Raw genomic sequence first — 49,754 nt, 5'->3', positions numbered from 1 at the left:
TTGGTAGAGCGCAACCTTGCCAAGGTTGAGGTCGAGAGTTCGAGACTCTTCTCCCGCTCCAGTTACAGAGAAGCCAGCCTTCTCGTGTCGTTGCGACAGCTAACCGGTCGCTTCGATAGTCAAAGTCTTCCTCCGGCGAGGTAGCAAAGCGGTTATGCAGCGGCCTGCAAAGCCGTGTAGATGGGTTCGACTCCCATCCTCGCCTCCATCCCATCTCCAGATTTGCGCTCCCGTGCCGGCCAGTATCAGGTCGAGTCACAAGTTGCTGGACCGTGCCGCTTCGCGTGCCCACTCACCTGAACCTTGTGCCGGTGCGGCCGGCAACAGGCCGGGCGCCTTGATGATCCTGCGGCTCCCGCAGGTGCTCGACAAGAAAGTCGATGAACGCCCGTGCGCGGATCGTCTGATTGCGCTTGCTGGGATAATAGACAAACAGGTCTGCGGCAGGCAGGTCGAACTCGGGCAGCACGATTTTCAGCCGCCCACTGTCGAGGTATTTCGCCAGGTCCCATTCCGATCGGATCAGGATACCGTGGCCGTCCAGCGCCCAGCCGAGCACGATGTCGCCGTCGTTACTCGACAGCATGCCGTGCACCTTGACCACTTCGCTATGGTCGTGGTGCATGAAGCGCCAGATGCCATAGGCGTCGTCGTTCTGCCGGTGGATGATGCAGCGATGGTTGGCGAGGTCCGCCAGGTTCATCGGCGTGCCATGGCGCTCCAGGTAGCCTGGAGAGGCGCACAGGAAGCGCCGGTTCGACATGATCTTGCGGGCATTGAGCCGTTTGTCCGGTAAGGCGCCAAACCGGATCGCGAGGTCGAAGCCGCTCTCGACGAGGTCGATGGGCTTGTCGGTGACTTCCATCTGGACTTCCACTTCCGGATAGCGCGCACCGAACGCGGACACCAGCGGTGCGATCGTCGTGCGCCCGAAACCCAGGGTCGCGTTCACACGCAGCAATCCACGCGGCGTGGACCGCGCTTGCGCCACCGCGTCCTCCATTTCCGTGATGTCGGCCAGGATGCGCGTCGCATGCTGCAGATAGGTCTCGCCTTCGCTTGTCAGGCTGAGCGTGCGCGTGGTCCGGTTGAGGAGCCGGACACCGAGCCGGCTCTCGAGCGTGGCCAGCCGCTTGGTGGCCGCCGGCGGCGTCAGGTCGATGGCCCGCGCCGCCGCAGCAAGACTGCCGTGCTTGGCCACGAGCACGAAAAACTGCATGTCGGAGGTCGGATCATTCTTCACTTGAACGCATTTCATAATTGAATCCGGGAGAATTATAGGCGCTTCCAGGCACCTTAATCTACGGTTTTCCGACACCTGATCGCATCCAAGACATGCGATTGTCCTCAGGAGACTCCCGTGAGAATCGTAGAAATCCGTGAAAAGACCGTTCCCATCAGCTCGCCGATCCGGAACGCGTACATCGACTTCAGCAAGATGACGCTGAGCCTGGTCGCCGTGGTCACCGACGTGATCCGCGACGGCAAGCCGGTCATCGGCTACGGCTTCAACTCGAACGGCCGCTACGGCCAGGGCAAGCTGATGCGCGAGCGCTTCATCCCGCGCATCCTGGAAGCCGATCCGGCTTCGCTGGTCGACGACGCCGGCACCAACCTCGATCCGCACAAGATCTGGAACTGCATGTTCACCAACGAGAAGCCGGGTGGCCACGGCGAGCGTTCGGTGGCCATCGGCACCATCGACATGGCCGTGTGGGATGCGGTCGCCAAGATCGAAGGCAAGCCGCTGTTCCAGCTGCTGGCCGACCGCTACGGTAACGGCAAGCCGGACCGCAAGATCTTCGTGTACGCAGCCGGTGGTTACTATTACCCGGGCCAGGACCACGACAAGCTGAAGGATGAAATGCGCAGCTACATCGACCGCGGTTACACGGTCGTGAAGAAGAAGATCGGCGGCGCGTCGCTGGACGAAGACCTGCGCCGGATCGACAGCATCCTGTCGGTGCTGAAAGATGGCCAGAAGCTGGCGGTGGACGCCAACGGCCGCTTCGACCTCGATACCGCGATCGAGTATGCAAAAGCGCTGTCGCAGTACGACCTGTTCTGGTACGAAGAACCGGGCGACCCGCTCGACTTCGAACTGCAGGCGACCCTGCGCAACTACTACAAGAACCCGATGGCGACCGGCGAGGACCTGTTCTCGATGCAGGACGCGCGCAACCTGATCCGCTACGGCGGCATGCGCGCCGACCGCGACTGGCTGCAGTTCGACTGCGCGCTGTCGTACGGCCTGGTCGAGTACCTGCGCACCCTCGACATGCTGCGCGAGCACGGCTGGTCGCCGAGCCGCTGCATCCCGCACGGCGGCCACCAGATGTCGCTGAACATCGCGGCCGGCCTGGGCCTGGGCGGCAACGAGTCCTACCCCGACCTGTTCCAGCCGTACGGCGGCTTCCCGGACGGCGTCAGGGTCGACGACGGCTACATCACGATGCCGGACCTGCCGGGTATCGGCTTCGAAGGCAAGGCCGACCTGTTCGCCGAGATGCGGAAGCTGTCGGCGTAGTCGTCGCGTGACCATCGGCGCCCGGCAAAAGAGGCGCTGTCGACACCATTCGATCGGCAGGGCAGCGGCCATCGCCGGTTGAAACCCGGCCTCGGGCCTACACCGGCAGCAGCTTCAGGTCGAACAAGCGCTCCCCCAGCCACACGGCGGCCACCAGCATGATCATCCCCGACCCGCCCACCAGGACGACGCGCCGGTAGAACCAGGTGCTGCGCATCAGGTAGGCGAGGGGGAGGAACGCGGCGACGATCGCCAGCTGGCCGATCTCGACGCCGAGGTTGAAGCCGACCAGGGACGCCGCCAGCGCCCCCGGCTGCAGCCCGAGGTCGGCCAGGACGCTGGCGAAGCCGAAGCCGTGCACGAGGCCGAACAGGAAGGCCGCGGCCCAGCGCCGCCCGCGTGCGACGGGCAGCACGTTGTTCAGCGCCGCCAGCAGCACCGACAGGGCGATCGCCGACTCGACCCAGCGCGAAGGCAGCGCCACGATGCCCAAGGCGGCGAGGCTCAGCGTGATCGAGTGCGCGACGGTGAACGCCGTCACGATCTTCAGCACGTCGGTCAACGCCGCGCGCATGCCGCACACGGCGCGCCAGCCGCGCCCGTCGCGCACCAGCACGGCCGGCAGCAGCAGCGACACCAGGAACAGGATATGGTCGTAGCCGACCCAGATGTGCACGATGCCGTGCCGGACGTAGGCCAGGAAACCGCTGGCCGCGCCGCCCGCGCCCTCGTCGACCGTGGCGCGCGGATGGTCGCTGCCGAGCACCAGGGTGCGTACGCTGTCGCCGTCGCGCACGCTGGCCAGGCCCTTGTGCTGCGGGTCGACGTCGGCGAACAGGCGATATTCGACCGTGAGCGGACCGGCCCGCGGGCAACGGGCGGCGAAGGCCAGCACCGTGTAGGTGCCGTCCGTGTGGGTGTCGACCAGCTGCCTGCCCGGCACGAGTGCGCAGGCGGCGCCGCCGCGCGCCAGGTGCAGGCGCGCCAGCGCGTACGCGGCGATCGCGGCGTGGCGGTTGCGGACTTCGTCCCAGGTCAGCTGGCCGTCGTTGTCGGCGTCGAGGCCGATGGCGTAGTCCAGGTCGCGCAGCGCGATGTCCCACTCGCCGCGCACGTCGGCACCGGCCTTTTCCGTCGTCAGGCGCAGGTAGGCGTCGCTCGGCTTGTGCGCGGCGGCGGGCAGCGACCACGCCGCGCCGGCGAGGAAGATGCAAAACAGGACCCACAGGCGTTTCATGCCTTGCCTCCGCGCCGGTTGGACTGCGGGTTGAATGGCGTGTCGAACTGCGCGGCGAGGCGCGCGAGCTGGACGTCTTCCACGCGCGCGCTGCGCATCCAGTCGAGTACCGGACGGGCGCTCGCGGCGTCGTGCGCGGCGAGCGCCGCTTCCAGCAGGATGCGGGCGTCGGCCGGCTCCTTCTGCACGTCCCAGTTGCGCCGCGCGATCGCCAGCGCGCGGCTGGTGTCGCCGCGCAGGGCCAGCTCGAAGCGGGCCTGCTCGCGCAGGTGGACGCCGTCGCCGCGCCGTTCGCCCGCGTCGAAGCGCGCCGCCAGCTCCGCCAGTTCGGGCGCCAGGTCGCGTGCGCGGCCGGCCCCGCGCAATGCGAGCGCGTGGCGCAGCAGCAGGCCGTCCACGCGCGCGTGCGGCGCCAGCAGCGTGGCCGCCTCGGCATGACGGCCGGCGTCCAGCAGGAAGTCGGCATAGGCGCCCAGCAGATAGGTGTCGCGCGGTGCCTCGCGCAGCGCGGCGCCGAAGCGCGCGTCGGCGATGGCCGCGGCACCGCGGCGCTGCGCCATTTCGGCCAGCATCGTGAGCACCCAGGCGTCGACGGCGGGCGCCTCCACGCCGGCGCCGGCGCGCGCGCGCACGGCCGCGAGCAGGCGTTCGCTGGCCGCCAGCCGCCCGTTCACGGCCCCCACGTTGGCGATGCAGGCCGTGGTCACCAGTTCGTCGGCGAGGCTGGACAGGCGCGCGCAGCTCCGCGTGGCCGCGGCGTAGTCGGCGCGCACGGTTTCGATGGTGGCGCGAGTCAGCCAGGCCTGGGCGTTGTCCGGCTGCCGGTCCGTCAATCCCGCGAGGTCGGCCAGCGCCTCGGGAAACCGGTGTTCGCTCTGCAGCAGCGTGGCGCGCAGCAGGCGCACTGGCGGCGGCGGCGCGGCCAGGCGCCACCACGGCCCCAGCGCGGCTTGCGCGTAGCCGTAGTAGCGCGGGTCGGCTTCGCGCCGCCCGGCTTCGATGTAGCGGCGTGCGACGTCGACCGCGCGCGCCTGGTCGCGCGGCGCTTCCTGCAGGCGCTCGCGCAGCGCACGCAGTTCGCGCTGCTGCGGGTCGGCGCGCCAGGGCAGGACCTCGAGCACCTCGGCGCCGCTGGCCGGCAGGCGCGGGGCGGCGGCGGCCCCGGCGCCGGCGCAGGCCAGCAGCGCCGCAGCCAGGGTGCGGATGGCGGCGCCGGGCTTCATTGCACCGCCTGCGGCTCGGTGTCGTCGGGCATGGCCGGCGCCGCGTCGTCGAGCGGCGCCGGTTCGGCATCGTCCGGCGCGCTCGCGACCAGGCTGGCGACCTGGACCGTGAACTTGTCCGCGGCCGGCGTGCCGCCACCGGACGCGGGCGGCGGCGGCAGCGGGGACATGGCGGCGCCGTCGTCGTGGTCGCTGCCGCCGCACGCGGCCAGCAGCCCGCCGGCCAGCATCATGCATGGCAAGAGTTTCCTCATGATCGTCTCCTTCGCGGGCTTATTGTTGCGGCGAACCCGGCAGCGGGGTCTTCAGGTACGGGAAGCCGTTCGTGAAGAAGCTGTCGTCCAGGTACGCGCCATCGGTGAAATGCAGGCCGCCGGCCGGCGCATCGGACGGGGCGCAACCCAGTTTCAGCGTGCACAGCTTGCCCATCACGACGCGCAGCGCGATGTCGACCACGTCATCGCCCGGACGGCGTCCGTTCGGGAAGCCGGCGTTGTCGCCGTCGATCACGCCCAGGCGTTTCTGCGAACCCATCGCGGCCGGGGCAATCGACGTGTTCAGGCGCAGCATCTCGGCCGGCGTCACCTTGATGGGCTGGTTCAGGCCCTTCACCCCGGTCAGGAACGCGGTCACGAGGTCGTTGCGCGGGAAGTTGGTCGGGGCCTTGGCACCGGCATTCCCGTACAGGATCTCGACCAGGGCGGGCAAGGTCGGATTCGTGACGTAGTCGGCAAACTGGGCATCGTTCATCGGTTTGCTGGCATTGAAGCGGTCCTTGTCCTTCAGGCCGATCACGACTTCGTTCACGAGCGGCATGCCCAGGCGCGACACCTGGGTCCAGGCGCCGCCTTCCTTCGACGCGCCGGCGCCGGCCGGGACCGGATTCAGCAGGCGCGCCTGGCGCATGCTGGCCGTGGTCCAGCCGCCGATCACCGGGTCGCCGCCGGCCATGAGGCAGGCGGCGGCGACTTCGAGCTCGATGCTGGTCACGTTCTTGTCGGCCAGGTCATCCTTCGCCGCCTTTTCGGCGTTGGCCGCGAACTCGGTGGCCGGCGCCTTGATGTTGATGAGGTCGAAGGTCTCGCCCAGGTTCACGACGAACGGGTCCTTGCGCTGGCCGACGAACATGCGCGCCGGCGTCGAGCAGCCGGGCACGTTGACCGTGTAGACGTGCCTGGCCGCGTACGCCGCGTAGTTCGGGATCGACTTGTTGCCGATGTTGTCGAGGGGTTTGTCGAAGGCCGCGCCGCCGCCGGTCGCATTGGTCACCGGACTGCGCTGTCCGGTACGACGGTCGCCGCGCACCACGTTGACGGTATAGGTCTCGCGCACGTTGGCGCCGGGCGCGTTCGGGTCGGCGATGGCGCCGCCGTTGATCACGAGCGGGATCGACACCTTCTTGCCGCCGACGGTCAACTGGGCATCCTTGTTCGCGTTCTGGAACCTGAACTGGAAGGTGATGTCTTCCCTGGCGTCGCCGTTATTGTCGATGTGGATCTCGTACAGCGCGTCCGGGTCCATCATGAAGTAGTTCGGGCCGCCATACGCATCCTGCAGCGGCACGTAGTTCGCGATCAGCGTCACGAAGCCCGCGCGGCCCGGCTCGTAACTGCGGAACATGTAGAAGTCGGTGGCGTCGACTTTCGGCTGCCTGGTGATGAACGGTGCTTCCCGGTGGCTGGACGCCTGCACGGGCACCTGGATCGCGGCGCCGGCACAGATGGCCGCCACCAATACGCGCAGCGTGACGCCGCCGGCGGTTTTTGATATCTTTTCTTGCAACATGATTCCCCCTCTGCCTGGTCAAGGTTGATGATTGAGCACGAATGCATTCCTTATACGGAGCCGGGAGGCGGGTGGATTCAGGGTTTCGAAAAAATAGTCGGCGTGTCGCGCGAACCGGTGCGTTGATGTTGCAGTCGGGTAATTTGTGCCGCGGCGTTTGCGTCCGCGCGATATGTCGGCCAGCGCGACCGCGGACGGGACCACGTGGGAAGAGTCGTTGCGACATGGGAAGTCCGCGCCTGCGGCCCATGCCCGCCACAAAAATGATAAACGGTATTGGCCATTTTAAGAATTGGGTCCGACCTATAATCGAGCTCGTTTGTTATCGATATCTAAAATGGCGGCCGGCATCCGCGCACACCGCGGAGCAACGCATCGGACGTATAACGAGGCCATGCGTATTACTTGGAGAAGAAGATGAATCGGAAACACAGCATCGGGCCGCGCATGTCGATCGTCGCCATGGCCTCGGTCCTCCTGTGCATGGCGGCCCATGCGCGGGCGGCCGATGCGTTCCGGCCGGGCGAGCTCTGGCCCGACGACGAGGGCATGCACATCAATGCGCACGGCGGCGGCATTCTCGAAGACCGGGGCGTGTATTACTGGTTCGGCGAGCACAAGGTCGCGGGCGAGGCCGGCAACCGCGCCCAGGTCGGCGTGCACGTGTACAGTTCGCGCAACCTGACCGACTGGCATGACGAAGGCATCGCGCTGGCAGTGAGCAGCGATCCGGCCAGCGACATCGCCAGGGGCGCGATCATCGAACGGCCGAAGGTGGTCCGCAACGCGAAGACCGGCAAGTTCGTGATGTGGTTCCACCTCGAACTCAAGGGACAGCGCTACGATGCGGCGCGCGCGGGCGTCGCCGTGGCCGACCGCGCGGCCGGACCGTATGTCTACCAGGGTTCGTTCCGCCCGGACGCCGGCGCCTGGCCGGTGGACGTGGCGCCGGCGGACAAGGATCCCGCGGCGTCCTTCCTCGCGCGCGACCACGCCGGCGGCCAGATGGCGCGCGACATGACGCTGTTCGTGGACGACGACGGCAGCGCCTACGACATCTACGCGTCCGAGGAAAACCATACGATGCACGTGTCGCGCCTGAGCGGGGACTACCTGCGCAGCAGCGGGCAGTATGCGCGCGTGGTGCCCGGCGGCGACGACGAGGCGCCGGCCATGTTCAGGCATGGCGGCAGGTACTACCTCGTGACGTCGGGCCTGTCGGGCTGGAAGCCGAACGCGGCCAGGTCGTACGTGGCGGACAACGCCTTCGGTCCGTGGCGGGCGCTCGGGAATCCCGTGCGCGGCACGCCGGCGCAGCGCAACACCACGTTCGGCGGCCAGTCGACCTATGCACTGACGTTGCATCGCAACGGCTGCGCGCGGCACATCCTGATGTTCGACGTCTGGCGCCCGAAGGACGCCATCGATGGCCGCTACGTGTGGCTGCCCGTGGAATGGGAGGGCGACCGGCCCGTCGTGCGCTGGCGCGACAGCTGGACGCTGGACGACCTGGACAAGCTGCCGTGCGACGGCCCCGGCGACGGGCATCCCGGGCAGCGTTCCGCACAACGAGCGAATCGTGGCGACGGCGCCTGACGCACGCGCGACGGTATGGGACGTCGCGCAACGGGCCGGGGTGTCGGCGATGACGGTTTCGCGCGTCATCAACGGCACGCCCACCGTCAGCGCCGGGAACCGTGAAAAAGTCATGCGCGCCATCGAGGAGCTGCATTATCGGGTCAACGTGGCGGCGCGCGCCGCGCGCATCGGCACCTTGCGCGTGGGCCTCCTGTACAGCAACCCCAGCGAGGCCTTCCTCAGCGCCTTTCTCGTCGGCGCGCTGGGCGAGTGCGGACGCAGCGGCGCCCACCTGATCCTGGAGAACTGCGGTGACCTGCGCGGCCAGCGCGTCGCCATCGACCGCCTGATCGCGAACGGCGCCGACGGCATCCTCGTGCCGCCGCCCCTGTGCGACTCGAAGGCGGCGATGCGGCAGCTGTCGGCGCTTGGCATGCCCACGCTGGCCGTGGCGACGGCCCGGCCGTCGCCGCGGATGTCGGCCGTGCGCATCGACGACTACGAAGGCGCGCGGACGCTGACGAACTACCTGCTGTCGCTGGGCCACGTGGACATCGGCTTCATCAAGGGCGACCCCGAGCACACGCCGGCCCAGCTGCGTTACCAGGCCTTCATCGACACCATGCGCCACGCCGGCCACGAGGTCCGGGCCGAACGCATCGCGCAGGGCATGTTCACCTACCGTTCCGGGCTGCTGGCGGCGCGCGAGCTGCTGGCGCGGCCGACCCGTCCCACCGCCATCTTCGCCAGCAACGACGACATGGCGGCGGCCGTGGTCGCCGTCGCGCACGGCATGCGCCTGCATGTCCCGGGTGACGTCGCCGTCTGCGGCTTCGACGACACGCCCCTCGCCACCGCCGTGTGGCCGGAACTGACCACCATCCGCCAGCCGATCACCGACATGGCGCGCGGCGCCGTCGCGCTGCTGATCGAGCACATCCGCTCGCAGCGCCGGGGCCGCGCCTGCGCGCCGCGGCACCGGCTGATGCCGTATGCGCTGGTCGTGCGCGACTCCACCGCCGGGACCGGGTGACCGCACCGCCGCGCGACGCGGCCGTCAGGTTTCGACAGGCCGCATCGCCGCCCGCTGCGGACAATGAAACGGCAATTCCCCGCTGTTTCATTGACCAAGGAGGCAATATGGCATTCGTACACCAGCAAGGTATCCTGGACAGCAAGAGCAGTCCGCACGCCGACGGCGACGTCATCATGGCGGCCGCGATCGTGGGCCACGCCTACACGCGCCTGTCGAAGAACCTGAACTGCTCGTTCGAGACGGAGGCGCCGCTGAACATCCCGCCGCAGCGCATCCAGGAGACGCCGGAAATCAGGAAGCTCGCCGCGGTCGTCGGCGCCATCAACCTGGCGCTGCAGAACGCCGGCGCCGATTTCGGCAAGCCCACGGGCCGCAAGGTGGAAGCGCGGATCACGCCGACCTACGACAAGAACGGCAACGTGCGCATCATCGGCGGCAGCGGCGACCTGCCGCCCGACTCGCCGCTGCGCTACGACCCGCCGGCGCCGGCCACGCAGGCGGCGAAGGACCTGCTGGCGCTGGCGCTGCGCCAGCTGACGCCGAACGGTGCCGACCGGCCGCTGGAGATCGGCTACCAGGGCGCCGGCGCGTACACCGGCTTCGTCGACGGCCGGGCCGGCGGGCAGTCGAACCTGTTCTGTACGTATCGGCACGTGATCCCGAACGATCCGGCGTCGCGGCGCTGGGTCCCGAGCGCGCCGGTGGACGGCGTCGCCGTCGGCAAGGACGCGAAGCAGAAGATCTGGGGCATGATCGGGACCAACGAGTTCCAGGCGACGCTCGCGGCGCAGGGCATGTACTTCCAGGACGCGGACAAGCGGCGCAACCCGGTCGCGCTGGACGGGAATGCGCTGGTCGGCTACACGCACGGCATGATCCAGGCCATCTACGACGTCAAGATGCACGAGATCGCGGCGCCCGGCCAGCCGGCGGGCAAGCCGTACGAGATCGCCGTCGGCCAGGTCGACGGCCCGCCGCCCGCGAAGACGACCAAGCTGGCCTCGTGCATCTGCTGCGCCGTGTTCATGGAGGCCACCGGCTTCCCGGCGTCGTGCACGCACCTGGGCCGGGCCGATTGCTGGGCGCCGCTGTATCCCGAGAGCCCGACCGGCGGCGCGCCGGACATGGCGACGGCGCAGAACAAGGCCCGCGCGACGGCCAACAGCGCGTGGGCCACGTACTGCGCCACGATCATCAAGGCCGGCATCCCGCTGATCGAAAAGAACCTCGTCGGCGACGATCACAAGTCCAGCTTCGACAAGCTGAAGGCCTACGTGAGCGGGCGCCAGCCGATGGACTTCGCCAACCTGATCCTCGACGCGGTGACGCTCGGCCAGAACGAGACCGAGCGCCTGGGCCGCACGCTCAGGCCCGCCGCGTAGCGCGCGCTTCGACCGGAATCGTGACGACGACCCGCTCCCGGCATGCCGGCAGCGGGTTTTGTGTCAGCGGGGGAGCGGGCGTTGGTGCCAGGGCGAGACGTCGCCCGTGCCGAGCGTGTGACCGTCCCAGGCGCGCAGGGTGACGTGGTTGGGGCGGAAGCTGCCGTCCATGACGAGGACGGCGTTGACGCCGGCCGCCACGCTGTCGAAGCGCAGGGCTTCGCTGACGACGATGATCAGGCGCGCCAGGCTGTCGCGCAATGCCTGGTCGAGCGGGCGGCCGGCGTAGGCGGCGAGGGCGGCGACGTCGTGGCCCAGGTCGGCGTTGGTGAGGGCAGGCAGTTCGTGCGGATGACCGAGGCCGGCGTAGGTGCCGGTGCAGCCGCCCGGGATCAGCGCGTCCGGCAGGCTGGCCACGCCCGGGACGTGGAAATGCCAGGCGCCGTGCTCGTTGCGCCAGCCCAGCACGCAAAGCGAGGCCGCGGGGCGCGGCCGCGCGGCGTCCGGTTCGTGCGCCAGGTTCAGGTAGACGTCGACATGGCCGGCGCTGGCCGGATGGGTGATCGTGACGGGCAGGATGGTCGTGCGCGGCCCGTTGGCCTCGACGAGACGGCGCAGCGTGTTCAGGTCGGCCAGGTAGGCGCCGCCGCGGCGCAGACGGATGGACATGGTGGAACTCCGGGCGGCGCGAGGCGGATCTAGGCGCCGGCGCCGAGCGCGTTGCGCGCCCGCAGCCAGTAGGCGCGGCGTACGTCCAGGCCGAGCGTGCCGCCGTTGATGCGCCGGGTGATCTGTTCGAAGCGCTGGTCGGCCTGGGCGCCATCCAGCTGGTCGGCCAGCTCGTTCAAGCCCTTCGACTGCCAGAACCACGCTGCCGACAGCGCGGCGCCGGCCGGCTCGAGCAGCAGGTCGGGATTGGCGACGGCATCGACCTGCATGGCCCGTGCGAACGCCGCGTAGTTGTCGCGCCCGGTCAGCTGGATCAGGCCGCGACCGTGGAAGCGCCAGCCGTCGCCGCTCGCCTCGTCGCCGTTGCCCATCCGGCCGGCGTAGACGTAGTTGGCCAGCGCGCGCGGGTTGCGGGCATAGCGCTCGGCCACTTCGTCGCTCGGAAAGCGCGGCGGCCACACCTGGCGCAGCCGCTCCGCCGTGTAGCTGAGCGCCTCGTCGACACGGCGCAGTTCGGACGATTCCACCATCACCTGCGCCAGGAAGGCGGCCTGGCGCGCGGCGCCCGCGATCGCGCCGGCGCGCATGCAGTCGTTCAGTGCGGCGACCCAGTGGCCCGCGCGCGTGTCGGCGTCGGGTGCGATCATTATCGACCGCAACTGCTGCTGCGTGATTTCGTTCATGATCAAGCTCCTCGGAGGGAAGGGAAGGCGCGGACGGAAGGCGGTGCCGCCCGTCCGCGGCGCGGACGCGTTACGGCGTGTTACCGCCGGCGGCGGCCGGCGTGACGGACGGCTGGATCGCGGAATGCAGGATGTCCAGCACGCGGGCCAGGCCTTCGGGCATGCCGGTGTCCTCGGCCAGCACCTGCACGTGGTACTTGGCCGAATTGTCGGAGCTGCGCGTGTTTTCCTTGTGGCTGGCGACGGAACCTTCGAGGTGCACGGTCGCGCTGAACGGGCCCCAGCCGAACTTCATGTCGGCCGACATCTTCGCGGACGCGTCGGTCGATTCCTTCGAGGCGAACGACGATTTCACCTCCATGTCGAACGTGATGTCGACCTTCGTGATCGACAGGCTCGGCACCTTGACGATGGCCAGCAGCGGCACGTCCAGTTCCACGTGCTGCTCGACGGTCTTGCTGGCGTCCGACGGATCGGGGGCCAGGCGCTTGAAGCCGAAGCTCGCCACGCGGGTCGCGCCGATCCCTTTCGGATCGTTCGCGCCGGGCGGCAGGAAACCGACGTACTTGATGAAGTCCGCGGTGGCATTCGCCAGGCGCACCTGCGCGTCGCAGGCGGCCGTCAGCGGACCGCCGATCAGGTCGCCCATCGGCAGACCCTTGAATTGAGATGCCATGTCAATCAGTTCACCAGACATAATCTACTCCCTTGAAATGGATTGGGACCACGGGATGCCGTGGAGGACATCGCCGCCGCGCCGGTTGCGCGGCGGCGATGGAAGTAGATTACGGCCTGGAAAAACGCATTTCGTGGCGGTTTCTGGCGCCGGTTTCCGGCGCGCGCCGGGCGCGGCCGCCGGTCGCGCGCTTCAGAACGACGGCTTCCACTCCAGCACGCGGACGAGGCTGGGCGGGCGCACCGCCTGGCCTTCGCCGTCGACCTGGGACGTGTCCTGCACGAACAGGTGGAGCTCGGCCTTGTCGCGCCACAGTTCCGTGTCGAACGTCGGTTCCCAGGCGCCGACGGACGCATCGTCCAGGTCGCGGATCGACCAGCTGGGGCGGTCGAAGTCCGTGATCGTCACGACCGACACCCTGTTCCCGCGCTCCGCGTCGCGGAACACGAGCACGCCCGCGGGCCGCGGCCGGGTCTCGTCGATCATGATCTGGGGCCGCGCGATCGGAATCGCCTTGGTGCCGCCGCCGGCGAGGCTGAACGGCAGGTGCCGGAAGCCGAGCGTGGTCACCTGCCAGCCGGCGGCCGTGCGCCGCACGATCCGGTACTGGGGCACGTGGCTGTCGCGGTCGCGCCAGTACGTGGCGATGTAGGGCCGGCCGTCGCGGTCGGCCGCCATCGAGGTCTGGTTGATCAATTCGCTGCCGGTCGGGATGCGCGCGGCGTATTCCGCGCTCGCGGCGGTGATCGGCAGATCGTAGCGCGTGCCGTCCGATTTTTCCCAGGTCAGGCCGCCGTCGCGCGAACGGGCATAGGCGAGGTCGTGGTTGCTGCTCACGTCGGGCGATTCGCGCCAGACCCAGGACAGGTGGATCGTGCCGCGCCGGTCGACGAACGCCTGCCAGTACGCGCTGCGCTCTCCCTCGCCGCTGATCAGGTTGCTGAACAGGCGGTGCCAGCTGCCCGTCCGGACATCGTAGCGGTTCACCACGAGATTGCCTTCGCCGGACGCGCCGTTACGGAACAGGAACAGCAGGTTCCCGTCCGGCATGCGGTGAAATTCCGGATACGTGACGGCGTCCTCGTCGTGCCCCGTCATCGCCTGCTTCTCGCCCAGATCCAGGGCGCCCGGACGGACGCTCTTCGCATAATGCAGCCGGTTGTTGTGGTGGTCCCAGGCGACGTGCAGGTAGCCGGCGCCGTCCACCATGATGCTGATCGTGTTGTGCGCATCGGCCGCATTGCCCTGGTACTGGGTGCGGTGCAGCGTCCAGTCGCGGGTGCCCAGCTTGCGCCGGCCCAGCACGACGTAGCGGTCGCTGTCGTAGAACGCGACGTATTGCGTGTCGCCGGCCGTGACCAGCGAGTTCTTGCGGAATACGACCGTATTCACCGAGTTCTCGGCCCACGCCGGCCCGACGTCGCTGAATCGGACGGGCGCGGTCGGCAACTGGGCGCAGCCGGCGAAGGCGAGCGCGGACACGGTGGCGGCGAGCAGTCGCGCATAACGGGTTGGAGCGGAAGTGTGCATGGTGTCGTGGAGGGTGGTGTTACCGTATTGTAGGTGCCTGGCCGGCCCGCAGCGCGTCCAGGTTCAGATAGCGGGCCAGCCGCTCGATGGCGAGGCCCGCGTGCCCGCGGCCGAGCGCGCAGCGCGCGCCGGTGAAGTCGCCCGGCGGCGCGTCGAGGGCGATGTCGCAGCCGCCGTCCGGCCCGTCGACGATCACGCCTTCGGCGAACTGCAGGACGAGCGTGCCGGGCGCCGGCTCGACCAGCGCCAGCGCCGTGACGGGGCCGGCGGCGATGGCCTGCGTCACCCGCAGTTCCCCGTCGATCCGGGCGCGGCGCGCGCCTGCCAGGTGCCGGTGCGGGACGTCCACGGCCCATGCCGTGGTCCCGCGCCGGGCGTGCGTGCCGACCGGTTCCGCGCAGGCGGCCGGCGCGCCCAGCGCTTCCAGCACGCAGCGCGCCGCGACCGCGTTCACGCCGCCCCGTCCGGCGACCGGCAGCCCGCGGCCGTTCAGCAGCGCGGCGCCGGCGGGGAGCGTCCGTTCGATCAGCGCGTGCCCGGCGCCGGCGTGGGTGCCGGGGCAGTGGACGATGGCGCCGCAGCGGTGGGCCCAGACCATGTCGTCCAGCGCGCAGGCGGTGCGCAGGACGGCGTCGATGGCGGCGGGCGCGCAGCCGATGTCGATCGCGCCGTCGAAGTCGGCCAGCTTGCGGCGCAGGCGGAACCGCGAGACCGCGCCGCGGCGCCGCCCGAGGTCCGCGCTGTCCAGCGCAACGAAGCGCAGGCCCAGGGCGTTCGACAGCACGGGCAGCCGGGCGGCCGCGCGCGGCATCCCGTCGGCGGCCGCATACAGGATGCCGACGTCCGTGCCGGCCAGGCGCCTGCTCGCGCCCAGCGTATCGGTCCAATGCAGGATGCGCTCGAGCGTGGCCGCGCAGTCGCCGCGGCCGGCGACGACGTCGACGTTCGCGCGTTCCGCGCGCAGCGTGAAGGCCAGTTCCGCGACCAGCGTGCGCCGCGCGGTGGCGGCGCCGCCGGCGGCCGCATCGTCCGGTTCCATGCCGTCCGCTGGCAGCGACAGCAGCAGCGCGGGCTTGTCCACCAGGCGCAGGGCGGCGCGCACCTGATGGGGATGCGCAGTCGATTCGATGCACAGGATGACGCCGTCGACGTCGCCGCGCCGCAGGCAGGGTGCGACGCGGCGGGCGAAATCCGCCGGGCCCGCGGCGCCGGCGGATGCCGCCGCGACGGACGTGGTTTCGAACCGCGCCAGCAGGGCCGCGGCCGCCGCCCGCGGGCCGGTCGGCGCGGCGGCGGCATCGTGCCGATCCAGCCCGGCGATCGCGATCCTCGGCATATCGTTCAGAAGAACGTGTAGCGCAGCGAGGCCTGGAACGTGCGGCCGTCGTAGTCGGCGCGGCGCAGCTTGGCCATCGTGCCTTCGTACTCCTGGCGGAACGTGTCGCTCAGGTTGAAACCGTCCACGGCCAGCGACAGGTTCTCCGTCAGCTTGTACGACGCCGACAGGTCGAACTGGCCGCGCGCCTTGACCGAGCGCGCCGCGCCGCTGAACGTGCCGCCGCTGGGCAGGTTGTAGTCGTCGCGGTAGTTGTAGACGCCGCGCACGCCCCACACCGGCGTCTCGTAGTACAGGATCAGGTTGGCCGAGCGGGGCGAGACGTTGTTCAGGAAGGCCGGCGAGCCGTCCGGCGACTTGCCCTTGGTGCGGGTGTACGAATAATTGAAGACGCCGCCCATGCCGTTGAACGGCGCCGGCAGGAAATCGAAGGTCTGCTGGACCGTCAGTTCGGCGCCCTCGGCGATCAGGTCGTTCGGCGAGTTGACGGCGCCGTTGACGTCGATCGTGTACTTGCCGTTCAGGCCCTTGCCGGCCGGTGCCGCGATGTCGCTGACGCAGCGGTCGCCCGCCACGCTCCAGGTGCCGAGGCCCAGGTTGTAGCCGTCGGCAGGGCACAGCAGCGCATCGCGGTTCTCGCCGACGATCATGCCGTGGATCTTCTTGCGGTACACGGCCAGGCCGATCAGGCCGTTCGGGCGGTTGTAGTATTCGAGCGCCAGGTCCTGCGAATCGGACGTGTACGGCGTGATGTTCACGCGTCCCAGGCTGACGGTGAAGCCGCCGTTCACCGCGTCTTCCACGACGGTCGTCGAGATCGGCGAGATGTCGCGCGGGTTCGGCCGGATGAACGTCTTGTAGTTGCCGTAGCGGAGCACCAGCTTGCTGGTCAGGTCGGCCGCCAGCAGCATCGAGGGCAGGTTGTTCTTGTAGGTCGTCTCCCTGGTATTGGTGTGGAACGTGGCCGTGGCGCCGGTGCCGGTGCGGTCCATCGAGACGACGGTCTGCTTCGTTTCCTCGTGGCGCACGCCGATGTGGCCGCGCACGCGGATGCCGGCGATCTTGCCGTCCAGCTTGCCCATCAGGTAGAGCGCCTTGATGTCGTCGTCCACGCTGAAGTTGTTGCTGGTGAAGCCGCCGTCGGCCGGATCGTTGACCCAGCCGCTGGCCGTGCGCAGCAGGTTGGCGGCGATGGTCGGCTGCAGGGTCGAGCTGGCCAGGTCGTAGTTCACCGTCTGCCAGTTGGTCAGGTAGTTGCCGGCGTTCCCGCCGAAGAAGTCGTGCGCGAACGCGCTCGGCGCGACGAAGTTCGTGCCGATCCTGCCGTAGTCGATGCCCGCGGCGCTGGAGCGGTAGGCGCGCGAGTCGTACGTGTTCTTGTTGTACTGGGCGCCGCCCTGGACCGACTCGAGCCACGCCAGGTCGAGGAAGCGCTCGGCGTCCAGGCGCAATGCCTTGACGCGGTTGTCGGCGTAGTTGTCCGAGCCGGCCACGATGAACACGTCGCCGGCGGCATTGGTGACGGTCGGGGTGTTGCCGGTGCCGCCCCAGGTCCAGGGGCCCGTCAGCTGCGCGGCGCCCAGCGCCGGCGCGCTCTGGTTGAAGCCCATCGTGAAGTGGTCGAGGCCACCCGACAGGCCGACCTGGCCGGTGATGCCGTTGCCCGTGCCGCCGGCGCCCAGGGCCTTGGCGGTGTTGCGCACGTCGAGCTGGCCCTGGTAGCCGTAGTTGGTGGCCTTGGACAGCACGCCGGCCGCCTCGATGCGCCAGTCGTCGTTGGTGAACGATCCCTTCAGGTTCAGGCCGTCCGCCTTCTGCTGGAACGGCTGCTTGCGCATCGAGCCGTACACGCGCGGGTTCGTGAACTTGTAGTCCATCGCGTAATAGCGCCCGTCGGACAGCTTGACCGGGGCCGAGGTCGGATCGAGGATGGTGTTGGCGTCGCGGTAGTCGATGTCCAGGATGTCGAGCGCGGTGCCTTTCATCTCGCGGTCCGTGAAGAAGTAGTTGCCGCCCACCTTGACGTGCGGGGACACCTTGAATTCGGCGCCGAACGCGCCCGACGTCAGCGTGCCGTCGTTGACCTGCGCCGCCTGGCGGATGTCGGTGGGCGCCGTGACGCCGGCGTTGGAGAGGGCGCCCGTGCCGCCGGGAGCGGCCACGCACGGGGACGCCTGGCCCGTGCAGTTCGCGGCGTAGTAATCCTTGTAGCGGTTCGCGAAGTCCGGCGTCGTGGCGGGACTCAGCTGGGTGAACTGGTTGATGTACAGCGAGTCGCGGCGGAACTGTTCCTTCTTGCGCGACAGGATGGCGAACACGCCCAGCCTGCCGTCCAGGTATTTTTTCGCGACGTTCAGCGACAGCTTGGGCGAGGTGTAGTTGCCGAGCGTGTCGTGCTCCGCCGTGACCTTGACGGACGCGCCTTCCTTGCGCGACAGCGCGGGCGCGATGACCATGTCGATATTCCCGGCGATGCCGCCGCTCTGTTCCGCCGCGGAGACCGATTTGATGACGGTGAACGCGCTGAAGATATCGGAATCGAAGGCGCCCATCGGCGTGGCGCCGCCCAGCACGGGCGCGGCGAAGTCCATGCCGTTCATCGTGACCTTGGCGAAGGCGCTGGGCAGGCCGCGCAGGTTGACGGAGGCGCTGCGGCCGTCTTCCTCGCGATTGACCTGGATGCCGGGAATGCGCTGCAGGGCCTCGCCCACGTTGAGGTCGGGGAAGCGGTCGCCTTCGGCCGAAATGCTGTCCGACACGCCGATGTTCTGGCGCTTCATGACGAGGGCGTCGGTATAGCTCTTCTTGTAGCCGGTCACCACCACCTGGCTGGCCGCCGCCGGCGCGTCGCCGCTGGTGTCCTGCGCATGCGCGAACGCCGGCACGCACATGGCGGGTATGACCATGCAGCCGAGCCGCCGGGTGCGGCTCATCTTTTTCAGTGTCTCCATCTTTTTATCGCCTTATCAAAGTATTGCGCTTCAAACCGGGTGGATATGCGTGGCCTTTGTGCGAGACAACGTTGTCTCAGCGGCGCGATATTACTGCGTCCGTATTTGCGCAGTCATCCTCCGGGCGGGCCGAAAATTTCCGGCGTATAAAGAAAAAGGCGAAAGTGGCCGGACCGGTTGAGGGAACGCAGCCTTATCATCGCGGCCGCAATCGAAATTGGCATGACCAATACGGCGTGCGCCATAGCCTGCGGATGTCAGACGGATGCAGCGACTATGTGCGCGAACGTCATCGAAGATCGCCCATCGTCTACATATTTTGCGTGAACGCGTGTTTGCGCGGCGAAGGCGACACCGCCGATCTTCACGGGCGCCGCGTCGCGACGAGTCGCCGCCGTCCGTGGACCCCGGCAAGGAGCGATCAAGTTGATGAGTGTTTACGCATGTGGTAACGTAACCGCAAAACTGCCCATGGGACCACGATGAAAATCCAATATCTGCTGTTTGCCGGCGCGCTCGCCGCGAGCCACGCCCTGGCGCTTGCCGCCGACCGTCTCGTCGTCGACGTCGCCCACGACCTGGACGCGGCCCGTCCCGCCGAGACCATCGCCGTCCCGTGGGCCGACGTGAACAAGGCCTTGCCCGGCGCGCTGCTGCAGCACATCGTCGTCAAGGACGCGGCGGGGCATGTGCTGCCTTACCAGGTGACGAACGTGAATCCCGAGGCCAAGGACCCGGACAACAAGGGCGTCGCCTACGGTGAGCTGATCTTCCAGCACGATTTCGCCGCGGGCGAGCACCATGCCCGCTTCACCGTCGAAAAGTCCGCGGCGCTCAGTCGACCGTTCGAGACGCGCGCGTTCGCCCGCTACGTGCCCGAGCGCCTGGACGACTTCGCGTGGGAGAACGACAGGATCGCCCACCGGACCTACGGCCAGGCCCTGGCCGCACCCGCGGCGCCGGGCAGCGACAAGGAGGTGCTGGTGACCAGCGGCCTCGATATCTGGTTCAAGCGCGTGAGCTATCCGATCGTCGACCGCTGGTACAACAAGGGCCACAACCATTACCACAAGGACGAAGGCGAAGGCCTCGACATGTACGGCGTCGGCACGACGCGCGGCGCCGGCGGGACCGGCATCTGGGACGGCAAGCGCCTGTACGTCAGCCGCAACTACGTGGGCTGGAAGGTCATCGCCAACGGGCCGATCCGGGCCATCTTCGAACTGACGTACGCGCCGTGGGACGCGAACGGCGTGCAGGTGTCGGAAGTGAAGCGCTTCACGGTCGATGCCGGCCACGCATTCGACACGGTCGACAGCACGTTTTCGTTCGCCGGCCCGGCGCAACTGCAGGTTGCCGTCGGCTTGAACAAGACGCCGGCCTACGACGAGCAGCATCCGGTCGTGAAGACGGAACGCCTGCCGGCCGCGCATGCGCTGGCCCAGTGGGTCACGCAGCGCAGCAACGGCGACTTCGGCGCGGCGATCATCCTGCCCGCGGCGGGCGCGCAAGCCTATGCCGAGGATGCGCAGAATGCGCTCGTCTACGCGCAGGCGAAGTCCGGCCAGCCGCTGCGCTACTACCTGGGCGCGGCGGCCGGCTGGTCGGCCGACGTGCACGACCGGCGCGACTGGCAGCGCATGGTGACGGCCGAAGCGGCACGGCTGGCGGCGCCGCTGCGCATCGTCCTGTCGGGCGGCACGCAGTGAGGCGCGATTCCGGATGGCGTCCATACACGCCATCGCAATCACGTTTCTGAGCACTTCGACGCGGCGCGGCGCCCCATAATCGATGTCGGCAGTTTTCTTTTCGACGACATCGCATGGAGTATTTATGTTCAGGTCCCGCACGTTGCGCGCGTTGGTGTTTCTGGCCGTTGCCGGTATCGGAAGTCAGGCGTGCGCCGCTTCGATCCCGTCCACCTGGGTCGACAAGGACACGGGACACCGCGTCTGGCGCCTGACGCCGGAACCGGATTCCGCTTCGCTCTATTTCAATTACACCGCGATCAGCCCGGACGGCAGGTGGATGGTGTACAACGCCCCCGACGGCATCCACGGCCTGGACCTGGCCACCCGCAAGACGAAGCTGCTGGTGCCGAACGGCGGCGACCGCATGGCGGCGCGCACGATCGCGGTGGGCCGCAAGACGAATTCCGTGTTCTACCTGAGCGACGACCCGGCGACGAAGCTCACCTCGATCAACCGGGTCGACTTCGATACCGGCGCGCGGCACAAGCTGGTCGACGTCCCGGCCGGCTACAAGATCGACAGCATCAACGCCGACGAGACGCTGGCGGCCGGCACCTACGAGCCGCAGCGCGCGCCGCGGGCGCGCCAGGATGCGCCGGGCGGTCCGCTCGACCAGCCCCGCAACAAGGGCGAGATGATGGAGCGGCGCCTGGCCGCGCGCATCCCGCTGGTGCTGTTCGCGCTCGACCTCAAGAGCGGCAAGGAGACCACGCTGCTGCGGTCGACCGACTGGATCAATCACCTGCTGTTCTCGCCGACCGATCCGACGCTGCTGATGTATTGCCACGAAGGGCCGTGGCAAAAAGTCGACCGCATCTGGACGATCCGCACGGACGGCTCGGCGAACACGCTGATCCATCACCGGACGATGGCCATGGAAATCGCGGGGCACGAATTCTGGGGGCAGGACGGCAAGACGGTCTGGTACGACTGGCAGTATCCGAAAGGCGCGAGCTTCTATGTGGCCGGCTACAACCTCGCGACCGGCCAGCGCACCGCCTATCATCTCGAGCGCAACGACTGGTCGATCCATTTCAACGTGTCCAATGACGGCAGCCTGTTCGCGGGCGACGGCGGCGATCCGGGCCAGGTGGCGCATGCGCCGGACGGCGAGTGGATCGTGCTGCTGCGGCCACAGTCGGTCCTCGGAAAGGGCGCCATGAACGGCAAGGACTTCTGGCAGCCGGGCGTGTTCAAGCCGGAACGGCTGGTGAACATGGCGCACCACGATTATCACCTGGAGCCGAACATCCGCTTCACGCCCGACAAGAAGATGGTGGTCTTCCGCACCAATATGTTCGGTCCGACCTATGTGCTGGGCGTCGAGGTGGAGAAGGCCGCCGCCGGCGCGGCCGACGTGATGTCGACGCCGGAGCTGGCGCGCAGATTCAAGCCGGACCAACCCGTCGCCACGAACGTGGAACCGGCGAAGTAGTCCCTTGCCGATGGTACAATCTTTCAACCCGGCCGCCGCCAACCGGCGGCCGTTTTCCCTGAAAGAGCCATGCCAAAAAAAGACGCCCGTCCCGAGTCCGCCAACGTGCCGGCATCGACCCCGTCGACCCCGTCGAACGCTTCGCAGCGCCGCCTGCAAATGGCCGACGTGGCGCGGCTGGCCGGGGTCGCGACATCCACCGTGTCGCGCGCGCTCAACGGCAGTCCGCTGGTCAACGAGGAGACCCGCGAACGCATCCTCGAACTCGCGCGCTCGCTCAACTACACGATCAACGTCGGCGCGAAGAACCTGAGGCAGGGGAATATCCGCACGATCGCGGTCGTGATTCCGTATGACGAGGAGAGCCGCCAGCACCTGTCGGACCCGTTCTTCCTCAGCATGCTGGGCACGCTGGCCGACGCGCTGACGGACCGCGGGTTCGACATGCTCGTCGCGCGCGTGAGCTCGCAGCACCTGGACGCGGCGGCGCATTACTACGAGACGGGGCTGGCGCTGGGCATCATCCTGATCGGCCAGTGGCGCCATCACGACCAGCTGAACCAGCTGGCCGCGCGGCGCGTGCCGCTCGTCGTGTGGGGCGCGAAGATGGAGCAGCAGCTGTATTGCACGGTCGGCAGCGACAACGTGCACGGCGGCGACGTGGCGGTGAGCCACCTGGCGGCCCTCGGCCGGCGCCGCATCGCATTCCTCGGCGACGTCAAGTTCCCCGAAGTGGCGCAGCGCTGCGACGGCTACCGCGCGGCCCTGGCGCGGGCCGGCATCGCGTACGATCCGGCGCTGCAGGTGGCGGTGCCGTTCAACGCCGAGGACTGCCGGCGCGCCGTCCAGCAGATGGTCGACGCGGGCCTCGACTTCGACGCCATCTTCGTCGTCAGCGACCTGCTGGCCATGACGGTCATTAACACCTTGCGCGAATGCGGCCGCGACGTGCCGGGCGACGTGCCGGTGGTCGGCTTCGACGACATCGCGCTCGCCTCGTACTTCCACCCGCCGCTGACGACGGTCCACCAGAGCATCGAGGATGCCGGTTCGGCGATGGTGGAATCGCTGCTGGCGCAGATCGCGGGCGAGGCGGCGGCGCCCCGCCTGCTGGCGACGCGCCTGATCGTGCGCGGCAGCAGCGCCGCCGGCTGAACGCCCGTCAGGACACCTCGTCGCCGGCCAGCGCGCCGGCGCTCGATGCCGGCGCCTTGGCCGGCACGCCCACGAACAGCGTCGCCACGGCCGCGCCGAGCAGCAGCACGCCGGCCAGCGCCACGACGTGGCCCGGATCGCCTTTCAGCCAGCCGTGATAGATGAAGGGCAGCGTCACGCCCTGGATCAGCATCGGGATCACGATGAACATATTGAAGATCCCCATGTAGACGCCGGTGCGCTCCGGCGGAATCGAACCCGCCAGCATCACGTACGGATTGCCCATGATGCTGGCCCAACCCAGCCCCACGCCGATCATCGGCAGGAACAGCATGGCCTTCGTCGTGATGGCGGGCAGCGCCAGCATCGCCGCGCCGGCCGCGCACAGGCACACGCAGTGCACGATCTTCGGGCCGACGCGCCGGGTCAGCGGGATCATGGCGAACGCGCCGAGGAAGGCGACCGTGTTCGAGAAGCCGCCGATCTGGCCGTTGACGAGGACCGCGTCGCGGAAGCCGTCCGAGTTCGGGTTCGCCGTGTGGAACAGGGTGCGGCCGATCATCAGGGTGAGGAATTGCCAGTAGCAGGCCATGCCATACCACTGCAGGAGCTTCATCAGCGCGAGCTGGCGCATCGCGCGCGGCATCTCGACGATGGCGTCCCACACCTCGCGCAGGCTGGCGCGCAGCGACATCGGCTTCGCCTCGAGCTCCGCGCGCTGCTCCGTCGTCAGCGGCAGTTCCGGTACGCGCAGGATCGACCACGCGATGGTCGTCAGCGACAGCACGGCGCCGATCAGGAACGTGATGCGCGTGATGACGGGGATGTGGTTGCCGTCGACCGCGTACTGGCTCATCCCGAAGTACACCATGATCGACGGCGTGAGATAGGACAGCATCTGCGCCAGGCCCGTGAACGCGCTCTGCGTGAGGAAGCCGAGCGAGTGCTGGCGGCTGTCGAGGCGGTCGCTGACGTAGGCGCGGTACGGCTCCATCGTGACGTTGTTGCCGGCGTCGAGCATCCACAGCAGCGCCGCAGCGGCCCACAGGGTCGGGCTGTACGGCATCAACAGCAGGCCCAGGCTGCAGATGATCGCGCCGATGAGGAAGTAGGGCGTGCGCCGGCCCAGGCGCGAATGCGTGCGGTCGCTCATGGCGCCGATCAGCGGCTGCACGAGCAGGCCCGTGATCGGTCCGGCGAGCCACAGCAGCGGCATGCTGGCTTCGTCGGCGCCGAGGTAGCTGTAGATCGCGCTGACGTTGCTTTGCTGGAGGCCGAAGCTGAATTGCAGGCCGAAGAAGCCCAGGTTCATTTCGAGGATCTGGCGCAGGGTGAGGCGCGGTTTGGTGTAGGGGATGTTCATGCGAGCTGCCAGAGATCGAGGGACAGGAGGTCGACGCCGCCGTCGGCGGCGTACAGCGCCAGCGCGGCGGCGGGCGTGGCCGGGAAGACGAGTTCCGTGATGACGGCCGCGCCGTCGTTCACGAACACCTCCACCGAACAGTTGTCGACGAGGATGCGCAGGCGCAGTTCGGACGACGGCCCGGCCGGGGCCCGGCGGCGGCCCGGGAAATCCGGGTGCTCCGTCATGAGTCCGGAACGCGAGCGGTCGACGAACACGGTGCCGGCCTCGTAGCCGATCAGCGTGTGGTCGCCGTCGGCGTCGCCCAGCCGCAGGCCGAATTCACGGGCGTCGCGCAGGGCGAAGCGGGCGTCGATTTCGCACTGCATGCCCGTGAGCGGCCACGCGTGCGCGCCGTTGTCGAGCCGCATGCCGGCGTGGCGGATGTGGCCCGCGCGCCGCGCGGCCAGCTGCGCCACGGGTTCCTGCACGAGCAGCAGGCCGCGCGCATCCTCGCGCAGCGACAGCCGGCGCGGCTGCGACAGCGCGCCGCGCCACGGCTGCGTGGGCGTCGTTTGCGCATAGCGGTGATTGTTCATCCATCCGATCCAGACAGGGCCCGCCGCGTGATCGGGCAGGCCGTTCCACGACAGCGCCGCGTAAAAGTCGGCGCCGAAATCGCTCCAGCGCGCCGGCTGGCCGGGGCGCGGCGTGAAGCGCTCGCCGTCGAACCGGCCGACGAAGTACTGGCCGCCCGTGCTGCCGCTCACGTGGCCGTCGAACACGTCGACCTTCAGCACCCAGGCCGTGCCGCCTTCCCATTCTACCGGGAACAGGTCCGGGCATTCCCAGATGCCCTTGACTTCGCCGGCGGGACCGAAGTCGCTCAGGTGGCGCCACGACTTGAGGTCGGCGGACGCGTAGAACGCGACGCGGTGCAGCTCGGGCAGCACCACCGCCATCAGCCAGAACCCGCCTGGCGCGTACCACTGGACTTTCGGGTCGCGGAATTCGGCCATGCCCAGATCGAGCACGGGATTGCGCGCGTACTTCGTCCACGTGCGGCCGCGGTCCGTGCTGTACGCGAGGTGCTGGTTCTGCAGGCCGCCGGGGTTGCGCCGGGCGGCCGTGTAGATCGCGACGAGGGCCGTCTCGCCCGGGCCGGCGAAGCCGCTCGTGTTGTGCGTGTCGACCACCGCGCTGCCGGAAAAGATCAGCGTGTGCTCGTCCGCATGCAGCGCGATGGGGAGCTCGTCCCAGTGCTGCAGGTCGGTGCTGACGGCATGGCCCCAGCCGATGTCGCCCCAGACGTCGCCGTTCGGGTTGTACTGGTAGAACAGGTGGTATTCGCCGTCGAACCAGAGCAGGCCGTTCGGATCGTTGATCCAGTTGCGCCGGGGCGTGAAATGGTAGCCGGGGCGAAAGGCCGGCGTGGTGTCGTGCATGGGGTGTCTCCTTGGCGTGTCGCGCTTTTTTATATCGATCAGGATAGCGTCGATTGCAAACGTTTGCAATCGTTTCCCATGGTCGCGAGCGCATGCGGCACGTTGTTGTAATTTTGTCGCAACCGCAGCGGGTCGCGCCGCACGATGGTGCCGCTATCATTGGATGGCCTCTCTATATTGCAGAGCTGGCGTTTGCCTCAACGAAAACATTTTCCCCGCGATGGGTCGCTAAAAAAGTTTTATTACAATCGATTGCAATTGCTTGCGGTCTTGATTACCATGGTTTTAGCGCTGAAGCATCGCAGGCGTTCACATCCGAATAAGAGAACGAAGGAGACCTCATGAAGCACTACAACAAGCGTGCGCTGTGCGCCGCCGTCCAATCCATCTTCGCCGCGTCCGCCGTGGCGGCACTGACGGCCCCGGTGGCGCAGGCACAGGAAGCGGCAGCGGTGCCGGCCAGCGCGCCGGCGGCAAAGCAGGGCGACGCGCTGGGCCTGAACACGGTGGTGGTCACCGGCGTCTCCGGTGGCAAGAGCAAGATGCGCAGTTCGATATCCGTCACCGACGTCGACGCGCAGCAGATCGCCGACTTCGCGCCGCGTTCCGAAGCCGAGGTGCTGCACCTGATCCCCGGCATCCGCGCCGAAAGCTCGGCCGGCCCGGGCGGCAACTCCAACATCACGGTGCGCGGCCTGCCGATCGCGTCCGGCGGTTCGAAGTACGTGCAGCTGCAGGAAGACGGCCTGCCGGTGGTCGAATTCGGCGACATGAACTTCGCCAACAACGACTACTGGCTGCGCTACGACGCCAACGTCGATCACGTCGAGACGGTGCGCGGCGGCTCCGCGTCCACGTTCGCATCGCACGCGCCGGGCGCCATCATCAACTTCATCAGCAAGACGGGCGACGAAGACGGCGGCACCGTCGCCCTGTCGCATGGCCTGAACTACGCGGAAAACCGCACCGACCTCGAATACGGCGGCCATATCCGCCCGGACCTGCGCTTCCACATCGGCGGCTTCTACCGCGACGGCGAAGGCCCGCGCGCCAGCTCGTACAACACGGAGCGCGGCTACCAGATCAAGGGCAACATCACCAAGACCTTCAATAACGACAAGGGCTGGTTCCGCGTCAACTTCAAGGCCCTGGACGACCACGCGCCGACCTATACGAGCATGCCGGCCCGCGCCGACATCAGCGGCAACACGCTGTCGGGCTTTTCCACGATCCCCGGCGTCGACGTGCTGCGCGATTCGCAAAACTCGATCTACAACACGAGCGCGCCGAAAGTCGGTCCGGCCGGCACGGCGGCAGGCGTGGCCGACCTGACGAAGGGCATCTCGGTCAAGTCCAACGCGATCGGCTTCGAGTTCCACAACCAGTTCGACGGCGGCTACACGGTCGACGACAAGTTCCGCTACACGTCGCAGAGCGGCGCGTTCCAGAGCCAGTTCTGGGGCCTCGACACGCTGGCCGGCACCCTGGCCGGTTTCGGCACGGGCGCCACGGCCGTCTACGCGAACGGCGCGAAGGCCGGCCAGGCGGTGACGCAGGCGAACCTCGCCACCGGCTATATCTCGAACGGCGCCGCCATCGACGTGCACACGCCGGACATCGGCCACTACGCGAACGATCTCTCCGTCGGCCGCAACTGGAAAGTGGGCGGCGCCACCGTGGGCGGCAAGGCGGGCTATTACCACGCGAGCCAGAACATCGTCGAGCAGTGGTCGATCAGCGGCCGCCTGATGGAAGTGGGCCGCGACGGCGCGCTGATCGACATCCGCGATGCCGGCGGCGCGGCGCTGACGACGATGGGCCTGACCGGCTACAACGACCAGTGGGGCGGCTGCTGCGCGCGCAACTACGACGCCCACTACATGACGGACGCGCCTTACCTGGGCCTGACCTATGCCAACGGCCCGCTCGACGTCGACGCCAGCGTGCGCCGCGACAGCGTGAAGGCGAGCGGCAGCTACACGGGACCGATGCAGGTGGCGGGCGGCGTCGACGTGGACGGCAACGGCGCCATCACGGGCGCCGAGCGCAACGTGTACGTGATCGACACCGCGCATCCGCACCCGATCAACTACAAGGTCGGCTACAACTCGTACTCGCTGGGCGCCAACTACCAGTTCGACAAGGACGTCAGCTCGTTCGCCCGCGTCAGCCGCGGCGGCCGCGCCATCGCCGACCGCCTGCTGTTCTCGAGTAACATCGACCCGAACACGGGCGCGCTGGCGGCCGGCGCGGATGCCGCGGCCGTCGCCCAGGTCAAGCAGATGGAGATCGGCCTGAAATACCGCGGCCACCGCGACTGGGGTTCGTTCGGCCTGTTCTCGACCTTGTACCACACGACGGTCAGCGAATTCGATTACGACCAGACCCGCACCATCGGCCCGAAACTGAACCAGACGGGCTACCGCTCGAATGGCGTCGAACTGGAATCGGTGCTGCGCATCGGCGGGTTCGCGCTGAACGCCAACGCCACGTACACGGACCTCAAGATCACGTCCGACCTGGTCGGCCAGGCGACCGGCAACAGCACCGTCGGCAACACGCCGCACGGCACGCCGCACTGGCTGTTCTCGATCTCGCCGCGCTACGATTTCGGCGTCGCGCAGGTCGGCTTCACGGTCGTCGGCCAGACCAAGGTGTGGTCGGACGACGCGGACACGCTGCAAGTGGAAGGCCGCAGCCTCGTCAACGCGTTCGCCAACTACAACGTGGCGCCGAATACGACGGTGAGCCTGAACGTGAACAACCTGTTCAACAAGGTCGCATTCTCGGGCGGCGTCGACCAGGGTTCGCTCGCGCAGATCCGTGCGCTGGGCGCCGCGATCGGCGCGCAGGGCGTCGTGTCGTCGCGTCCGGAAGCGGGACGCACGGCCAGCGTGTCGATACGCTACGCTTTCTGAACGTTGGTAGGGTGGGCACGGTGGTGCCCACCCTACGGGGACAGGCGGCATCCACAGCCCGGACAGCGGGCGGCATTTCCATTTCCGGACTGGTCGAACATGTACGCGAACACACCCGATTCACCCGCCGATTACCTCGTCCTGCACGGCACCCACAGCTCGCTCGTGCTGGAACTGCATGCGGACGAAGCGCCGCTGTGGCGCTACTGGGGCCCGCGCCTGCCCGACGATGTCGTCCCCGGCGCCCCGCTGCGCGCGGGCCGGCCGCTGCCCAGCTTCATGCTCGACTTCGACCAGCCGTTGACCGTGCTGCCGACGTTCGGCGTCGGCTGGTTCGGGCAGAGCGCGCTGCTCGCGCACCGCGCCGGCACGGCGTTCGCGCAGGCGTTCACGGCCTGCACGGTGGAGTGGATCGAGCCTGGGCGCGCCGTCGTGCTGCGCCTGACGGACGACGCGGCGCAGCTGCGCGCCGACATCACCCTGCGCCTGGATGCCGCCAGCGACGTGCTGGTCGCGCGCACGGCGCTGACGAATCTCGGCACGACGCCGCTGGACGTGCAGTGGCTGGCGGCGCTGACCCTGCCGCTGCCCGGCGATTGCGCGGCGGTGCGGTCGTACGCGGGCCAGCACCTGCACGAATTCATGCTGCAGGTCGACCCGCTGTCGCGCAGCCTGTGGCGGCGCGAGAACCGGCGCGGCCGCACGTCGCACGACTGCTTTCCCGGCGCCGTCGTGTGCGCGCCGGGCGCGGGGGCCGACAGCGGCGCGGTCTACGGCGCCCATCTCGCCTGGTCGGGCAACCACCAGCAGACCATCGAATGGCTGCACGACGGCCAGTACCAGTGGCAGCTGGGCGAATGGCTGGCGCCGGGCGAAGGCTGGCTGGAACCGGGCCGCACGCTGCAGACGCCGGAGGTCGTGGCCTCGTTTTCGAACGCGGGTTTGAACGGCCTGGCCGCGAACTTCCACGCCGAGCTGCGCGCGCGCCTCGACTGGCCGGGCGGCCGCATGCGTCCCCGTCCCGTGCACCTGAACACGTGGGAAGGCTTTTATTTCGACGTGCATCCGGAACCCGTCAAGGCGCTGGCCAGCGCCGCGGCGCAGGTCGGCATCGAACGCTTCGTGCTCGACGACGGCTGGTTCCACGGCCGCCACCACGATCGTGCCGCCCTGGGCGACTGGTGGCCCGACGAAACCAAATTCCCCGACGGCCTGGGCGATCTCGTCGCGCACGTGAATCGGCTCGGCATGGAATTCGGTCTGTGGTTCGAACCGGAGATGATCAACCCGGACAGCGACCTGCATCGCGCCCATCCCGACTGGCCGCTGCAGCTCGCGGGCCGGCCGATGCTCACGGCGCGCAACCAGCTCGTGCTGGACATCGCCCGGCCCGAGGTGGCCGACTACCTGTTCGACAAGATATCGGGGCTGCTGGCCGCGCACCCGATCCGCTACATCAAGTGGGACCACAACCGCGACCTCACGACGGCCGGACTGCACGACGGCCGGCCGGGCTACCGCGCGCAGGTGCTGGCGTTCTACGCGCTGCTGGCGCGCCTGCGGGCCGCGCATCCGGACGTGGAAATCGAAAGTTGTTCCGGCGGCGGCGGGCGCATCGACTTCGCCGTGCTGCGCCACGCGCACCGCGTGTGGACGAGCGATTGCATCGATGCCGTGTCGAGGACGAGCATCCAGCGCGGCTTCCTGCAATTCTTCCCGCCCGAGATTATGGGCGCGCACGTGGGGACGGCGCCCGCGCACACGACGGGCCGCAGCCAGGCGATGGCCTTCCGCGCGGCCGTCGCCCTGCCGGGCCACCTGGGCGTGGAGCTCGACGTGCGCGCGCTGGGCGCGGCGGAGCAGGGCGAACTGGCGGCCTGGATCGCGCTGTACAAGCGGCTGCGCGACCGGCTGCACACGGGGCGCGTCTGGCTGGGCGAGGGGCAGGACGGCCTGCTGTGGCAGGCGCATGGCGATGCCGGCGACCTGCTGCTGTTCGTGGTCCGGCGCGAGCCGGGCACGCACCGCTACACGCCGCCGCTGCGCCTGGCCATGCTGGACGCCGGCGCGCGGTACCGCGTGACGGAGATCCGGCCCGACGGCGTTCCGGAGACGGGCCACCGCGCGCCCCTGCTGGATGCGATCGGCGGCGCGGACGGCGCCTCGTTCAGCGGCGCCTGGCTCGCCCACGCCGGCCTGCCCGTGCCGCGCGGCCAGGCGGAAACGGCGTGGATCGTGCGCCTGCAAAAGGAGGATCGCCATGACGGTCAATGACCGGAGGCTGCGCGGCATCGTCATCGTCGGCGGCGGCTCGGCGGGCTGGATGGCGGCGGCCGCCCTGTCGGCGGTGGTCAACGACGGTTGCACGGTCACGCTGATCGAGTCGGAAGAGATCGGGACCGTGGGCGTCGGCGAGGCGACCATCCCGCCCATCAAGGTCTTCAACCAGACGCTGGGCCTGGACGAAGCGGAATTCCTGCGCCGCACGCAGGGCACGTTCAAGCTGGGCATCGAATTCGTCGACTGGGCCAGGGTGGGGCGGCGCTACTTCCACCCGTTCGGCCCCCACGGCATGCAGTTCGACGCCGTGCCGCTGCACCAGTACTGGCTGCGCGGCCGCACGGCGCCCGGCGCGCCGGCGCTGGACGAGTATGCGATGGCGTGGGCCGCGGCCAGCCGCGGACGGTTCGACAAACCGTCGCGCGACCCGCGCCACATCGCGTCCACGTTCGACTACGCCTACCACTTCGACGCCGGCCTGTACGCGGCCTATCTGCGCGAGGTCGCGCAAGGACGCGGTGTGCGGCGGCTGGAAGGCAGGATCGTCGGCGTCGACCTGCGCGGCGCCGACGGCTTCGTCGAGGCGGTGCGGCTCGCGGACGGCCGGGCCGTCGCGGGCGACCTGTTCATCGACTGCTCGGGCTTTCGCGGCCTGCTGATCGAAGGCGCCCTGCACACGGGCTACGAGGACTGGAGCGATTTTCTGCCGTGCGACCGCGCCATGGCCGTGCCCAGCGCGCCGGATGGCGACCCCGCGCCGTACACGCGCTCGACGGCGCGCGCGGCCGGCTGGCAATGGAAGATCCCGTTGCAGCACCGGGTCGGCAACGGCTACGTCTATGCCGGCAAATACCTGTCGGACGACGAGGCGGCGGCCACGCTCCTCGCGAACCTGGATGGTCCGGCGCTCGCGGAACCGCGCGCGCTGCGCTTCGTGACGGGACGCCGCAAGCGCTTCTGGAACCGCAACGTCGTGGCGCTGGGCCTGGCGAGCGGCTTCATGGAACCGCTGGAGTCGACCAGCCTGCACCTCGTGCAATCGGGGATATCGCGCCTGCTCGCGCTGTTCCCCGACCGCGACTTCGACCCGTTCGTCATCGACGAATACAACCGGATCGGCGTCAACGAGTACGAGCGCATCCGCGATTTCCTGATCCTGCACTACAAGCTGACGGAACGCGCGGACACGCCGCTGTGGCGCGCCTGCGCCGCGATGGACATCCCGGACACGCTGGCGCGCAAGATCGAGCACTTCAGGCGCTACGGCCGGCTGGTGAGCGAGGGTCCGGAGCTGTTCGGGAACGCCAGCTGGCTCGCGGTGCACGTGGGGCAGCTCAACTGGCCGCAGCGCCACGATCCGCTGGCCGACCTGCGCGGCGTGGACGGCGCCGCGATGCTGGCGCGCCAGCGCGAGGCGATGGTGCGCGCGGCGGACGCGATGCCGACGCACGCGGATTTCATCGCGCGCTACTGCGCCGCGCCGCGCCGGCCATAGCCGTAGGGTGGGCAGCCCTCCGCCCACGCGTGACGTTTGCGCCGTGTTGGCGTCACGCGTGGGCACGTTTCGTTTGAGGCCCCCGGCCTCAAACGCCCACCCTACCGGCGCAGGTGCCAGGCCGTGCTGAGGAAGTCGGCGTTCATGGCGGGGAGGATCAGGCCCGCGTACATCAGCTGGTCGCCGCCGTATGCCTTGCCGTCCGCCGCGCAGACGTAGCGCGCGGCCGGATCGAGCCCGCGCAGGCGCAGCCAGTCCAGCGGCGCGTTCGCTTCCGCCAGCACGTGCACGTACACGACGAACGCTTCCGACTTGTCCTTCGCGACGACCATCCACGCCGTGTCATTGCCTTCGAACGGACTGCGCAAGCGATAGAAGTCGCCGAACTGGATCAGGCCCCGCAGCGCCTTGTACTGCGCCACCTGGCGCTTGATCTCGGCCTTGTCCTCCGGCCCCATCCTGGTCAGGTCGAGCTCATAGCCGAAATTGCCCGACATCGCCACGTCGCCGCGCGTGCGCAGCGGCGTGACGCGGCCGACCTGGTGGTTCGGCACGGCCGACACGTGGCTGCCCATGGCACTGAGCGGGTACACGAGGCTCGTCGCGTACTGGATGCGCAGGCGGCTGACGGCGTCCGAATTGTCGCTGGTCCAGGTCTGCGGCATGTAGTACAGCATGCCCGGATCGAAGCGGCCGCCGCCCGACGCGCAGCTTTCGAACAGCACGTTCGGGAAGCGGCTCGTCAGCGTTTCGAGGATGCCGTACAGGCCGAGCATGTAGCGGTGCGCCGTCTCGCGCTGCTGCGCGGGCGGCAGCAGGCTGGAACCGATCTCGCTCATGTTGCGGTTCATGTCCCACTTCACGTAGGCGACCGGCGCCGAGCGCAGCACGGCGCTGACGGCTTCCAGCACATGGGCGCACACGTCCTTGCGGCTCAGGTCCAGCACGAGCTGGTGGCGCTGCTCGGTGCGGTCGTGGCCGGGCACGTGCAGGCACCAGTCGGGGTGGGCGCGATACAGGTCGCTGTTCACGGAAATCATCTCGGGCTCGAACCACAGCCCGAACTGCATCCCCAGCCTGTTGACGCGCCCCGCGAGGTCGGCGAGGCCGGCCGGCAGCTTGCGCTTGTCGACGACCCAGTCGCCGAGCGAAGAGTGGTCGTCGTCGCGCTTGCCGAACCAGCCGTCGTCCAGCACGAACAATTCGATCCCGAGGTCGCTGCCCGCCCTGGCGATGGCTTCCAGCTTGGCCGCGTCGAAATTGAAGTAGGTCGCCTCCCAGTTGTTGATCAGGACCGGGCGGGTCTTGTCGCGGAAGGTGCCGCGCGCCAGCCGGCTGCGGTACAGCCCGTGATAGGTGCGCGACATCGTGCCGAGGCCCGCGGCGCTGTAGACCATCACCAGCTCCGGCGCCTGGAACGATTGGCCCGGTTCGAGCAGCCATTCGAAATCGAAGTCGTTGATGCCCATCGAGACGCGCGCCGTGCGGTACTGGCCGACCTCGACGCGGGCCGCGAAGCTGCCGCTGTAGACGAGGGAAAAGCCGTAGACGTCGCCGTGGTCTTCGCCGGCGCCCGGCGCGAGCAGCGCGATGAACGGATTGTGTTCCAGGCCGCTGGCGCCGCGCCGGCTCTCGATCCCTTGCATGCCCGGCTCCAGCCGGCGCCGGATCAATTCACGCTCGCGCGCCCAGTCGCCGGACAGGTGCAGCAGTTCGAAGTTCGCGTGCGGGAAGTCGACGGCGGCGCTGCAGGCGCGCGCCAGCCGCAGCGGCGCGTGGCCGTCGTTCGTGAAGCGCACCGAGCGCGCGATGGCGTCGTGGCCGGCGAATGCGGTGTAGCTGAGGATCGCCACGAGGCCGGACGGCGCGTCGCGGAGCGTGATTTCCAGCGTCGCCGCTTCGCCATCGCCTTCGACGTAGGTGGCGGGCAGCCCTTCCAGCCGGGGCTTGCCGGCGACGATGCGGTGGCTCACATAACGCAGATCGGTGACCGTCGTGCCGTTGGCGAGCCTGGCCTGGTAGGCCGGATGGCGGAAGTCGCCGGTGCCGTAGCCGGGGAATTCCTGCGGCTGCGTATTCGGCGAAAAATCGCGGTCGCCGAGGTCCGCACGGGCCGGCGCGACGGCGTCCTCGTGGCCGTTGCGCATGCCGGGCCAGGATGCCGAATGCAGGCGGCGGCCCCAGTACACGTGGGCCGGCATGCCGCCCGCGAGCACCTGCAGGATGTAGCTGGTGGACGGCGTGCGCAGGTGGAAGGTCCGCTGCTGCGCATCGTACGTGATCGTTGCCGCGTCGGATACGCCGGATGCGCCGGCCGCGCCGCCGGCGGGCGCGGGCTGGCCCGTATCCGCCAGCGCAGCGCGCGCGTTGACCGCGCCGAGGCCCGCGAGCATCGCTTGCAGGACGGTGCGGCGGCGGGGCCGCGCGGGTCCGGTGGGTAGAGTCGTCGTTGTGATCTGGTCCATGCAGTGTCCTCGTGTCAGGCGGCGAGCCAGCGCTCGATGAAGGGGCGATAGAAGTCCAGGCCGGATGGTACCGCACCTGCGATGCAGCACGCGGCGCCGGCGAATTCGTTGGCGCGCACGAGCGTCTCGCCCAGCGGCCAGCCGCGCGCGCGGCCGACCAGGAACACGGCGGAAAACGCGTCGCCCGCGCCGACCGTGTCGACCAGGGCGCCGGGCATGCGCGCCGGCGGCGCCTCGACGAAGGCGCCGTCCGCGCCGAAGAACACGGCGCCGCGCGCGCCCAGCGTGACGATCAGCCCTTGCAGGTTGAAGATCCGCAGCAGCGTGGCGCAGGCGCTCTGCGCTTCGGCGTCGCGCATGTCGTCCGTGGACGGGCGCAGGTGGGTGTACCAGCCGAACAGGTCCTGCAATTCCTCTTCGTTGACCTTGACGACGTCGGCCGCGTGCAGCGAGCGGTACACGCAGCGTTCCGTGACGTGGCCCGCGCGCACGTTCAGGTCGAGGTAGCGCAGCGCGGTGTCGGCTTCCAGCAGCCGGGCGAGGGTGCGCTGCGATTGCGGCGCGCGCTGTGCCAGCGTGCCGAAATACAGCATGCCCGGCGCGGCCGCGGCGACGGCGGCCAGCGCGGGACCGGCCTCGATCGCGTCATACGCCTGGTCTTCCAGGATCGTGAAGCGGTGGCTGCCGCCGTCCGCGCTGCGCTCGACGAGCACGCGGCCGGTCGGCCGTTCCGCGTCGGCCTGCACGCCGGCGAGGTCCATGCCGAAGCGCGCGCAGTCGGCGCGCACGCGGCCGCCGTTCGCATCGTCGCCGACCCGGGTCAGCATCAGCACGGCCTGGCCGAAGGCCGCCAGGTGCCGCGCCACGTTGAACGGGGCGCCGCCCAGCACCTGGTGGTCGCCGAAATCGTCGACCAGCGCTTCGCCGAACACGGCGATCGTTCGTCTCGAGTGGTCCATCTCCATCCCCATCTTTATCTCCATCCTCGTTGTCGTTGTCAGATCAAGGGTTCGCCGCTCTCGCGGTCCAGCCAGACGCACTCCCACGGGCGCAGGACATGGCCGCCCGGCGCCGCCACGGCGCGGTCCGAAAAGTTGAACAGGCCCAGGAAGCGCGTGCCGCGGGCCAGCGCGAGCAGGGCCGGATCGGACGTCTCCAGCGCCGTGCACGGCACGCCGGCGGCGAGATCCGGATGCCGGCTGCGCAACGCGATCAGGCGCCGCAGGCCGTGGTAGATCGGCCCCGCGGCGGCGTCGGTGGGAAACGCGGCGCGCTGCACCCAGCGGCTGTCGTGCGCGCGGGCGGGATCGAGGAGGTAGCCGTGGTCGTTGACCATGCCCAGTTCATCCCCCATGTACAGCATCGGCAGGCCGCCGAAGGCCAGCGCCAGCGCGTGCAGCAGCAGTACGCGGCGGACGGCGGCCTCGGGGTCGCCATGCCGCAATCCGCACAGCGAGGCCGCGGTGCCGTTCGTCGCCAGGCTGCCCTGGAACGCGACGCCGTCGGCGAAGCCGCGCGCGCCGTTGTAGAAATCGGCGACGGCCGCCAGCCGGCCGATGTCGCCCGCCTCGGGCAGCAGGTGCTTCCAGCCGATGTCGTCGTGGCAGCGCACATAGGTGAGCCAGCTGGTATGCGGCGGCAGCGCCGGCGTGCCGTCGACGACGGCGCGCACGAGCCGCGCGTCCTGCTCGGCCAGCGCGGCCCATCCGGCCGTCATCAACGTGCTGTGGTAGGCGAGGTGGCACTCGGGCGCGTCGGCCGTGCCGAAGTAGGCGGGGAGTGCGCGCGTCGGTACGATCGCTTCCGCCTTCAACAGCACGCCGGGCGCCGCGATGGCGACGAGGGCGCGCAGCGCCTGCAGCAACGTGTGGGCCTCGGGCTGGTTCATGCAGTCGGTGCCGAGGCGCTTCCACAGGAACGCCGTGGAATCGAGCCGGAAGACTTCGATGCCGCGATTCGCGAGCCGCAGCAGCGCCAGGGCCACCGCCGCGAACAGCGCCGGGTTGGCGTAGTTCAGGTCCCACTGGAACGGATAGAACGTCGTCCAGACCCAGCCGCCCATCTCCGCATCGAACGTGAAGTTGCCGGGGGCGGCCTCGGGGAACACCTGGCCCAGCGTGCGCTCGTAGGCGTCGGCCTGGTCCCGTTCCGGCAGCACGTGGAAGAAGCCGCGCAGGCGCGCGTCGCCGGCGCGGGCACCGGCGGCCCATGGGTGGTCGTCGGCGACGTGGTTCAGGATCAGGTCCGAGCACAGCGAGATGCCGGCCGCGCGCAGGCGGGCCGCGAGATCCTCCAGGTCGTCCATGGTGCCCAGGCGCGGATCGACGTCGTCGAAGCTGGCCACGGCGAAGCCGCCGTCGCTCTCGCCGGTGCGCGGCTTCAGGAAGGGCAGCAGGTGCAGATACGTCACGCCCAGCTCGCGCAAATGCGGGATGCGGGCCGCGACGCCGCGCAGGTCGCCGCCGAAACGGTCGACGTACGCGCTGTAGCCCAGCATGGCCGGGGCGCAGAACCAGTCGGGCTGCCGTTCGCGCGTGGCGTCGAGCGCCTGCAGCGCCGCGGGACGCGCGGCCATCAGGCGCCCGACTTCGGCCAGCAGCGCGGCATACCACGCGTCGTGGCCGGGCAGGTGGCCGTACAGGCGCTGCAGGCGTTCGCGCAGGATGCCTTCGTGGCGATCGAACCGCCGTTGCAGGGTGTCGTGGAGCCCGGCAGGCAGTGCGTCCAGCATGGCGGAAAACGGATCGGACATCGTGGTCATGGAACTCGCATCAAGAATTGGATGGGCAAGAGGGGCGCGCATCGACGGTGTGGCAATTATTTCCTAAAAAAGAAATAATTACAATCGATTGCAATGCGTATTGCACGAAGAATTATGTAAGAGAGCGTGCTATGTGGCGTTTTTAATGCAAACGATTGCATGCGGCGCCGGCGAAATTGCCGGGCTGATATCGTGCGATGCACGGTCCGGCGTACAATCCACCCGACGGTACGTACGAGCGTCTACTTACGAGGAGTTGCCATGGAAACGACGAAGCGCATTCCCGCGACGGGCGACGCGGGCAGGCTTGTCCTGCGCGTGGTGCTGGCGGTCCTGCTGCTGTTTCACGGCGTGTCGAAGGTCATCGGCGGCGTCGGTTTCGTCACCGGCATGCTCGCGAAGGTGGGCCTGCCGGCCGGCCTGGGCTACCTGGTCTATATCGGCGAGGTGGTCGCGCCGGCGCTGATCCTGGTCGGCCTGTTCACGCGGGCCGCCGCGCTGATCGTCGTCGTCAACATGATCGTGGCGCTGCTGCTGGTCCACACGGGCCAGTTCTTCTCGCTGTCGGACACGGGCGGATGGGCGCTCGAGCTGCAGGGGATGTACCTGGGCAGCGCGGTGGCGCTGGCCCTGCTCGGGGCGGGGCGCTACAGCATCGGCGGGGCGGGCGGCCGCTGGAATTGACGGCCTGGCGGTTCAGCGGGCACGGGCCGGCTGCAGGGCCGCCACGTTGTCCATGCCCGTCGGCGTGAGGTCCGGCTCCCAGCCGCCGCCGAGCGCCTTGTAGGCCGCCACCGCGGCGCGTGCCGCATTCGTCTGCGCCTCGGCGCGGGCGTCGGCCGTTTGCAGCAGGGTCTCGTCGGCGCGCAGCACGTCGATCAGGCTCGCGGCACCCCGCCGGTAGGCCGCGAACGACGACGCGCGCGAACGCGCGAGCGCATCCTCGCCGCGCACGAGGACGGCCGTCTGCCGCGTGCGGTTGGCCAGGGCCGAGAAGGCGTTCTCGACGTCTTCCGTCGCATGCAGCACGGCGAGGCGGTAGGCGGCGAGCGACTCCGCTTCGCGGCCTCTTGCCTGGGCGATTTGCGCGTCGATCCGGCCGAAGTCGAACAGCCGCCACCGCACGCCGAGCACGGCCGCGCCCTGGCTGGCGCCGCCGCTGAACAGGTTGCCGCTCGACAGGGTCGTCGCGCTGCCGAGCAATGTCCCGAGCGACACGTGCGGATAGTATTCCGCCATCGCCGCGCCGATGCGCGCATTCCCGGCGGCCACGCGGCGCTCGGCGGCGATCAGGTCGGGCCGGCGCTGCAGCAGGTCGGCGGGCGAGCCCATCGCACCGATGGCCGGCACCGACGGGATGGCGGCCGGCGCCCGCAACGCGTCGCGATGCGTGCCGGGCGGCGTGCCGAGCATGACGTCCAGCGCGTTCAGCGCCGCATCGAGGCCGGCCTGGAGCGCGGGCACGCCGGCCTCGGCCTGCGCCAGCTCGCCTTCCGACTGGCGCACCTGGTATTCGGGCGCCACGCCCTTGTCGTGCAACAGCCCGACCTTGGCGAGCAGATCGCGGCGCGTCCGCACCTGGCGCTGCGCGATGTCGAGGCGGGCCTGCAGGCCGCGGATGCTGATATAGATGTCCGCCGTCTGCGCCGCGACGGCGAGCCGGGCGGCGACGGCATCTGCCTTCGATGCCTGGTAGTCGGCCAGCGCCGCCTCGCGGCCGCGGCGCAGGCCGCCGGACAGATCGATTTCCCAGCTTGCCGCGACGTTCGCGTCGTAGGCGTTGCCCCACCGGTCAGTGCCGGGCGTCGCGGCGAGGACACGCCCGAGCGGAGTCTCGGCGGACTGGTACGCGCGCGCGGCGGAGCCGGTGACGGTCCCGGACGGCAGCAGCGCCGCGTTGGCCGCGCCCAGTCCGGCCCGCGCCTGGGCCACCCGGTCGGCGGCCTGGGCCAGGTCGAGGTTCCGCGCCAGCGCCTCGGCAACGAAATCCGCCAGTTGCGGGTCGCCGAACGCATGCCACCACGCCGCCAGTTCCGTTGCCGGCCTCTGCGGGACACCGGCCTGGCCGAGGTAGTGGTCCGGGAGGGGCGCCTCCGGACGCCGGTAGTCGGGGCCGACGGCGCAGCCTGTCGCCGCGGTGGCAATCGCGGCTGCCGTGAGCAAGCGGATCGGGAACATGGAGTATCCTTCGAAATATGGTGACTAGTGACCATAATACGCATTAGTCACATTTTGTCAAACTCCCGAGCTACGCGTTAAGCTATCGCCATGAACAAACCTGCCCACACCGCACCCCCGACCCGGGGCCCGTCCGATCACGATGTCCGTACCCAGATCGTCGCGGCCGCCACCGAGTACTTCGCCCGCTACGGCTATGAAAAGACGACCGTGTCGGACCTCGCCAAGGAGATCGGCTTCTCGAAGGCGTACATCTATAAATTTTTCGACTCGAAGCAGGCGATCGGCGAAGTCATCTGCACCAACCGCCTCGACGACATGCGACGCGCCGTCGACGCCGCCATCGTGGATGCCGCGAGCGCCTCGGACCGCTTCCGCCGCATGTTCCGGGCGTTCGTCGACGCGGGGACGCAGCTTTTCTTCGGCGACCGCAAGCTGTACGACATCGCGGCAACGGCCGCCCTCGAGCCCTGGCCGTCCGTGCGCGCCTACGAGCGCTACGTCGAGGAACTCGTCGTGCGGATCGTCAGGGAAGGGCGCGAGTCCGGCGAATTCGAACGCAAGACGCCGCTGGACGAGACGGCGAACGCCATCTGCCTCGTCATGAAGCCCTATATCAGTCCCTTGCTGCTCCAATACAACCTGGACGGCGCCCAGGACGCGACCGTGCACCTGTCCAACCTCGTCCTCAGGAGCCTCGCGCCATAATTCATCGATGTGACCATTGACTTATTTGGTCACTGGTATAAAAATGGGGGCTTTCTTGCCAAAGGAGCTCCCATGTCCATTCGCCCACGGGGTACGCATCTGATGTATGCGTTACCGCTCATCCTGGCGGCGTGCGGCGACAAGCCGCCTGCCGATCCGCGCACGGCGGCACCGCTGGTCGAGACCGTAGTCGTCCAGGGCGCATCGTCCACCGCGCTGTCGTTCTCCGGCATCGTCGGCGCGCGCGTCCAGAGCGATCTGGGCTTTCGCGTGCCCGGCAAGGTCGTGCAACGCCTCGTCGACGTCGGCCAGACCGTCCGCCGCGGCCAGCCCCTGATGCGCATCGACCCGATCGACCTCGCCCTGCAGGCCCGGGCCCAGGCCGAGTCCGTCGCGGCCGCCCGCGCCCGCGCGCGCCAGGCGGGCGACGACGAAGCCCGCTACCGCGACCTGGTGGCGGAAGGCGCCGTGTCGGCGTCGGCATACGAGCAGCTCAAGGCCGCGGCCGACTCGGCCAAGGCGGCGTTGCGCGCGGCCGAGGCCCAGTACGACGTCGCCCGCAACGCGGCCGGCTATGCGCTGCTCGTGGCGGATGCGGATGGCGTCGTCGTCGACACGCTGGCGGAACCGGGCCAGGTCGTCGGTGCCGGACAGACCGTCGTGCGCCTCGCCCACGCCGGCCCGCGCGAGGCGGTCATCCATCTGCCCGAGACGGTGCGCCCCCGCATCGGCACGCAGGCGCAAGCCACGCTGTATGGCGGGCAGGGCGGCGGCCTCGCCAGGCTCAGGCAGCTTGCCGACGCGGCCGACCGCGTCACGCGCACATACGAGGCGAAATACGTGCTCGACGGACCGCTGGCCGACGCGCCGCTCGGGGCGACCGTGACCCTGCGCCTGGACGGGAACGGCGCGGACACGGCCAAGGCGCTGCAGGTCCCGGCCGCGGCGGTCCTGGACGCCGGCAAGGGCAGCGGGGTCTGGGCCGTGGCGGGCAATCCGGCGCAGGTGACGTGGCGCCGCGTCGACGTGCTCGCGATCGGCGACGACATGGCCCGCGTGCGGGGCGACCTGAAGGCCGGCGAGCGCGTGGTCGCGCTGGGTGCCCATCTGCTGCACGAGGGTGAGAAGGTGCGCGCCAGGGCGGACGTCGACCGCGCGCCGCAGCAGGTGGCCGCCGCCGCGCCGGGAGGCGTGCGATGAGCCGCTTCAACCTGTCGGCGCTGGCCGTGCGCGAACGGTCCGTCACGCTGTTTCTCATCCTGCTCGTCTCGCTGGCGGGCGTGCTGGCCTTTTTGAAGCTGGGCCGCGCGGAAGATCCGCCTTTCACGGTGAAGCAGCTGACGGTGATTACGGCCTGGCCCGGGGCCACCGCCCAGGAGATGCAGGACCAGGTGGCGGAGCCGCTCGAAAAGCGCATGCAGGAATTGCGCTACTACGACCGCGCGGAAACCTATACCCGTCCGGGCCTCGCGTTCACGACGGTCACGCTGCTCGACAGCACGCCGCCGTCCGCCGTGCCGGACCAGTTCTACCAGGCCCGCAAGAAGCTGCAGGATGTGCAGGGAACGCTGCCGGGCGGCGTCATCGGCCCGATGGTGAACGATGAATTCGCCGACGTCACGTTCGCGCTGTACGCGCTGAAGGCGCGGGGCAAGCCCGCGCGCCTGCTCGCGCGCGATGCCGAGACCTTGCGCCAGCGGCTGCTGCACGTGGCCGGCGTCAAGAAGGTCAACATCATCGGCGAGCAGGCGGAGCGCATCTTCGTGTCGTTCTCGCACGACCGCCTCGCCACGCTCGGCATCGCCCCGCAGGAGATCTTCGCGGCGCTGAACGCGCGCAACGTGCTGACGCCGGCCGGTTCGATCGAGACGAAGGGCGCGCAGGTCTTCGTGCGCGTGGACGGCGCCTACGACGAACTGCAGAAGATCCGCGACACGCCCGTCGCGAGCCAGGGCCGTACCTTGAAGCTGTCCGACATCGCGACGGTGGAGCGCGGCTACGAGGACCCGGCCACGTTCCTCATCCGGAACAACGGCGAGCCGGCGCTGCTGCTGGGCGTCGTCATGCGCGACGGCTGGAACGGGCTGGACCTGGGCAAGGCGCTGGATGCCGAGGTCGCGTCCATCAACAAGGACGTCCCGCTGGGCATGAGCCTGACGAAAGTGACCGACCAGGCCGTGAACATCAGCGGCGCCGTCGATGAATTCATGGTCAAGTTCTTCGTCGCGCTCCTCGTCGTGATGGTCGTCTGTTTCCTCAGCATGGGCTGGCGCGTGGGGCTCGTCGTCGCGACGGCCGTGCCGCTGACGCTGGCCGCCGTGTTCGTCGTCATGGCGGCGACGGGCAAGAACTTCGACCGCATCACGCTCGGCTCCCTGATCCTCGCACTGGGCCTGCTCGTCGACGACGCCATCATCGCCATCGAAATGATGGTCGTGAAGATGGAAGAGGGCTACGACCGCGTGCAGGCATCGGCGTATGCGTGGAGCCACACGGCGGCGCCGATGCTGTCCGGCACCCTCGTCACGGCCATCGGCTTCATGCCGAACGGCTTCGCGAAATCCACGGCGGGCGAATACACGAGCAATATGTTCTGGATCGTGGGCATCGCGCTGGTGACGTCGTGGATCGTCGCCGTCGTGTTCACGCCCTACCTGGGCGTGAAGCTGCTGCCGGCGATACCGAAGGTCGAAGGAGGTCATCATGCCATCTATGACACGCCCAATTACAACCGGTTCCGGCGCCTGCTGGGCACCGTGATCCGGCGCAAATGGCTGGTCGCGCTGATCGTGATCGGCACGTTCGTGCTGGCGGGCGCCGGCATGGCCGTCGTGAAAAAGCAGTTCTTCCCGACGTCCGACCGTCCCGAAGTGCTGGTCGAGGTCCAGATGCCCTATGGGACGTCGATCGAGCGGACGTCGGCGGCGACGGCGCGGGTCGAGGCGTGGCTCGCCCGGCAGAAGGAAGCGCGCACCGTCACGGCCTACGTCGGACAGGGCGCGCCGCGTTTCTACCTGGCGATGGCGCCCGAGCTGCCCGACCCGTCGTTCGCCAAGATCGTGATCCGCACCGACGGCGAAGCGGAGCGCGAGGCGCTCAAGCTGCGCCTGCGCGCGGCCGTCGCCGATGGCCTGGCGCCGGCCGCGCGGGTGCGCGTCACCCAGCTCGTGTTCGGCCCGTACTCGCCGTATCCGGTGGCGTTCCGCCTGTCCGGCCCCGATCCGGACACGCTGCGCGCCATCGCGGACAAGGTCGAAGCCGTGCTGCGCGCCAGCCCGCAGATGCGCACCGTGAACACCGACTGGGGCACCCGCGTGCCGACCTTGCATTTCACCCTCGACCAGGACCGCCTGCAAGCCGTCGGCCTGACGTCGGCCAGCGTGGCGCAGCAGCTGCAATTCCTGTTGAGCGGGATTCCCGTCACGACGGTGCGCGAGGACATCCGGTCGGTGCAGGTGGTCGCGCGCGCGGCCGGCGCCGCGCGCCTGGACCCGGCCCGGATCAATGCCTTCACGCTCGTGGGCGCGGCCGGGCAGCGCATTCCGCTGGCGCAGGTCGGCGTCGTCGACGTCCGTCCGGAAGCGCCGGTGCTGCGCCGCCGCGACCGCGTACCGACGATCACGATCCGCGGCGACATCGCGGAAGGCCTGCAGCCGCCGGACGTGTCGGTGGCGATGGAGAAGGCGCTGCAGCCCGTCGCCGCCGCGCTGCCCGCCGGCTACCACCTGACGATGGCGGGGTCGATCGAGGAGGCCGGCAAGGCGAACGCCGCCCTGTTGCCGCTGTTTCCGGTCATGCTCGCGTTCACCCTGCTGATCATCATCTTCCAGGTGCGCTCGATCGCGTCGATGGTGATGGTGTTCGCGACCAGCCCGCTCGGCCTGATCGGCGTCGTGCCGACCTTGCTGCTGTTCCGCCAGCCGTTCGGCATCAATGCGCTCGTCGGCCTCGTGGCGCTGTCCGGCATCCTGATGCGCAACACGCTGATCCTGATCGGGCAGATCGACCACAACCGGGCGGAAGGACTCGGCCCGTTCGACGCGGTCGTCGAAGCGACGGTGCAGCGGGCGCGGCCCGTCATCCTGACGGCGCTGGCGGCGATGCTCGCCTTCATTCCGCTGACCCATTCCGTGTTCTGGGGCACGCTGGCCTACACGCTGATCGGCGGCACGTTCGCGGGCACGATCATGACGCTCGTGTTCCTGCCGGCCATGTACGCGATCTGGTTCAAGATCGTGCCGGCCGCCGAGCGGACGCCTGAACTGGCGGCTGCCGCGGCCTGAGGGCGGTAAAAAAAAAGCCCGGGCGGGCCGGAAGGCCGCGCCCGGGCTGTTTGCAGCGAGAACCGGTCAGAACTGGTTCATGGTGTTGTGCTTGCCGCCGGCCTTCAGCGCGGCCTCGCCGCTGAAGTAGTCCTTGTGGTCGTCGCCGATGTCCGAACCGGACATGTTCTGGTGCTTGACGCAGGCGATGCCCTGGCGGATTTCCTTGCGCTGCACGCCGGCCACGTAGCCCAGCATGCCCTGGTTGCCGAAGTAGTCCTTGGCCAGGTTGTCGGTCGACAGGGCGGCCGTGTGGTACGTCGGCAGCGTGATCAGGTGGTGGAAGATGCCCGCGTCGCGTGCCGCGTCGGCCTGGAAGGTGCGGATACGCTCGTCGGCGACCTTCGCGAGGATCGAGTCGTCGTACTCGGCGCTCATCAGGTGCGCGCGGTCGTAGGCCGAGACGTCTTCGCCGCGGTCCTTCATGCCGTCGTACACCTGCTGGCGGAAGTTCAGGGTCCAGTTGAACGACGGGCTGTTGTTGTACACGAGCTTCGCGTTCGGGACGACCTTGCGGATTTCCTTCACCATGCCGCCGATCTGGCCGATGTGCGGCTTCTCGGTTTCGATCCACAGCAGGTCGGCGCCGTTCTGCAGCGAGGTGATGCAGTCGAGCACGCAGCGCGCTTCGCCGGTCCCTTCGCGGAACTGGAACAGGTTGCTGGGCAGGCGCTTCGGACGCAGCAGCTTGCCGCCGCGCTGGATCACGACGTCGCCGTTCGCCAGCGCCGTCGGTGCCACTTCTTCCACGTCCAGGAAGCTGTTGTACTGGTCGCCCAGGTCGCCCGGCTCGCGGGTCACGGCGATCTGCTTGGTCAGGCCGGCGCCCAGCGAGTCGGTACGGGCCACGATGACGCCGTCGTCCACGCCCAGTTCGAGGAAGGCGTAGCGCACGGCGCGGATCTTGGCCAGGAAGTCCTCGTGCGGGACCGTGACCTTGCCGTCCTGGTGGCCGCACTGCTTTTCGTCCGACACCTGGTTCTCGAGCTGGATGCAGCAGGCGCCCGCTTCGATCATCTGCTTGGCCAGCAGGTACGTCGCTTCCGCGTTGCCGAAGCCGGCGTCGATGTCGGCGATGATGGGCACGACGTGGGTCACGAAGTTGTCGATCTTGTCCTGGATGGCGGCGCGGGCGGCGCCTTCGGCGTTGTCCAGCTGGCGGAACAGGCCGCCCAGTTCACGCGCGTCGGCCTGGCGCAGGAAGGTGTACAGCTCCTTGATCAGGGCCGGGACCGCGGTCTTTTCGTGCATCGACTGGTCCGGCAGCGGGCCGAATTCCGAGCGCAGCGCGGCGATCATCCAGCCCGACAGGTACAGGTAGCGGCGGTCGGTGTTGTTGAAGTGCTTCTTGATCGAGATGAGCTTCTGCTGGCCGATGAAACCGTGCCAGCAGCCCAGCGACTGCGTGTACTGGGACGGATCGGCGTCGTAGTTCGCCATGTCGCGGCGCATGATGGCCGCCGTGTAGCGGGCGATGTCGAGGCCGGTCTTGAAGCGGTTCTGGGCGCGCATGCGGGCCGCGGATTCGGGATTGATGGCATCCCAGCCGCTGCCGTAGCGCTGCTTGAGGGTGGCGATGGCCTGGATATCGTTTTGGTACTCGGACATGTCGAACTCCATGAAAAGTGAATCGAAGTGGGTGAATCGCATGGGTTCATCATAAGAGATCTGTGTGCATGGATCTTCTGTCTTATATAAGACATAGAACTAAAAATACATGAGTGAATTCAATGGGTTAAGACTATCGTTCCGCAATGCGGCAAGCAATTTTGCGGACTGGAATATTCGGACGGTTTTTCTGAGGGCCGAAATCCCACATCGTGGAACGGTATTCAGCCGAGTGAAAAATGCCGGGATCGGCCTGCGCGACATGCAGGGCGAAATGGATGGGCGAAAAAAAAGCCCGCTGTTTGGCGGGCTTGAATCTATTTTCTTGGAGGAAGATAGAGGAGACAGGAAGCATGATGCTGCATTGCGTCATTTCCGTCCAATGATGAGTGGTGATAGCAGTCATCCGGATGGCGCATGTCTCCCCGATGCCGCAGGGAATGATGATGCGATCAGGCCGGCTGGTATGATGCCCCCGTATCGATACACCATGTAATGAATCGGGAGCGCACCGGTGAGCCGCCAATTCGACGACATCCTGCTCGGCAGCATCGAGCTGTTCTGCTCCGCCGCGGAACTGGGCAGCTTCACGGCCGCGGCGACGGCGGCCGCGGTCACGCCGGCCGCCGTCAGCCGGGCCGTGTCGCGGCTCGAAGCGCGCCTCGGCGTGCGGCTGTTCGTGCGGACGACGCGCACCCTGAACCTGACCGAAGCGGGCCGCGAGTACTTCGACCAGTGCCGCCAGGCGCTGGCCCGGCTGGTCGAGGCCGAGCGGGCCGTCACCGGGCGCCAGAGCGCGCCGTCCGGCCTGCTGCGCATCAGCATGCCCACGCCCTATGGCCACTACCGCGTGCTGCCGCTGCTGCCGGCGTTCACGCGCCGCTATCCGGACGTGAAGGTCGATTTCCACCTCAGCAACCGCAACATCGATTTCGGCGACGAAGGCTTCGACCTCGCGATCCGCGGCCGCGCGCCGGCCGATTCGACGATGATCGCGCGCGCGCTGGAAGACGCGGAGCTGGTCGTCGTCGCGGCGCCCGCGTACCTGAAGCGCGCGGGCACGCCCGCGACGCCGGACGCGCTGCGCGACCACAACTGCATCCAGTTCGCGCTGCCCAGCACGGGCCGCAACATCCCCTGGCTGTTCAAGGCGGACGGCGAGGACGTCGAACTGCCGACCAACGGCCTGTACGGCTGCGCCGAGGACATCCTGGGCGCCGTGACCCTCGCGCGCGCGGGCGGCGGCATCTTCCAGACCTACCGCTTCATCGTCGACGCCGACATCCGGGCGGGCGATCTCGTGGAACTGCTGCCGGCCCACGGCGGCCGCACGCGTCCGTTCTGCCTCATCTATCCGCACAACCGCCACGCGCCGCTGCGCGTGCGCGCCTTCGTCGATTTCCTCGTCGAGCACCTGCGCGGCCCGCGCCCTGCCGGCAAGCGATTCATTACATGATGTATCGATTGTCTTTCTTGAACCCATCTTTTTCCACGTTCGGCTTGTTCCTATAGTTGTCTCCATGGACGGCGCAACCGGCGCCGCCCGGACAACCAAGGAGAAGAGCATGAACGCAGCAGCACATCGACGTCGTACGGTCGTCATCACGGGCGCCTCGAGCGGCATCGGCCTCGCGCTGGCCCGCGCCTACCTGGAGCGGGGCGACAACGTCGTCGGCAATGCCCGCGGCGCGGCGCGCCTGGACGCCGCGGCGGCCCAGCTGGGCAACCCGGCCAACTTCGCCGGCGTCGCCGGCGACGTCGCCGACCCGGCCACCGCAGAGGCCCTGTTCGCGACGGCGATCGCCCGCTTCGGCCAGGTCGACATCCTGATCAACAACGCCGGCATCTTCACGGCGAAGCCGTTCCACACCTACACGCCGGAAGAAGTCGACCGCCTCGTCGACACGAACCTGAAAGGCTTCTTCTACCCGTCGCAACAGGCCGCGGCGCACATGGCGGCCCGTGGCGACGGCCATATCGTGACGATCACGGCCAGCATCGCCGTGCAGCCGAACGCCAGGGTGCCGGCCCTGCTGCCGGTGCTCGTGAAAGGTGGCCTGAACAGCGCGACCCGCGCGCTGGCGCTGGAACTGGCGGCGCACGGCGTCAAGGTGTCCGCCGTCGCGCCGGGCATCATCGAGACGCCGCTGCACGCCGACTACGAAGGCACGCGCGCCTTCTACAACACGCTGGCGCCGAGCGGCACGACCGGCACGACGGACGACGTCGTCGACGCCGTGCTGTATTTGACGGACGCCCGCTTCACGAGCGGCGTCGTGCTGGGCGTGGACGGCGGCGCGACCGCGGGCACGTGGTGACCGGCGCAGCGACAAGGAGACGAGCATGCCCTACATCCTCATCCAGGTGACCGACGACGGCGTCACGAAGGAACAAAAGGACGCCCTGATCGCCGGCGCGACCGACCTCATGGTGAACGTCTTGAACAAGGATCCGGAAGCCACGTTCGTCGTCATCGACGAAGTGAACCCGGACAACTGGGGGCACGGCGGCGAGGCCGTGAGCAGGCGCCGCCGGCGCGCGGCTGCCGGCTAGCACGTTGCCCGCGCAGACGTATCCATCGAAAGACGGAGCCGCAATCGGGGGCGCGGGTGTAGATTCGGGCGATCCGAATCCACCGCAAAGGAATACCCATGACGACTCCCGATCTCGACCTCACCCGCGCCCCCGCCGCGCGCGCCGCATCCGCGCCGGCCTTCGACCACACGGTGCGCACGGCCGGGCGGATGCTCGTCGGCGTGCTGTTCCTGTGGGCCGGCATCGACAAGGTGACGGGCTGGCAGGGCGCGCTGCAGGAAGTGGTGGCGGGCGGACTTCCGGCGCCCACCTCGATGCTGGCGCTGACGATCCTGCTGCAGGTGGCGGGCGGCGCGGCGATCGTCGCGGGACGCTGGCTGCGGCCGAGCTGCTGGGCGCTGGCCGGGTTCACGGCGCTGGCGACGGTGCTGTATCACGGCTTCTGGCACGCGGCCGGCGCGGCGCGGCACGCGGAGCTGATTCCGTTCATGGAGCACGTGTGCATCGTGGGCGGGTTGCTGGTGGTGTCGACGCTGGAGACCCGGCGCGGCTGACCGTCGCGTCGACGGCTTGCCGTCCACGCGTCCGACGTCCGCCGGCGCGGACGCGATTCATTCCACGGCACGTATCACCGCGTGGGCGGAGGCCGCCCACCCTACCCAATATGCCGCATCCCGTAGGGTGGGCACCCCGTGCCCACGCGATTCAATCCGCCGACGCGGGCCGCAACGCCGCCGCATCCC

At 68.8% G+C, this 49,754-nt stretch carries 38 protein-coding genes and 1 tRNA gene; 21 read left to right on the top strand and 18 right to left on the bottom strand.

Annotated elements, in window-relative coordinates; all coding sequences use genetic code 11:
* Positions 1–134: 134 nt before the first annotated feature.
* Positions 135–208: transfer RNA gene (locus ASC93_RS01880), tRNA-Cys, on the top strand.
* Between the two features lie 84 nt (positions 209–292).
* Here ASC93_RS01880 and ASC93_RS01875 read toward each other — a convergent pair.
* Positions 293–1,243: a LysR substrate-binding domain-containing protein gene (locus tag ASC93_RS01875; protein ID WP_056436092.1), complete on the bottom strand. Its 951-nt coding sequence runs from the start codon at positions 1,241–1,243 to the stop codon at positions 293–295.
* Between the two features lie 117 nt (positions 1,244–1,360).
* Between ASC93_RS01875 and ASC93_RS01870 the strand changes: the two genes are divergently transcribed.
* Positions 1,361–2,527 carry a mandelate racemase/muconate lactonizing enzyme family protein gene (locus ASC93_RS01870; protein ID WP_056436090.1) on the top strand — a complete coding sequence of 389 codons (1,167 nt, stop codon included), beginning with the start codon at positions 1,361–1,363 and terminating at the stop codon, positions 2,525–2,527.
* Positions 2,528–2,624: 97 nt separating this feature from the next.
* Here ASC93_RS01870 and ASC93_RS01865 read toward each other — a convergent pair whose 3' ends face one another.
* From ASC93_RS01865 to ASC93_RS01850, 4 genes are read right to left on the bottom strand one after another with little or no spacing between them, the layout of a single operon-like run.
* Positions 2,625–3,764 carry a HupE/UreJ family protein gene (locus tag ASC93_RS01865; RefSeq protein WP_056436088.1) on the bottom strand — a complete coding sequence of 380 codons (1,140 nt, stop codon included), beginning with the start codon at positions 3,762–3,764 and terminating at the stop codon, positions 2,625–2,627.
* Entirely contained in the window at positions 3,761–4,987 is a 1,227-nt protein-coding gene (locus ASC93_RS01860) for a hypothetical protein (RefSeq protein WP_056436084.1), read from the bottom strand. The genes ASC93_RS01865 and ASC93_RS01860 overlap by 4 nt, the downstream gene beginning before the upstream one ends.
* Entirely contained in the window at positions 4,984–5,241 is a 258-nt protein-coding gene (locus ASC93_RS01855; RefSeq protein WP_157201709.1) for a hypothetical protein, read from the bottom strand. Before ASC93_RS01855 ends, ASC93_RS01860 begins: the two co-directional genes overlap by 4 nt.
* 19 nt (positions 5,242–5,260) lie before the next feature.
* The gene (locus ASC93_RS01850) at positions 5,261–6,772 is read right to left on the bottom strand and encodes a DUF4331 domain-containing protein (protein WP_056436077.1); all 1,512 of its coding nucleotides are present in this window, start codon (positions 6,770–6,772) and stop codon (positions 5,261–5,263) included.
* 417 nt (positions 6,773–7,189) lie between these two features.
* Here ASC93_RS01850 and ASC93_RS31855 point away from each other — a divergent pair, with 417 nt between their 5' ends.
* The 3 genes from ASC93_RS31855 (at position 7,190) to ASC93_RS01835 (ending at position 10,768) form a co-directional block, all read left to right on the top strand.
* Positions 7,190–8,368, top strand: coding sequence for a glycoside hydrolase family 43 protein (locus ASC93_RS31855; RefSeq protein WP_229412569.1), 1,179 nt, complete (start codon positions 7,190–7,192; stop codon positions 8,366–8,368).
* Positions 8,352–9,383, top strand: coding sequence for a LacI family DNA-binding transcriptional regulator (locus tag ASC93_RS01840; protein WP_229412568.1), 1,032 nt, complete (start codon positions 8,352–8,354; stop codon positions 9,381–9,383). The genes ASC93_RS31855 and ASC93_RS01840 overlap by 17 nt, the downstream gene beginning before the upstream one ends.
* 107 nt (positions 9,384–9,490) lie before the next feature.
* Positions 9,491–10,768 (top strand): hypothetical protein, encoded by a 1,278-nt coding sequence (locus ASC93_RS01835; protein ID WP_056436074.1) that lies wholly within the window; start codon positions 9,491–9,493, stop codon positions 10,766–10,768.
* A gap of 63 nt (positions 10,769–10,831) precedes the next feature.
* Here the strand turns inward: ASC93_RS01835 and ASC93_RS01830 are convergent, their stop codons facing one another.
* From ASC93_RS01830 to ASC93_RS01805, 6 genes are all read right to left on the bottom strand, one after another.
* A complete protein-coding gene (locus ASC93_RS01830; RefSeq protein ID WP_056436072.1) occupies positions 10,832–11,437 on the bottom strand; it encodes a ribosome-inactivating family protein in 606 nt (201 codons plus the stop codon).
* Positions 11,438–11,466: 29 nt separating this feature from the next.
* Positions 11,467–12,120 (bottom strand): glycoside hydrolase family 19 protein, encoded by a 654-nt coding sequence (locus tag ASC93_RS01825; RefSeq protein WP_056436068.1) that lies wholly within the window; start codon positions 12,118–12,120, stop codon positions 11,467–11,469.
* 70 nt (positions 12,121–12,190) lie between these two features.
* Positions 12,191–12,796 (bottom strand): DUF2589 domain-containing protein, encoded by a 606-nt coding sequence (locus ASC93_RS01820; RefSeq protein ID WP_229412567.1) that lies wholly within the window; start codon positions 12,794–12,796, stop codon positions 12,191–12,193.
* A 192-nt stretch (positions 12,797–12,988) separates the two neighbouring features.
* Complete coding sequence (locus ASC93_RS01815) at positions 12,989–14,326, bottom strand: BNR repeat-containing protein (protein WP_056436062.1); 1,338 nt, start codon at positions 14,324–14,326, stop codon at positions 12,989–12,991.
* A gap of 19 nt (positions 14,327–14,345) precedes the next feature.
* On the bottom strand, positions 14,346–15,662 hold the full coding sequence (locus tag ASC93_RS01810) for a hypothetical protein (RefSeq protein ID WP_056436059.1): 1,317 nt from the start codon (positions 15,660–15,662) through the stop codon (positions 14,346–14,348).
* A 5-nt stretch (positions 15,663–15,667) separates the two neighbouring features.
* Positions 15,668–18,613 carry a TonB-dependent receptor gene (locus ASC93_RS01805; protein ID WP_056436057.1) on the bottom strand — a complete coding sequence of 982 codons (2,946 nt, stop codon included), beginning with the start codon at positions 18,611–18,613 and terminating at the stop codon, positions 15,668–15,670.
* Positions 18,614–19,095: 482 nt separating this feature from the next.
* Here ASC93_RS01805 and ASC93_RS01800 point away from each other — a divergent pair, with 482 nt between their 5' ends.
* The 3 genes from ASC93_RS01800 to ASC93_RS01790 all read left to right on the top strand — a co-directional run bounded on the left by ASC93_RS01800 (position 19,096) and on the right by ASC93_RS01790 (position 22,954).
* A complete protein-coding gene (locus ASC93_RS01800) occupies positions 19,096–20,322 on the top strand; it encodes a DUF4861 family protein (RefSeq protein ID WP_056436054.1) in 1,227 nt (408 codons plus the stop codon).
* Positions 20,323–20,446: 124 nt separating this feature from the next.
* Entirely contained in the window at positions 20,447–21,799 is a 1,353-nt protein-coding gene (locus ASC93_RS01795) for an oligogalacturonate lyase family protein (protein ID WP_082547701.1), read from the top strand.
* Positions 21,800–21,868: 69 nt separating this feature from the next.
* On the top strand, positions 21,869–22,954 hold the full coding sequence (locus ASC93_RS01790; protein WP_229412566.1) for a LacI family DNA-binding transcriptional regulator: 1,086 nt from the start codon (positions 21,869–21,871) through the stop codon (positions 22,952–22,954).
* Between the two features lie 7 nt (positions 22,955–22,961).
* Here ASC93_RS01790 and ASC93_RS01785 read toward each other — a convergent pair whose 3' ends face one another.
* Positions 22,962–24,317, bottom strand: a complete 1,356-nt coding sequence (locus ASC93_RS01785) for an MFS transporter (protein ID WP_056436051.1) — start codon at positions 24,315–24,317, stop codon at positions 22,962–22,964.
* The gene (locus ASC93_RS01780) at positions 24,314–25,741 is read right to left on the bottom strand and encodes a glycoside hydrolase family 32 protein (protein WP_056436046.1); all 1,428 of its coding nucleotides are present in this window, start codon (positions 25,739–25,741) and stop codon (positions 24,314–24,316) included. The genes ASC93_RS01785 and ASC93_RS01780 overlap by 4 nt, the downstream gene beginning before the upstream one ends.
* A 53-nt stretch (positions 25,742–25,794) precedes the next feature.
* On the opposite strand from ASC93_RS01780, the gene ASC93_RS30320 reads away from it, so the two are divergent.
* From ASC93_RS30320 to ASC93_RS01765, 4 genes are all read left to right on the top strand, one after another.
* Positions 25,795–26,064 carry a hypothetical protein gene (locus ASC93_RS30320; protein ID WP_157201708.1) on the top strand — a complete coding sequence of 90 codons (270 nt, stop codon included), beginning with the start codon at positions 25,795–25,797 and terminating at the stop codon, positions 26,062–26,064.
* Between the two features lie 18 nt (positions 26,065–26,082).
* Positions 26,083–28,659 carry a TonB-dependent receptor gene (locus ASC93_RS01775; RefSeq protein ID WP_056436042.1) on the top strand — a complete coding sequence of 859 codons (2,577 nt, stop codon included), beginning with the start codon at positions 26,083–26,085 and terminating at the stop codon, positions 28,657–28,659.
* A gap of 99 nt (positions 28,660–28,758) precedes the next feature.
* Positions 28,759–30,933 carry an alpha-galactosidase gene (locus ASC93_RS01770; protein WP_056436040.1) on the top strand — a complete coding sequence of 725 codons (2,175 nt, stop codon included), beginning with the start codon at positions 28,759–28,761 and terminating at the stop codon, positions 30,931–30,933.
* A complete protein-coding gene (locus ASC93_RS01765; RefSeq protein WP_056436037.1) occupies positions 30,920–32,434 on the top strand; it encodes a tryptophan halogenase family protein in 1,515 nt (504 codons plus the stop codon). Before ASC93_RS01770 ends, ASC93_RS01765 begins: the two co-directional genes overlap by 14 nt.
* Positions 32,435–32,535: 101 nt before the next feature.
* On the opposite strand, the gene ASC93_RS01760 is transcribed toward ASC93_RS01765, so the two are convergent.
* The 3 genes from ASC93_RS01760 to ASC93_RS01750 are packed head-to-tail and all read right to left on the bottom strand — an operon-like array spanning position 32,536 to position 37,660.
* Positions 32,536–34,899 (bottom strand): alpha-galactosidase, encoded by a 2,364-nt coding sequence (locus ASC93_RS01760; RefSeq protein WP_229412565.1) that lies wholly within the window; start codon positions 34,897–34,899, stop codon positions 32,536–32,538.
* A gap of 14 nt (positions 34,900–34,913) precedes the next feature.
* Complete coding sequence (locus ASC93_RS01755; protein ID WP_229412564.1) at positions 34,914–35,870, bottom strand: PfkB family carbohydrate kinase; 957 nt, start codon at positions 35,868–35,870, stop codon at positions 34,914–34,916.
* Between the two features lie 26 nt (positions 35,871–35,896).
* A complete protein-coding gene (locus ASC93_RS01750; protein WP_056436035.1) occupies positions 35,897–37,660 on the bottom strand; it encodes an alpha-amylase family glycosyl hydrolase in 1,764 nt (587 codons plus the stop codon).
* Between the two features lie 261 nt (positions 37,661–37,921).
* Here ASC93_RS01750 and ASC93_RS01745 point away from each other — a divergent pair, with 261 nt between their 5' ends.
* On the top strand, positions 37,922–38,344 hold the full coding sequence (locus ASC93_RS01745) for a DoxX family protein (RefSeq protein ID WP_082547699.1): 423 nt from the start codon (positions 37,922–37,924) through the stop codon (positions 38,342–38,344).
* A gap of 12 nt (positions 38,345–38,356) precedes the next feature.
* Here ASC93_RS01745 and ASC93_RS01740 read toward each other — a convergent pair whose 3' ends face one another.
* On the bottom strand, positions 38,357–39,838 hold the full coding sequence (locus ASC93_RS01740) for an efflux transporter outer membrane subunit (RefSeq protein ID WP_056436033.1): 1,482 nt from the start codon (positions 39,836–39,838) through the stop codon (positions 38,357–38,359).
* 90 nt (positions 39,839–39,928) lie between these two features.
* Here ASC93_RS01740 and ASC93_RS01735 point away from each other — a divergent pair, with 90 nt between their 5' ends.
* The 3 genes from ASC93_RS01735 (at position 39,929) to ASC93_RS01725 (ending at position 44,829) form a co-directional block, all read left to right on the top strand.
* On the top strand, positions 39,929–40,546 hold the full coding sequence (locus ASC93_RS01735) for a TetR/AcrR family transcriptional regulator (RefSeq protein WP_056436031.1): 618 nt from the start codon (positions 39,929–39,931) through the stop codon (positions 40,544–40,546).
* Between the two features lie 72 nt (positions 40,547–40,618).
* Complete coding sequence (locus ASC93_RS01730) at positions 40,619–41,746, top strand: efflux RND transporter periplasmic adaptor subunit (protein ID WP_056436028.1); 1,128 nt, start codon at positions 40,619–40,621, stop codon at positions 41,744–41,746.
* A complete protein-coding gene (locus ASC93_RS01725) occupies positions 41,743–44,829 on the top strand; it encodes an efflux RND transporter permease subunit (protein WP_056436026.1) in 3,087 nt (1,028 codons plus the stop codon). Before ASC93_RS01730 ends, ASC93_RS01725 begins: the two co-directional genes overlap by 4 nt.
* A gap of 66 nt (positions 44,830–44,895) precedes the next feature.
* Here the strand turns inward: ASC93_RS01725 and ASC93_RS01720 are convergent, their stop codons facing one another.
* On the bottom strand, positions 44,896–46,476 hold the full coding sequence (locus ASC93_RS01720) for an isocitrate lyase (protein WP_056436870.1): 1,581 nt from the start codon (positions 46,474–46,476) through the stop codon (positions 44,896–44,898).
* Positions 46,477–46,585: 109 nt separating this feature from the next.
* On the opposite strand from ASC93_RS01720, the gene ASC93_RS30315 reads away from it, so the two are divergent.
* From ASC93_RS30315 to ASC93_RS01700, 5 genes are all read left to right on the top strand, one after another.
* On the top strand, positions 46,586–46,972 hold the full coding sequence (locus ASC93_RS30315) for a hypothetical protein (RefSeq protein ID WP_157201707.1): 387 nt from the start codon (positions 46,586–46,588) through the stop codon (positions 46,970–46,972).
* An 18-nt stretch (positions 46,973–46,990) separates the two neighbouring features.
* Positions 46,991–47,932 (top strand): LysR family transcriptional regulator, encoded by a 942-nt coding sequence (locus ASC93_RS01715; protein ID WP_056436024.1) that lies wholly within the window; start codon positions 46,991–46,993, stop codon positions 47,930–47,932.
* 109 nt (positions 47,933–48,041) lie between these two features.
* Positions 48,042–48,794 (top strand): SDR family NAD(P)-dependent oxidoreductase, encoded by a 753-nt coding sequence (locus ASC93_RS01710; RefSeq protein ID WP_056436022.1) that lies wholly within the window; start codon positions 48,042–48,044, stop codon positions 48,792–48,794.
* Positions 48,795–48,819: 25 nt separating this feature from the next.
* Positions 48,820–49,029 carry a 4-oxalocrotonate tautomerase family protein gene (locus tag ASC93_RS01705; protein ID WP_056436019.1) on the top strand — a complete coding sequence of 70 codons (210 nt, stop codon included), beginning with the start codon at positions 48,820–48,822 and terminating at the stop codon, positions 49,027–49,029.
* A 98-nt stretch (positions 49,030–49,127) separates the two neighbouring features.
* A complete protein-coding gene (locus tag ASC93_RS01700) occupies positions 49,128–49,565 on the top strand; it encodes a DoxX family protein (protein WP_056436017.1) in 438 nt (145 codons plus the stop codon).
* Positions 49,566–49,754: the final 189 nt, after the last annotated feature.

The organism is Massilia sp. Root335, assembly GCF_001425685.1.
Taxonomy (GTDB): Bacteria; Pseudomonadota; Gammaproteobacteria; order Burkholderiales; family Burkholderiaceae_D; genus Telluria; species Telluria luteola.
Note: the sequence above shows the minus strand (reverse complement) of the source record. Positions and strands in the feature narration are given on the sequence as shown.

Bases quoted from the DNA above. Each gene is read 5' to 3' on its own strand.
- ASC93_RS01865 (WP_056436088.1), bottom strand. From the start codon at position 3,764: ATGAAACGCCTGTGGGTCCTGTTTTGCATCTTCCTCGCCGGCGCGGCG.
- ASC93_RS01860 (WP_056436084.1), bottom strand. From the start codon at position 4,987: ATGAAGCCCGGCGCCGCCATCCGCACCCTGGCTGCGGCGCTGCTGGCC.
- ASC93_RS01855 (WP_157201709.1), bottom strand. From the start codon at position 5,241: ATGAGGAAACTCTTGCCATGCATGATGCTGGCCGGCGGGCTGCTGGCC.
- ASC93_RS01850 (WP_056436077.1), bottom strand. From the start codon at position 6,772: ATGTTGCAAGAAAAGATATCAAAAACCGCCGGCGGCGTCACGCTGCGC.
- ASC93_RS31855 (WP_229412569.1), top strand. From the start codon at position 7,190: ATGAATCGGAAACACAGCATCGGGCCGCGCATGTCGATCGTCGCCATG.
- ASC93_RS01835 (WP_056436074.1), top strand. From the start codon at position 9,491: ATGGCATTCGTACACCAGCAAGGTATCCTGGACAGCAAGAGCAGTCCG.
- ASC93_RS01830 (WP_056436072.1), bottom strand. From the start codon at position 11,437: ATGTCCATCCGTCTGCGCCGCGGCGGCGCCTACCTGGCCGACCTGAAC.
- ASC93_RS01825 (WP_056436068.1), bottom strand. From the start codon at position 12,120: ATGAACGAAATCACGCAGCAGCAGTTGCGGTCGATAATGATCGCACCC.
- ASC93_RS01820 (WP_229412567.1), bottom strand. From the start codon at position 12,796: ATGGCATCTCAATTCAAGGGTCTGCCGATGGGCGACCTGATCGGCGGT.
- ASC93_RS01815 (WP_056436062.1), bottom strand. From the start codon at position 14,326: ATGCACACTTCCGCTCCAACCCGTTATGCGCGACTGCTCGCCGCCACC.
- ASC93_RS01810 (WP_056436059.1), bottom strand. From the start codon at position 15,662: ATGCCGAGGATCGCGATCGCCGGGCTGGATCGGCACGATGCCGCCGCC.
- ASC93_RS01805 (WP_056436057.1), bottom strand. From the start codon at position 18,613: ATGGAGACACTGAAAAAGATGAGCCGCACCCGGCGGCTCGGCTGCATG.
- ASC93_RS01800 (WP_056436054.1), top strand. From the start codon at position 19,096: ATGAAAATCCAATATCTGCTGTTTGCCGGCGCGCTCGCCGCGAGCCAC.
- ASC93_RS01795 (WP_082547701.1), top strand. From the start codon at position 20,447: ATGTTCAGGTCCCGCACGTTGCGCGCGTTGGTGTTTCTGGCCGTTGCC.
- ASC93_RS01790 (WP_229412566.1), top strand. From the start codon at position 21,869: ATGCCAAAAAAAGACGCCCGTCCCGAGTCCGCCAACGTGCCGGCATCG.
- ASC93_RS01785 (WP_056436051.1), bottom strand. From the start codon at position 24,317: ATGAACATCCCCTACACCAAACCGCGCCTCACCCTGCGCCAGATCCTC.
- ASC93_RS01780 (WP_056436046.1), bottom strand. From the start codon at position 25,741: ATGCACGACACCACGCCGGCCTTTCGCCCCGGCTACCATTTCACGCCC.
- ASC93_RS01775 (WP_056436042.1), top strand. From the start codon at position 26,083: ATGAAGCACTACAACAAGCGTGCGCTGTGCGCCGCCGTCCAATCCATC.
- ASC93_RS01770 (WP_056436040.1), top strand. From the start codon at position 28,759: ATGTACGCGAACACACCCGATTCACCCGCCGATTACCTCGTCCTGCAC.
- ASC93_RS01765 (WP_056436037.1), top strand. From the start codon at position 30,920: ATGACGGTCAATGACCGGAGGCTGCGCGGCATCGTCATCGTCGGCGGC.
- ASC93_RS01760 (WP_229412565.1), bottom strand. From the start codon at position 34,899: ATGGACCAGATCACAACGACGACTCTACCCACCGGACCCGCGCGGCCC.
- ASC93_RS01755 (WP_229412564.1), bottom strand. From the start codon at position 35,870: ATGGGGATGGAGATGGACCACTCGAGACGAACGATCGCCGTGTTCGGC.
- ASC93_RS01750 (WP_056436035.1), bottom strand. From the start codon at position 37,660: ATGACCACGATGTCCGATCCGTTTTCCGCCATGCTGGACGCACTGCCT.
- ASC93_RS01745 (WP_082547699.1), top strand. From the start codon at position 37,922: ATGGAAACGACGAAGCGCATTCCCGCGACGGGCGACGCGGGCAGGCTT.
- ASC93_RS01740 (WP_056436033.1), bottom strand. From the start codon at position 39,838: ATGTTCCCGATCCGCTTGCTCACGGCAGCCGCGATTGCCACCGCGGCG.
- ASC93_RS01735 (WP_056436031.1), top strand. From the start codon at position 39,929: ATGAACAAACCTGCCCACACCGCACCCCCGACCCGGGGCCCGTCCGAT.
- ASC93_RS01730 (WP_056436028.1), top strand. From the start codon at position 40,619: ATGTCCATTCGCCCACGGGGTACGCATCTGATGTATGCGTTACCGCTC.
- ASC93_RS01725 (WP_056436026.1), top strand. From the start codon at position 41,743: ATGAGCCGCTTCAACCTGTCGGCGCTGGCCGTGCGCGAACGGTCCGTC.
- ASC93_RS01720 (WP_056436870.1), bottom strand. From the start codon at position 46,476: ATGTCCGAGTACCAAAACGATATCCAGGCCATCGCCACCCTCAAGCAG.
- ASC93_RS30315 (WP_157201707.1), top strand. From the start codon at position 46,586: ATGAGTGAATTCAATGGGTTAAGACTATCGTTCCGCAATGCGGCAAGC.
- ASC93_RS01710 (WP_056436022.1), top strand. From the start codon at position 48,042: ATGAACGCAGCAGCACATCGACGTCGTACGGTCGTCATCACGGGCGCC.
- ASC93_RS01705 (WP_056436019.1), top strand. From the start codon at position 48,820: ATGCCCTACATCCTCATCCAGGTGACCGACGACGGCGTCACGAAGGAA.
- ASC93_RS01700 (WP_056436017.1), top strand. From the start codon at position 49,128: ATGACGACTCCCGATCTCGACCTCACCCGCGCCCCCGCCGCGCGCGCC.